51 protein-coding genes (1 of these 51 running past the window's edge) are annotated in these 57671 nt (G+C 71.9%); 30 read left to right on the top strand and 21 right to left on the bottom strand.

Features of this window, described 5'->3' with window-relative positions; genetic code table 11:
* Positions 1-1104: the 3' portion of a trypsin-like serine protease gene (locus Asi03nite_RS29495; RefSeq protein WP_239103020.1), read on the top strand. Its footprint begins 720 nt before the window's first position; 1104 of the gene's 1824 nt are visible here — the last part of the coding sequence; its start codon lies beyond the left edge, outside the window; the stop codon is at positions 1102-1104.
* Positions 1105-1167: 63 nt separating this feature from the next.
* On the opposite strand, the gene Asi03nite_RS29490 is transcribed toward Asi03nite_RS29495, so the two are convergent.
* On the bottom strand, positions 1168-2388 hold the full coding sequence (locus Asi03nite_RS29490) for an IS30 family transposase (RefSeq protein WP_444978650.1): 1221 nt from the start codon (positions 2386-2388) through the stop codon (positions 1168-1170).
* 332 nt (positions 2389-2720) lie between these two features.
* Entirely contained in the window at positions 2721-3014 is a 294-nt protein-coding gene (locus Asi03nite_RS29485) for a hypothetical protein (RefSeq protein ID WP_203683758.1), read from the bottom strand.
* 282 nt (positions 3015-3296) lie between these two features.
* Between Asi03nite_RS29485 and Asi03nite_RS29480 the strand changes: the two genes are divergently transcribed.
* Complete coding sequence (locus Asi03nite_RS29480; protein WP_203683757.1) at positions 3297-5057, top strand: caspase family protein; 1761 nt, start codon at positions 3297-3299, stop codon at positions 5055-5057.
* Here Asi03nite_RS29480 and Asi03nite_RS29475 read toward each other — a convergent pair.
* The 10 genes from Asi03nite_RS29475 to Asi03nite_RS29430 form a co-directional block, all read right to left on the bottom strand.
* Complete coding sequence (locus tag Asi03nite_RS29475; RefSeq protein ID WP_203683756.1) at positions 5051-6883, bottom strand: hypothetical protein; 1833 nt, start codon at positions 6881-6883, stop codon at positions 5051-5053. The two genes, Asi03nite_RS29480 and Asi03nite_RS29475, sit on opposite strands and share 7 nt — an antisense overlap.
* Positions 6871-9534: a CHAT domain-containing protein gene (locus Asi03nite_RS29470; protein ID WP_203683755.1), complete on the bottom strand. Its 2664-nt coding sequence runs from the start codon at positions 9532-9534 to the stop codon at positions 6871-6873. The genes Asi03nite_RS29475 and Asi03nite_RS29470 overlap by 13 nt, the downstream gene beginning before the upstream one ends.
* Positions 9534-9683, bottom strand: coding sequence for a hypothetical protein (locus tag Asi03nite_RS29465; protein WP_203683754.1), 150 nt, complete (start codon positions 9681-9683; stop codon positions 9534-9536). Before Asi03nite_RS29465 ends, Asi03nite_RS29470 begins: the two co-directional genes overlap by 1 nt.
* A gap of 1 nt (position 9684) precedes the next feature.
* Positions 9685-11199 carry a TRAFAC clade GTPase domain-containing protein gene (locus Asi03nite_RS29460; protein ID WP_203683753.1) on the bottom strand — a complete coding sequence of 505 codons (1515 nt, stop codon included), beginning with the start codon at positions 11197-11199 and terminating at the stop codon, positions 9685-9687.
* 17 nt (positions 11200-11216) lie between these two features.
* Entirely contained in the window at positions 11217-13565 is a 2349-nt protein-coding gene (locus tag Asi03nite_RS29455; RefSeq protein WP_203683752.1) for a GTPase-associated protein 1-related protein, read from the bottom strand.
* Position 13566: 1 nt separating this feature from the next.
* A complete protein-coding gene (locus Asi03nite_RS29450) occupies positions 13567-14775 on the bottom strand; it encodes a hypothetical protein (RefSeq protein WP_203683751.1) in 1209 nt (402 codons plus the stop codon).
* A gap of 3 nt (positions 14776-14778) precedes the next feature.
* Entirely contained in the window at positions 14779-17397 is a 2619-nt protein-coding gene (locus Asi03nite_RS29445) for a hypothetical protein (protein ID WP_203683750.1), read from the bottom strand.
* 14 nt (positions 17398-17411) lie between these two features.
* The gene (locus Asi03nite_RS29440; RefSeq protein ID WP_203683749.1) at positions 17412-19016 is read right to left on the bottom strand and encodes an Hsp70 family protein; all 1605 of its coding nucleotides are present in this window, start codon (positions 19014-19016) and stop codon (positions 17412-17414) included.
* A gap of 4 nt (positions 19017-19020) precedes the next feature.
* The gene (locus Asi03nite_RS29435) at positions 19021-19575 is read right to left on the bottom strand and encodes a molecular chaperone GrpE (RefSeq protein ID WP_203683748.1); all 555 of its coding nucleotides are present in this window, start codon (positions 19573-19575) and stop codon (positions 19021-19023) included.
* Between the two features lie 211 nt (positions 19576-19786).
* Positions 19787-20338 (bottom strand): thymidine kinase, encoded by a 552-nt coding sequence (locus tag Asi03nite_RS29430; protein ID WP_203683747.1) that lies wholly within the window; start codon positions 20336-20338, stop codon positions 19787-19789.
* A gap of 577 nt (positions 20339-20915) precedes the next feature.
* Here Asi03nite_RS29430 and Asi03nite_RS29425 point away from each other — a divergent pair.
* The 17 genes from Asi03nite_RS29425 to Asi03nite_RS29345 all read left to right on the top strand — a co-directional run bounded on the left by Asi03nite_RS29425 (position 20916) and on the right by Asi03nite_RS29345 (position 39014).
* Positions 20916-21809: a helix-turn-helix domain-containing protein gene (locus Asi03nite_RS29425; RefSeq protein ID WP_203683746.1), complete on the top strand. Its 894-nt coding sequence runs from the start codon at positions 20916-20918 to the stop codon at positions 21807-21809.
* 12 nt (positions 21810-21821) lie between these two features.
* Positions 21822-22061 carry a DUF397 domain-containing protein gene (locus Asi03nite_RS29420; RefSeq protein ID WP_203683745.1) on the top strand — a complete coding sequence of 80 codons (240 nt, stop codon included), beginning with the start codon at positions 21822-21824 and terminating at the stop codon, positions 22059-22061.
* Positions 22062-22440: 379 nt separating this feature from the next.
* Positions 22441-22773, top strand: a complete 333-nt coding sequence (locus Asi03nite_RS29415; RefSeq protein WP_203683744.1) for a hypothetical protein — start codon at positions 22441-22443, stop codon at positions 22771-22773.
* Between the two features lie 165 nt (positions 22774-22938).
* The gene (locus Asi03nite_RS29410) at positions 22939-23133 is read left to right on the top strand and encodes a hypothetical protein (RefSeq protein WP_203683743.1); all 195 of its coding nucleotides are present in this window, start codon (positions 22939-22941) and stop codon (positions 23131-23133) included.
* A gap of 284 nt (positions 23134-23417) precedes the next feature.
* Positions 23418-27362, top strand: coding sequence for a bifunctional nitrate reductase/sulfite reductase flavoprotein subunit alpha (locus Asi03nite_RS29405; RefSeq protein WP_203683742.1), 3945 nt, complete (start codon positions 23418-23420; stop codon positions 27360-27362).
* Positions 27363-27835: 473 nt separating this feature from the next.
* Positions 27836-28984: a Gfo/Idh/MocA family protein gene (locus Asi03nite_RS29400; protein ID WP_203683741.1), complete on the top strand. Its 1149-nt coding sequence runs from the start codon at positions 27836-27838 to the stop codon at positions 28982-28984.
* Between the two features lies 1 nt (position 28985).
* Positions 28986-30128: a dihydrodipicolinate synthase family protein gene (locus tag Asi03nite_RS29395; protein ID WP_203683740.1), complete on the top strand. Its 1143-nt coding sequence runs from the start codon at positions 28986-28988 to the stop codon at positions 30126-30128.
* Complete coding sequence (locus Asi03nite_RS29390) at positions 30125-30928, top strand: sugar phosphate isomerase/epimerase family protein (protein ID WP_203683739.1); 804 nt, start codon at positions 30125-30127, stop codon at positions 30926-30928. Before Asi03nite_RS29395 ends, Asi03nite_RS29390 begins: the two co-directional genes overlap by 4 nt.
* Positions 30929-31056: 128 nt before the next feature.
* Positions 31057-31611 (top strand): RNA polymerase sigma factor, encoded by a 555-nt coding sequence (locus tag Asi03nite_RS29385; RefSeq protein WP_203683738.1) that lies wholly within the window; start codon positions 31057-31059, stop codon positions 31609-31611.
* Positions 31608-32411 carry a cupin domain-containing protein gene (locus Asi03nite_RS29380; RefSeq protein ID WP_203683737.1) on the top strand — a complete coding sequence of 268 codons (804 nt, stop codon included), beginning with the start codon at positions 31608-31610 and terminating at the stop codon, positions 32409-32411. The genes Asi03nite_RS29385 and Asi03nite_RS29380 overlap by 4 nt, the downstream gene beginning before the upstream one ends.
* A gap of 4 nt (positions 32412-32415) precedes the next feature.
* Positions 32416-33216, top strand: coding sequence for an ABC transporter ATP-binding protein (locus Asi03nite_RS29375; RefSeq protein WP_203683736.1), 801 nt, complete (start codon positions 32416-32418; stop codon positions 33214-33216).
* Positions 33213-34475, top strand: a complete 1263-nt coding sequence (locus tag Asi03nite_RS29370) for a hypothetical protein (RefSeq protein WP_203683735.1) — start codon at positions 33213-33215, stop codon at positions 34473-34475. The genes Asi03nite_RS29375 and Asi03nite_RS29370 overlap by 4 nt, the downstream gene beginning before the upstream one ends.
* A complete protein-coding gene (locus Asi03nite_RS29365; RefSeq protein WP_203683734.1) occupies positions 34475-35077 on the top strand; it encodes a hypothetical protein in 603 nt (200 codons plus the stop codon). Before Asi03nite_RS29370 ends, Asi03nite_RS29365 begins: the two co-directional genes overlap by 1 nt.
* A gap of 104 nt (positions 35078-35181) precedes the next feature.
* Positions 35182-36171 carry an L-glyceraldehyde 3-phosphate reductase gene (mgrA, locus tag Asi03nite_RS29360; RefSeq protein ID WP_239103023.1) on the top strand — a complete coding sequence of 330 codons (990 nt, stop codon included), beginning with the start codon at positions 35182-35184 and terminating at the stop codon, positions 36169-36171.
* Complete coding sequence (locus Asi03nite_RS29355; protein WP_203683732.1) at positions 36161-37033, top strand: NAD(P)-dependent oxidoreductase; 873 nt, start codon at positions 36161-36163, stop codon at positions 37031-37033. Before mgrA ends, Asi03nite_RS29355 begins: the two co-directional genes overlap by 11 nt.
* Positions 37034-37294: 261 nt before the next feature.
* Positions 37295-38341: a baeRF2 domain-containing protein gene (locus Asi03nite_RS29350; protein WP_239103018.1), complete on the top strand. Its 1047-nt coding sequence runs from the start codon at positions 37295-37297 to the stop codon at positions 38339-38341.
* A 79-nt stretch (positions 38342-38420) separates the two neighbouring features.
* Positions 38421-39014 (top strand): GNAT family N-acetyltransferase, encoded by a 594-nt coding sequence (locus Asi03nite_RS29345; RefSeq protein ID WP_203683730.1) that lies wholly within the window; start codon positions 38421-38423, stop codon positions 39012-39014.
* On the opposite strand, the gene Asi03nite_RS29340 is transcribed toward Asi03nite_RS29345, so the two are convergent.
* Complete coding sequence (locus tag Asi03nite_RS29340) at positions 38983-39354, bottom strand: hypothetical protein (protein WP_203683729.1); 372 nt, start codon at positions 39352-39354, stop codon at positions 38983-38985. The two genes, Asi03nite_RS29345 and Asi03nite_RS29340, sit on opposite strands and share 32 nt — an antisense overlap.
* 222 nt (positions 39355-39576) lie before the next feature.
* On the opposite strand from Asi03nite_RS29340, the gene Asi03nite_RS29335 reads away from it, so the two are divergent.
* Entirely contained in the window at positions 39577-39906 is a 330-nt protein-coding gene (locus Asi03nite_RS29335) for an ArsR/SmtB family transcription factor (RefSeq protein WP_203683728.1), read from the top strand.
* A gap of 79 nt (positions 39907-39985) precedes the next feature.
* Here the strand turns inward: Asi03nite_RS29335 and Asi03nite_RS29330 are convergent, their stop codons facing one another.
* Together Asi03nite_RS29330 and Asi03nite_RS29325 are read right to left on the bottom strand one after the other, a co-directional pair.
* Positions 39986-41932: a M4 family metallopeptidase gene (locus Asi03nite_RS29330; protein WP_203683727.1), complete on the bottom strand. Its 1947-nt coding sequence runs from the start codon at positions 41930-41932 to the stop codon at positions 39986-39988.
* Positions 41933-42097: 165 nt separating this feature from the next.
* Positions 42098-42703: a DNA mismatch repair protein MutL gene (locus tag Asi03nite_RS29325; protein WP_203683726.1), complete on the bottom strand. Its 606-nt coding sequence runs from the start codon at positions 42701-42703 to the stop codon at positions 42098-42100.
* Between the two features lie 28 nt (positions 42704-42731).
* On the opposite strand from Asi03nite_RS29325, the gene Asi03nite_RS29320 reads away from it, so the two are divergent.
* The 6 genes from Asi03nite_RS29320 to Asi03nite_RS29295 all read left to right on the top strand — a co-directional run bounded on the left by Asi03nite_RS29320 (position 42732) and on the right by Asi03nite_RS29295 (position 48333).
* On the top strand, positions 42732-43418 hold the full coding sequence (locus tag Asi03nite_RS29320; protein ID WP_203683725.1) for a response regulator transcription factor: 687 nt from the start codon (positions 42732-42734) through the stop codon (positions 43416-43418).
* On the top strand, positions 43415-44713 hold the full coding sequence (locus tag Asi03nite_RS29315; protein WP_203683724.1) for a HAMP domain-containing protein: 1299 nt from the start codon (positions 43415-43417) through the stop codon (positions 44711-44713). Before Asi03nite_RS29320 ends, Asi03nite_RS29315 begins: the two co-directional genes overlap by 4 nt.
* A 70-nt stretch (positions 44714-44783) precedes the next feature.
* Positions 44784-45623: a lytic polysaccharide monooxygenase gene (locus Asi03nite_RS29310; protein WP_203683723.1), complete on the top strand. Its 840-nt coding sequence runs from the start codon at positions 44784-44786 to the stop codon at positions 45621-45623.
* Entirely contained in the window at positions 45620-46201 is a 582-nt protein-coding gene (locus tag Asi03nite_RS29305; protein ID WP_239103017.1) for a DUF305 domain-containing protein, read from the top strand. Before Asi03nite_RS29310 ends, Asi03nite_RS29305 begins: the two co-directional genes overlap by 4 nt.
* Positions 46202-46264: 63 nt before the next feature.
* On the top strand, positions 46265-47350 hold the full coding sequence (locus tag Asi03nite_RS38625; protein WP_203683722.1) for a PQQ-binding-like beta-propeller repeat protein: 1086 nt from the start codon (positions 46265-46267) through the stop codon (positions 47348-47350).
* Between the two features lie 146 nt (positions 47351-47496).
* Positions 47497-48333, top strand: coding sequence for a phosphoribosylaminoimidazolesuccinocarboxamide synthase (locus Asi03nite_RS29295; RefSeq protein ID WP_203683721.1), 837 nt, complete (start codon positions 47497-47499; stop codon positions 48331-48333).
* Between the two features lie 10 nt (positions 48334-48343).
* Here the strand turns inward: Asi03nite_RS29295 and Asi03nite_RS29290 are convergent, their stop codons facing one another.
* Entirely contained in the window at positions 48344-48643 is a 300-nt protein-coding gene (locus tag Asi03nite_RS29290; RefSeq protein WP_239103016.1) for a DUF3040 domain-containing protein, read from the bottom strand.
* Positions 48644-48758: 115 nt separating this feature from the next.
* Here Asi03nite_RS29290 and Asi03nite_RS29285 point away from each other — a divergent pair, with 115 nt between their 5' ends.
* Complete coding sequence (locus Asi03nite_RS29285) at positions 48759-50966, top strand: LLM class flavin-dependent oxidoreductase (RefSeq protein WP_239103015.1); 2208 nt, start codon at positions 48759-48761, stop codon at positions 50964-50966.
* A 108-nt stretch (positions 50967-51074) separates the two neighbouring features.
* Here the strand turns inward: Asi03nite_RS29285 and Asi03nite_RS29280 are convergent, their stop codons facing one another.
* Both Asi03nite_RS29280 and Asi03nite_RS29275 read right to left on the bottom strand, forming a co-directional pair.
* Positions 51075-51257, bottom strand: coding sequence for a hypothetical protein (locus Asi03nite_RS29280; protein ID WP_203683718.1), 183 nt, complete (start codon positions 51255-51257; stop codon positions 51075-51077).
* Complete coding sequence (locus Asi03nite_RS29275; RefSeq protein WP_203683717.1) at positions 51254-51556, bottom strand: hypothetical protein; 303 nt, start codon at positions 51554-51556, stop codon at positions 51254-51256. The genes Asi03nite_RS29280 and Asi03nite_RS29275 overlap by 4 nt, the downstream gene beginning before the upstream one ends.
* A gap of 289 nt (positions 51557-51845) precedes the next feature.
* Between Asi03nite_RS29275 and Asi03nite_RS29270 the strand changes: the two genes are divergently transcribed.
* Positions 51846-52736 (top strand): Sco1979 family transcriptional regulator, encoded by an 891-nt coding sequence (locus Asi03nite_RS29270; protein ID WP_203683716.1) that lies wholly within the window; start codon positions 51846-51848, stop codon positions 52734-52736.
* Positions 52737-53091: 355 nt separating this feature from the next.
* On the opposite strand, the gene Asi03nite_RS29265 is transcribed toward Asi03nite_RS29270, so the two are convergent.
* Positions 53092-53328, bottom strand: a complete 237-nt coding sequence (locus Asi03nite_RS29265) for a DUF397 domain-containing protein (RefSeq protein ID WP_089295067.1) — start codon at positions 53326-53328, stop codon at positions 53092-53094.
* A 163-nt stretch (positions 53329-53491) separates the two neighbouring features.
* Here Asi03nite_RS29265 and Asi03nite_RS29260 point away from each other — a divergent pair, with 163 nt between their 5' ends.
* Complete coding sequence (locus tag Asi03nite_RS29260; protein ID WP_203683715.1) at positions 53492-53842, top strand: hypothetical protein; 351 nt, start codon at positions 53492-53494, stop codon at positions 53840-53842.
* 58 nt (positions 53843-53900) lie between these two features.
* Entirely contained in the window at positions 53901-54209 is a 309-nt protein-coding gene (locus Asi03nite_RS29255; protein WP_203683714.1) for a hypothetical protein, read from the top strand.
* A 617-nt stretch (positions 54210-54826) separates the two neighbouring features.
* Here the strand turns inward: Asi03nite_RS29255 and Asi03nite_RS29250 are convergent.
* Positions 54827-55618, bottom strand: a complete 792-nt coding sequence (locus Asi03nite_RS29250; protein ID WP_239103021.1) for an SAM-dependent methyltransferase — start codon at positions 55616-55618, stop codon at positions 54827-54829.
* A 153-nt stretch (positions 55619-55771) separates the two neighbouring features.
* Positions 55772-57346 (bottom strand): sensor domain-containing diguanylate cyclase, encoded by a 1575-nt coding sequence (locus tag Asi03nite_RS29245; RefSeq protein ID WP_203683712.1) that lies wholly within the window; start codon positions 57344-57346, stop codon positions 55772-55774.
* Positions 57347-57671: the final 325 nt, after the last annotated feature.

The following is a 57671-nucleotide window of genomic DNA, read 5'->3' as shown; positions in this document are numbered from 1 at the left end:
AAGGTCCACGCCGACAGCGAGTGCGCCTCGCAGTACTCGGTCTACGGCAACATTTACGACGCCACGTCGATGCTGTGCGCCGGCGACCTGAAGACCGCTACCGAGCCGGCGCAGGACACCTGCCACGGCGACTCCGGCGGCCCGATCTTCACCGGCACGCCGGCCGCCCGGGTCCAGATCGGTGTGACCAGCTGGGGCGACGACCCCTGCGGCACCAAGTTCGGGGTGTACGCGGACCTCGACAACTACACCGACGCCATCAAGGCGCAGGTCGACAACATCGCGCCGAACAACCTCGACTGGACCGGTGACGGTCACTCCGACCTGATCATCCGCGACCCGTACGACGGTTCGCTGCAGATCGGCAGCGGCGCCGGCACCATCGTCGGCACGCCGAGCCAGTCCTACGACGCCGGGTTCAACGGCTTCTGGCACCTCGGCGAGGGCATCAACTGGAACGCTTACACCAAGCTGTTCCGCGTCAACAACTGGAACGGTGACGGCAACCCGGCGATCTTCGGCCGGGACTCCGGCGGTCGCCTGTGGCAGTACAAGGGCGACGGTGCGGGCGGCTTCGTGTCCACCACCCCGACGCAGGTCGGTTCGGGTTGGAACACCTACACCGACATCATGGTGACCAACAACTGGAACGGCGACGGCCGTCCCAACCTGATGGGTCGCACCTCCAACGGCACGCTGGTGATCTACAACAGCAACGGCGCCGGTGGCTGGAGCAACCCGAAGGGCACCGTGATCGGCTCCGGCTGGAACTCGTTCAACACCGTGCTGACCCCGGGCTCGTGGCTGGGTGACGGCCACCAGTCGCTGATCGGCCGGAACGCCAAGGGTGAGCTGTGGCTGTACAACAGCAACGGCGCCGGCGGCTGGGTGAACCCGAAGGGCCAGAAGCTCGGCACCGGCTGGAACGGCCTGCCGACCTTCATGTCCCCGGGCGACTTCAACGGCGACAACCTGGTCGACCTGGTCGGCGTCAAGGCCGACGGCACCCTGTTCCTCTACGCGACGAACGGCAAGGGCGCCTGGCTCAGCGGCAAGGGCAAGCTGCTCGGCTACAACTGGGATTACTACAACGCCCTGTTCTAAAGCATTGACGTGAACGGCCCCCGCGGTGTTGGCGGATTCCAGGGGTCGTTGCAACACAGTTGATCAACTGGTTTCGGCCAGCAGTTTAGCGAAGCGCTCGGCTGGGGTGTCCCAGCCGAGCGTTTTGCGTGGGCGGCCGTTGAGTTCGACCGCGACAGCATCGAGGCGTTCGCTGTCGTGGGCAGACAAGTCGGTGCTTTTCGGGAAGTACTGGCGTAGCAGGCCGTTGGTGTTCTCGTTGCTGCCGCGCTGCCAGGGCGAGTGCGGGTCGCAGAAGAAGACCGGGGTGTCGGTAGCGATGGAGAACTGCTGGTGCAGGCTCATCTCGATGCCTTGATCCCAGGTCAGTGACCGGCGTAGGTGCGTTGGCAGATGCGCGACGGTGGCGATCAGCGCGTCGCGGACCAGGTCCGCGGTGCGGCCCAGCGGCAGGTGCACGAGCATGACGTAGCGGGTGTGGCGTTCCACCAGGGTGCCGATGGCGGACCGGCCGTCCTTCCCGATGATCAGGTCGCCTTCCCAGTGGCCGGGCACTGCGCGGTCGTCGGCCTCGGCAGGACGTTCGCTGATCATGACCATCTCGGTGGCCATCCGGGGTGTGCGTTGCTGGGCCTGACGGCGGGGACGGCGCATTGCGCGGCCGGTGCGTAGGGCCTTGGTCAGCTCGCGGCGCAGTTCGCCGCGTCCCTGCACGTAGAGTGTCTGGTAGATCGTCTCGTGCGTCACGTGCAGCTCCGGGCGGTCGGGAAAATCCCGCCGCAAGCGTCGCACGATCTGCTCGGGGCTCCACTTGAGGTTCAGGCCGTCCTGGACGGCTTGGCGCAGTTCAGGGCTGGCGGCGATCTTGCTGATCTTCGGGTGGGGCCGTCGTGCCTGGGCACGGGCCTGAGCCGCGTGCGGCCGGTAGTCCCCGCTGACCGGATGGGCGTTGCGCCGCAGCTCACGGCTGATCGTCGAGGGATCACGGCCGAGTTCGGCGGCGATTTGCCGGACTGTGGCCCGTTCACGATGCCGGTCGGCGATGTGCAGGCGTTCGTCCTCGTTGAGGAACCGGCCCCGCACCGACGGCGACGCCGTGGCCGTGATCGGTGCTGCTGCCCTCTCGCGGCCGGTCGGATTACGGCCGTTTCGCCAGCGCCGGCCGGTCCGGATGTTGATTCCGACGATCTTGCACGCTTCTGCTGTTCCGACGCCTTGACCCACGAGCGCAAGATATGCCTCGCGCTCGCGGGTCAGACGTCGACGGCCCTGGATAACCGATCGGTCCCGGATTTCGAAGTCCATCGCATCCCCTGAACTGGGGTGTTGCGACGACTCCTAGAACCCAAGGTTCCGCGGGGGCCGTTTCGTGTCTTGCCGCGCGTGCGGGTGACACCGTTCGGCCGAGGTCGCGGGGCCGGAAGGCGGACGCGTAGGCTGACTTCGAGCCGGTATTCGAGGTGTGCCGGTTCTGGATGTGCGCCGGTTACGGATGTGCGCAGGGTTGCGACCGCCGCCGAAAGGATGGCGGGTGGGTGCGACGTTCGTCGTGCCTTGAGGGGCCCGCTGTTCCGCGCTCCGGCCAAGAGAAGGTCGGAACAGCGGGCCCGGTCTGCGCGCCACGCGTGTGGCGCCGTTCAGCGGCGGTCGGACAGCAGATCGAAGATCGGGCGGACCTGCTTCCACAGGGTCGTCAGCTTGCGCCGGTATGGCGCGACGACGTAGAGCACCGCGGCGGCGGCCTGGGTCGTCCGGCTCCACTGGAGCCAGGGCGCCGGGAGTTCGGCCGGCGGCAGCAGGCGTTCCGCGGCGAGCCCGAGGACCACAAGGACGGTGAATCCGACCAGGCCCCGCTGGTAGTAGCGGAGATAGCCGCGGGCGGCCTCGAAGTCCTCCGTGCGGATCGTGGCGGGAGTCTCGATGTAGCGCATCGCTGTCCCCTTCGTTCGAACTGCCTCGAGGTGACTGCTCAGCGCTGCTCCGGCCAAGAAGGTGCGTTGAGCAATCCCGGAACTTTGTGTCTGGACTATAGCCATCTGACGCACATTGACCGGGTTGTCCGCTTCGGCTTTCGGGTCGCTTCCAGTGATCAGTAACAGCCAAAAGAACTGACAAAAAGGACAAATCATAAACGAGAACAAGATTTGTGCCGGATATTCGGCTTCTGCGCGACGCCGGCAAGTTCACTCGGTAGAGGACCGGATACTGGCTCGGTGACTGTTTTCGCCCTTCTGGTCGGGATCGACACGTACGCCGCGAGCGAGGTCACCGGACTGCGCGGCTGCCGCAACGACGTCATCGCCACCGCGGCCTTCCTGCGCAGCAGGCGCGTCGCTTCCGAGATCGTTCAACTGCACGACGCGGCCGCCACCCGCGCCGCCGTGATCGACGGGCTCCACCGGCATCTGGGCCAGGCCGGTCCGGGCGACACCGCGCTCTTCTGGTTCAGCGGCCACGGCTCGCAGGTCCGCGTCCCGGCCGGCCTGCAGCACCTGGAGTCCGGCCCGCTGATGCAGACCCTGGTCTGCGCGGACAGCCGCACCCCGGGCGTCCCCGATCTGCTCGACAAGGAGTTGTCGCTGCTGCTCGACGCGATCGCCGAACGCGGCGCGCACGTCGCCGTGGTGCTGGACAGCTGCCACAGCGGCGGCGCCACCCGGGAAGCCGCGCAGGTCCGCTCCACTCCCGGCCTGCGCGCCGCCGAACCGCCCCCGGTGCTGCTGCCCGAGTTGGGCGGGCGCCCCTACCGGTCGGTGGGCGCGACGGAGCCGCGGCACGTGGCGCTGGCCGCGGCCCGGCGGTTCGAACTCGCGCTGGAGATGGAGCTGGACGGGCACCGGCGCGGCGTGTTCAGCTGGGCGCTGCTGCGCGCGCTGCACCGGCTGGGCGCCGCGGCCACCTACCGCCAGCTGCTGGTCGCGGCCCGGGTCGGCGTGGAGTCCCGGGCCGGTGGGCAGGTCCCGGAGCTGTACCCGGAGGTGCCCGGCGTCGCCGACCAGCCGTTCCTGGGCGGTGCGACGGTCGCGCCCGGCGCCGGCATGCTGATCCGGCACGGCCGCGACGGCTGGGAGCTGGACGCCGGTTCCTGCCACGGCCTGCCGGCCACCGGCGAGCTGCGGGTGGCGCTGCCCGGGAGCCGGCCGCCGCGCGAGGCCCGGGTCACCCGGGTGCTGACCGAGCGCAGCCTGGTCAGCCCGATCGGCTGGCATCCCGACCCGGAGCGGCAGTACCCGGTCCTGCTCACCCGCGTCCCGCTGCCCGCCACCACGGTCGCCGGCCTTCCGGCGGAGGAACTGCGCGGCTCGCCGTTCGTGCGCCCGGCCGGTCTCTCCGAGACGCCGGAGCTGCGGGTGCTCCGCGGCGGCCGGATCGAGGGACCGGACGGCGAGGTGATCGGCGGCTCCGGCCCGGTGCTGCGGCGCCTGGAGCACGTCGCCCGCTGGCGGCAGATCCGCGACCTGGAGAACCCGCTGTCACGATTGGCCGGGGCGATCAGCATGGAGATCATCGCTGGCGGGCGTGAGGTCGTCGCTGAGGGCGGCGAGATCAATTTGTGGTACGACAGGGGCGCCCCACCCGAGATCACCATCCGGCTCCGCAACCGGACGCAGCGCCGCCTCTACTGTGTACTCCTGGACCTGACCAGCGGTTACCGGGTCCACGCCCAGCTCTTCCCGGGCGCCTTCATCGACGGCCGCTCGGACGGCTGGGCCCTGGACGGCCGCCCGGTCCGGGTCGCGCTCCCGTCCGGCCGGCGCGCGCGACCCGGCGCCGCGGTGCGGGACTGGCTGAAGCTGCTGGTCGCCGAGGAGCAGTTCGGCTCACTGCCGTTCGACCTGCCGGCCCTGGATCAGGGTGTCGCCGGCAGCCGCGGTCCCCTGCTGCTGCACGGCCTGCGGGACATGGGCGAGGCCGACGACGCCTACGACTGGACGACCCTGACCGTCCCGGTCCACACCCGGGTGCCTCAGTAGACGCCGCGGTGCACCAGCCCGCGGAACATGCGGCGGACCCCGTGCACGGCGACCGCCGGTGGCTGACGCTCGGCGCCGAGCCGCCGGTGCAGCTCCCGGTAGATCTCCCTGGCAGCCGCCGGCTCCGGGACGCCGAGCCAGCCGATCGCCCCGGTGAACCCGGCGGTCAGGAACGCGTCGGCAAGCGCCGGGAACGCGGCCCCGGGCGGCAGCACCACCACCCCCGAGGCGCGACGGATCCGTACGGCCGCCACCGCCTCCGGGGTCAGCTCGGTGCCCCCGGCCAGCCGCAGCGTCCCGTCCGGTCCGGCCGGACAGTCCAGGTGCAGCACGGTGGCGCTGAGCCGGGCCAGCACGTCCGCCGCGGTGGCCCGCTCCAGCAGCTCGCCCCGCCCGTAGCAGCGCCGCAGCTCGGCGCCCTCCGGCCCGGCCAGCAGCACCGGTTCCTCGACGATCGCGCGGCGCCCGCGCCCGGCCAGGTCGAGCAGCTGGCGGTGGCCGGCCAGAGTGGAGACGATCGCCACCCCGGCGCCCGGCGGCCGGTCGGCGACGAGCAGCGTCCGGCGCGGCAGCGTGCGCTCGGTGCCGAGCGCGACCCGCCCGGTGGCGGCGTGCAACAGCAGCATCCCGTCCGGCTGCGGAATCCCGAGCGCGTCGGCGCCGGCCGCCCGCAGCGCCGCGGTGACCCGGTCCGCCGCGTGGTCCTCGCCGAGCGCCCGGGCGACACGCAGCAGCAGCGGGAAGTCGTCGGCCGGCAGCTCCTCGACGGCGAGGCCGCGCAGCTCTCCCCGGGCGTCGGCGTCGTCGTCGGCCGCGCCGGGACCGTCGCCGGCCCGGCCGCGCAGGGCCAGCGCCAGCGCCAGCCGCAGCTGATCGGCGGCGCCCGCGGGACCGTGGTGCGCCACGGTCACGGCGAGCGCGACGAGCTCGTCGGCGGTCGCCACATCCGGGCGGTCCAGCAGCGTGTGCGGGGCGTCGCCGAGGAGTCTCCGCAGCTCCGCACGAGGGTCTCCGGGCGGCGGGACGGGCCGCGGCCGGGGCGTCGGCCGGGCCGGGGCCGGCTCCTCCCGCGCCTCGATCAGGATCACCGGCCGGTCCAGCGGATCCGTCCGCGCCATCCGGGTGCCGGCCGTCAGGATCGAGCCCATGCCCAGGTCGTGCCCCTGTTTCTGGAGCCGGTGCAGGGTCTGCACGGACCGGGTCAACGCGCCGAGGTTCACGCCCACCCCGCAGAACGCCTCGACGATCCCCTCGGCGACCGCGAGCAGCAGCTGCGCGCCCGTGGTGACCTGCGGTGACAGCTCGGGCTCGGCGAGCACCAGCTGGAAGTGTCCGGCCGCGGTGCGCGCCGCCTCGACCTGCGCTCCGCCGCCGGGCCGCAGCGCGGCCGGGAGGATTCCGCCGGTACGTATTCTGCCCAGCGCCCGGCTCAGGTGCAGCTGCCCGAGCAGCAGCCGGCTGAGCACCGTCTGCCCGGGCGACAGGGTACTGCCGAGCGCCTCGGTGAGCCGTTCGATCCCGGTCTCCCGGTCGGAGTCCGGGCCGCCGTGGGCCACGTGCCGGGCCGCCAGCAGGGAGCCGAGGAGGGCGGCGAGCGGGGCGCGCAGGCTGTCCCCGTCGGCGAAGTAGCCGTACGCCTCGGTCAGCGCCCCGATCGCCTCGTCCAGGTCGGGCTGCGGTCCGGGCCGCCCGTGCCCGGACCGCCAGTAGCGGTCGGTGAGCACCTGGCCCAGCTCGAACAACCGGCCGGTGCGGGCCGGCCCGCTCAGCCCGGCCAGCTCGCGGCGCAGCTCATCGATCCCGCCGGCCACCGTCAGCGCCCCCAATGGACGAAGCCGGCCCAGGCGGCGACCTCCGCCGGGTCCGTGGCGGCCAGCTCGTCCCGCAGCTCACGCGGCATCCGGTCGGGTATCCGCCGCGCCGGGTCGAGCATCCACAGCTGGGCCTGGTGCAGGGCGTCCCAGACCGGCCGGCGGCCGGCCATCAGGAAGTGGTGGAACATGAACATCAGCACCGAGGTGGCGGCGTCCGGGATGTTCCACAGCGTGGAGAGCACCGAGCGCACGCCGGCCGCCAGGAACGCGGTGCCCAGGCTGTACGCCTCGTCGTACCCGCTGATCGCCCGCCCGGTGCGGCAGCCGGCCAGCACGACCAGCGCGATCGCCCGTCCCGGCGCGCGGGCCAGCAGCGGGCCGAGCGTCTCGGCGTGCAACCGCGCACCGTCGGCGAGCAGCAGGAACGCGGCGGCCCGGCCGGTCGAGGCGAAGCCGTGACAGGCCAGGTGCAGCACGGCGCCGGCCCCCGGGGACGTCGAGGTCAGCCAGTTCTCCACCTCGGCCACGGTGCCCGGGCCGGTCGGGCTGTCGGTGCCGTCCGGCCGCCGGCCGACGTAGCGGGCGCCCCGGTAGAACGCCCGGCGGATCGCCCAAGCCTCGGCGCGTGCGGCCGGCAGGCTCGGCTCGCCGGTCCGCGGATCGCCGACGATCAGGCCGGTCGGCGCGAGCGGCACCGGGGGCTGCGCGGCCGCGTGGCAGAGCAACCGGGCCGACACCACCTGCGAGACGGCTACCGACTCGATGGCGTACCGGCCGTCCGGGCGGCGGGCCGCCTGCCACGGGATCAGCGCCAGGCGGCCGATCGGGACCAGCACGATCCGCGGCGGCCGGCCGGTCGGCCGGGTCCGCAGCCGGGGCAGGTACTGGTCGACGACCGGGCCCAGCGCGGCCCGCCAGGCCCACCGGCACAGCCCGTCCAGGCTTCCGGTGAACGCCTCGTCCTGGCCGGGCGCCTCATCGGCCGGGCCCATGTCCCGCCGGGCCGCGGCGCTCAGGTAGTGGCCCACCTCGAGGTCCTGGTCCGGGTGCAGGTTCGGCAGCGTCAGATAGCCGGGCGGGCCGTCCGCCGGGGCGAGCAGCGCGTGCCCGGGCAGGCCCCGCTCACCGGGCATCAGGTAGACCAGCACGTCCGCGTCCAGGGCGCGCAGCGCGTCGCGGATCTCCGGCAGGCCGGGCGGGTCCAGCAGGCCGAGCGTGCCGTGGTCGCCGAGCACCCGCATCGCCTCGCGGCGCAGCGCGGTGGGCAACCGGTCGGGCTGCCCGGAGGCGACCGCGTCGTCCCAGCGACCGGCCAGGTCGTCGCGCCCCGCGGCACGCAGCCGGGCGCCGACCCGGCCCAGCTCGGTAGCGGCGAACAGCGCCAGGCCGCGGCCGGCGTCCAGCGCGGCCATCGCCCCGGCCGGGTCGCCGTCCTGCAGGAACCGCCGGGCGGTGTTCAGGCCCTCGCGCGCCGCGTCGGCGGCCGCCACGGTCGCCGCCGGCAGGTCGGACTGCACCATCACCTGGAACGCGTGGCCCCGCATGCCCTCCATCGAGGTCCGGTGCGCCGGGGTCACGGCGCCGAGCCGCTGCTGCACCCCGGCGAGCATGTCGTTGATCCACGCCCACTGTGGATGATCAGGCCCGCCGGCCAGCTCCCGGGCCTCGGCGAGCAGGATGAGCGCCTCGTCCAGCCCTGCGGTCGAGTTGGTCACCTCGGTCCGGCGGAACAGCCCGAGCGCCAGGCCAGCCAGGTGGAACGGGCGGCGCAGGTCGTCCGGCCCGGCCAACTCCAGGGCCGCACGCAGGTGGCCGATCGCCGCCTCGATCTTGCCGAGATCGGTCTCGGCTCCGCGGTCGAGCAGCAGCATCGCGCTGTACGCCCGCTGCAGCGCCTGGTCCGCGGGCGACTGGGCGGCCCCGGACGGGGACGTGCCGAAGTCGACCGGCTGGCCGCCGTTGGCCAGCGAGTCCAGCATGTCCAGCTGTTCGAGCGCGGAGATCCGCACCGGGTCGTCCTCGGGCATCCGCTGTGCGGCCTCCCGCATCCGGCGCATCGGCCCGGACAGCTCCTCGCCGCGCTGGTTGGCAGCCATCAGCTCGGACGTCGCCGTGAGCAGCTCGGTGAGCAGATCCGCCTGCGGGTTGCCGGCCCCGGCCCCGGCGCCGGCTCGCAGCCGTCCCAACTGCTCCGGCATCCGGCGGATCGCCGACTCGTCGCCGTCGTGCAGAGCTGCCATGAAGCCGAGGCCCTGCCGGGCCGCCTCGAAGATCGGCGCGGCCGGCGATCCGGGGCCGGCCTCGGTGGCCAGCTTCTCCACCTCGGCGAGCGCGGCGTGCGGGTCGTCGACCCGGCTCTCCAGCGAAGCCAGCATCAACGAGATCGCCCGGCCCGCGGCGCGCAGCCCCGGCCACTTCGGGACGTCCGGCGGGTCGGCCTCGGCGATCGCCAGCACCCGTTCCAGGCGGCGCAGTGCCGGGAGGTCCATCCGCAGGTCGCGCAGCATCGGCCAGAGCAGGGCGGCGGCCAGGGTGCCGCGCCCCGGCGAGTCGTCGGGCAGGGTCTCCAGCACGCCGGCCGCGTCGTCCAGGTCGCCGCTGCCCGAGGCGGCCAGCGCGATCACGGCGTACCCCCGCAATCGCTCCTGCTCTCGATCTGTCATCAACGTGTGCCGGAACCGGTGCCGGGCAGCAGCCGGATCAGGCAGGCCAGCAGCAGGAGCAGGACCGCGGCGGTGAGCAGGCAGACCACCACCACCCCGGCGACGTAGACCGCGCGGCGCCAGCGCGAGTACGGATCGACAGCCACCATCTCAGTTCACCCCGTACCGGCCGAGCGTCCACTTGAGCAGGTCGTGCACGTTCTGATCGGTTCCGGCCGGGGTGAACCGCGCGGTGGTGTGGAAGTACCGCACATCCCCGAACGACTTCTCGATCGAGCGCACCATGTTCGCCATCCCGACCCGGTCGCTGAGCCAGCCGCGCACCGCGTCGTTGCCGTCGCCCAGCCCGGCGCAGATCGGCAGGTCCGAGGTCAGGTCGCTCTTGGTGACCGCGACCGCGAGCGACTTGTCGGCGGTGCGCACACCCATCCCGTTCAGGTTCTCCAGCACCTGCTCGAAGATGTAGCTGGGCGGCTGCGACGATCGGATCGCCCGGTACTCGCGCTGCGCCTGCGGGTTCAGCGAGTTCCAGACGTCCGGGATCGCGAACGGGTCGACGACGAAGACGAACGCGTGCGCGCCGCGCAGGAAGCGGCGCGCCTGCAGCCGGGCCGAGTCGCCGAAGTCCTCGCCGGGCGGGTCGTAGATGTGCACCAGGCGCCGCACCCGGCCGCCGCCGAGGTTGAACGAGTACGCCCGGACCGCGTCCTCGGCGATCGTCTTGCCGGTGTCCCCGCGGGCGGCCAGCGCCTCCTGCATCTGCGCGAGCGCGTTCCCGGTCGGCTCGTCGGCGGTGGTCGCCGAGATGCCCGACCGCTCGCCGCCGGTCATCGTGGCGGCCAGCGCCAGCATCATCCGCGTCTTGCCGGCGGTGGTCGCGCCGAGCATCGGGATCACGATCTCCCGGGCGGTGCCGGCGCCCTCGGCCATCGGCGCCTCGCAGTGCGGGCACCACGCGGTCATCCGGTGGCTGCCGAGCAGCAGCAACGTCGGCATCCGGTACCCGCACCAGCAGGTCCGGCGCAGCAGCCCGTACCGGCCCGGCCGCACGTCCTTGTGCCGGTGCGAGCAGAGCGGGTTGGGGCAGTCGTACGCCGGATACACCACCCGGTGATGGCACGCCGGGCAGGTCAGCTTGATCCCGCGCAGCTGCGACAGTCCCAAGTCCAGCCCGCGCAGCAGGTAGAGCAGGGCCTTGGCGAGCACGAACAGCAGTCCCCAGACGAGCAGCGCGCCGAGCGCCACGAACGTCATCACCAGCGCGGTGATCACCGCGCCGGCGACCACCCCGGCGGCGAGGAGCACGCCTACCGCCCGGCGGTAGTTGTTCATGCCGTAGTGGAAGAACCTGCTCTTCAGCCAGGTCCGGGTGGTCTCCGCCTGCCGCCGCATGTCACGCCAGGTCAGCCGGGCGACCTGCCGCAGGTCCCGGCCGGCCGGGCCGGACAGGTAGTGCACGTAGGCCGGCACGCCCGGCGGTTGGGGGACCGGGACCGTCTCGCCGGGCAGCCGCATGCCCAGGGCCTGGCCGCTGGCCCGCAGGTAGGCGCCGGTGCACAGGACCAGGAAGACACCGCTCGCGACGATCACCAGGGGGAGGCCGAGCACGATGAACACGGTGCCGACCAGCGCGTACCAGACGAGGAGGAAAAGCAGGTAGAACACGGAGTCTCCCGCGGTTCTCACCGTCGCCGCGGCAGGAAGCGCCCGATGCCCCGCGGCACCCGGGCCTCGCGCCACTGGGCGACGTGTTCGGCCAGTCCCTTGACTTTGCTGTGGGCGAGCAGCTTCTCCAGCGCGTCCAGGTCGCGTGACTTCCACCGGGCCACGGTCGCGGCGAGCACGTCGTTGAGCTTGCGGGCGTGGTCCGGCTGCTTGCCGGTGAACCGGTGGAACAGCTCGAAGGCGGTGGCCGCGGCGCCCAGGTCGGCGCCGCGCAGCAACTCGGTGAGCTGGGCGCGGTAACGCCGGCGGACCTCCGACGGCAGCTCCGGCAGCACCTGGGCCAGGGTCGCGGCGTCCAGCCGGAGCAGCAGCCCAGGCAGTTGACCGGCGAGCCAGGAGCGGGCCGGCGGCTCGGTCTGCCGGAAGAACTCGATCACCTGGGCGGCGAGCGGCGGCAGCTTGGTCTCGCCGGTCCGGTCCACCCGCCGGACCAGTTCCCTGGCGCGTTGCAGCTGCTCGACGTGGGTCCGCGCGGTGGCCGAGAGCCGCCCGGTCAGGTTCTGCTCGGCGGCGAACGCGCTCACCACGGCGTAGTGCGGCCAGCCGCCCTGCGGCATCTGGGAGATCTTCAGCACGTCGTCGAGCAGCGCCACCATGGCGTCCGACTCCCAGAACCGCTTCGGCACCTCGCGGGTCACCTCGGCGGCCTCGGCCAGCCGCCAGCCGTCCGGCCAGAGCGCGGTGAGCACCGCCCGGTCCGGGGCACCCTGGTCGCTGAGCCGTTTCAGCGCCGGGATCCGCCGTTTCGGGTCGCTCGACGCGCGGGACAGTTCGAGCAGCCGGTGCAGCGGGCGGTACGCGGCGAACTCCTCCTCCGGCACCGTCCCGCCGGCCAGCCGGGTGGCCACCGCCAGCACCCCGCGCTCCCGGTTGGACAGCGCCTCGCCGAGGCCGCGCAGCACGCCGCGGCGCAGGGCCGGGACGTCGCGCAGGACAGCCGGTGGCTGCCGTTCCGGGTCGGCCAGCAGCAGCGGGGTGATCAGGTCGTGGCCGTACCCCTCCAGCTCGCCGTCGGACAGCTCCACCCGGGTGCGGACGGCCAGGCTGAGCACGTCGACGGTGTCCGGGCCGGGCGCCGCGCCGTCCAGGAGGGTGACCACCTGCTGGCGGGCGTACCCGGCGCCGTCCCGGGTGACCAGCCGCGGCACGTCGGCGGGCGCCGCGGCCGGCTCCCGCAGCAGCCGCTCGAATGCGCTGACCTCGGTGTTCGCCTGCAGCCCCGGATCCTGGGCCGCGGCCGCCACCCGGACCAGCACCAGGCACTGCGGCAGCGTGAGCCGCACATGGTCGAGGCATTCCTCGACGATCCGGGCGACGGTGTCCGGGCCCAGCCGGCCGGCGTTGCCGGGCAGCCAGGCCAGCACCGCGTCCAGGTCCGCCTCGTTGACCGGCAGCCGGGCGCACTGCGCGGCGGCCACCGCCACCGGGTACCAGTCGTCGAAGTCGCGTTCCGTGCCGGCGGAGAACTCCCCGGCCAGCTCCCACAGCTGGCCGGCGTCCTCGGCGCCGGCCGCGGTCAGCAGCTCGGCCAGCGGGTGCGCGTCGACGTCCGACGTCACGCCGCCGGCCAGGTCGAAGACCGCGAAGCTGCGCAGCGTCGCCTCGGTCACCGTGAAGTCGCTGGTCGGCACCGTGCCGACCAGGTGCTCGCGGCCGCGGCCGGGACGGTACTGATAGGTCGCGAACGCGAACCGCCCGGCCAGCGCCGGCGGCAGCAGCCGGCAGAGCGCGGCGATCCACCGGGCGACCTGCTCGGTCTCCTCGTGCACGACGATCACCGGCCGCTCGCCCGCGACGATCGCCCGCTCCACCGCGGTGAGCATCCGCGGCAGCGTGCCGAGGCGGCCGTCCTGCAGGAACGCGTCGACGTCGAAGCCCGCGGCCGGCCGCGGGTCCAGCTCCGGCAGCTCGGGACCGGGCGCCTCGGCGCGGGCCCAGAACCCGGCCCGCCAGAAGTCGATGGGCAGCGCGCCGCCGAGGTCGTGCTCGGCCGCCGGCAGGCTCAGCGCGTGCACGAAGTAGTTGCCGAAGCGCTGCGAGTAGTCGTTGCCGACGAAGACCGTGTTGGCCAGGATCGCCGGCTCGCCGTCGGCGCCGGGCAGGTAACAGAGGTTGACCGGGGTGGCCGCGATCTGCTCGGCGGTCGGCTCGTAGCCCAGCGAGCGCGGCGGTTCGTACGACGTGGCCTGCTCCACCCGCCGCAGCACCGCGCCGGAGACGCCCGGGGTGGCCGCGTTGAACTGGAAGCCGGAGTACCCGGCCAGCCCGCGCTCGCAGGAGGTGTAGTACATCTGCGGGACGCCCATCTCAGTCCCTCCCCGTCTCGATCACCTTGAGCCGGCTCAGCAGCCAGAGGAACGGGTCCTCGACCCGGTGCGGCTGGATGCCGGACTTGGCGATCCGCTGCCGCTGCTGAGCGGGTTCCAGAGCGGGCGGCACCGCGCCCAGCGCGGACAACCCGAAGTACCGGTAGGTGCGGTAATGCTTGTGCAGCAGCTGGTCGATCTGCCCGCCCTCCCACTCCTGCAGCAACGCCTGGACGTAGTGGTGCAGGGCGAGGCTGTCCGACTCCGGGAACCAGGGCGTGTCCGGCGCCGGCTGGCGCAGCGGGCTGTCCTCGGGCAACGCCTCCCAGAGCGCGTCCACCTTGGAGAACGCGATCGCCACCGGCACGTCGATCATGCGGTTCGGCCCGACGCCGGGCACCTGCTGCAGCACCTCGGTGACCCGGGTGAGGATGTTGATCGGGCTGTCGCCCTGCGCCGCCTGCCGCTGCGCCCGGGCCGGCAGCACACCCGGGTCCAGGCCCAGGGTCGGCACCAGCTGCGGGATGGTCAGCGGGTCGAGCAGCACGATGATGCCGTGCGCGCCGGCCAGGTAACCGACGTTCTGCGCGACGCCGCGGGCGGTCTCCAGGTCCTCCCCGGCGGTGTCGAAGAACGACAGCACCGTGTGCTTCAGCGTGCTGCGGAAACGCCTGCGCTCGCCGAGCGAGAACTTGAAGACGAACGGCTGCCGGCCCTCCTCGCCGACGTTCGCCGGCTGGGTGGTGATCGGCAGCACCCCCTCGGTGTAGAGGGCGCGTTCCTCGTTGCCGAACTCCTTGCGGGTGCGCTCGTCGGCGCCGACCACCGCGGCGTCGAAGCGCCGGCCGACCCGGTGGATCAGCTCGTGCATCAGCACCGTGGTGTAGACGGACTTGCCGCTGAACTTGGCGCCGATCATCGCCACGATCCGGGTGTCCAGCTTGCCGTAGTGCACCGGGAGCTGGGCGTGGCAGTGCGGGCAGATCTGCACTGTCGCGGTGTTGCCGCAGGCCTTGCAGACCGCGGACAGCTTCCGGCCGTTGCCCTCCACCACCGGCAGCACCACCATCGGGTCCTTGAGCGCCACCCGGACCGGGTCGGGCGCCGGCTCGCAGAACCGGCCGTCCGCCGACCGCATGCCGCTGCAACGGAACAGCATGTCCTTCTCGGCGAACGTCCGGTAGCAGTACGGGCAGGTCAGTCGCGCCATGGTTCAGCCGCCCCCCGGGATCCCCTTGAGCACCACGTCCGACCCGCTGCCGGAGTGGTCGTCGACGAAACAGCCGAGCCGGTACGGTCCGCGCGCGTTCCGCACCGGCACCTCCACCGAGACCGGCCGCCCCGGCTCCAGGCGCTGGGCCGGGATCCGCGCCACCTCGGTGCCCTGGTCCGCGCGCAGCGGCACCACCCGGCCCGGCGACTGCACCACCACCAGGTCGGGCAGGGGACAGGGCTGCTCGGCGGTCAGCTCCAGGAGGGTCCGCCGCCGGAACGTGCCGGCCTGCACGAACCGGTAGTGCACCGGGACGCCGCCGCCGGCCACCCGCACGCCGACCGGACTGCCCACGGTCTCGCCCTCGCCGTCCCGGCTGACCGTGGCCACCAAGATCCGGACCGGCCGCAGCCCTGTGGTGATCTGCAGGCCGCCGTCGTCGCGGTAGGCGCGCAGCCAGCAGTCGACCTGCTCGGACTGCTCCGGTGAGCCGTCCTCCGGCCACCAGCGCACCCGCACCAGGGACACGCCGTCCGGCCAGCCCCAGCCGAGCCGCACGACCGGGCCGACGCGCCGGGCCCGCAGGTCGGTGACCGGAGCGACGTTGGTGACCGAGACCGTCGGTCCGGTGATCGCCCGGCCGCCGCCGACGCTGAAGGCGGTGACGAAGACCCGCCCGGCGGGCATGGGCAGGACCAGCGCGGCCCGGCGGTCCGCCGCCGGCTCCGCTCTTCCGATCAATTCCCGGCCGTACGACGTGAGCTCCGCGCCGGTGATCTCGGCCCCCCGGTGCCATCGCGGCCGGTGCGCCGCCGAGCGCAACACCACGTCCCCGCTCGCCGGCAGCGTCCAGGCCAGCCGCAACCGTCCCGGGTCCTGTCCGGGCAGCGGCTCCACGGCCAGGTCCGGCACCTCCTCCGGGGCGGCCTGCGGGGTGGCCGTGACGGTGACCCCGCTCGACAGCGCCGGATAGCCGGCCCGGATCAGATAGCGGTACTGCACGCCGGGCTCGAGGTTCTCGTCGGAGAACCCGTTGCGCCCGGCCCGCACCGGCGCTCCGCCCGGCTCGCGGACCACCGTGAACCCGGTCGCGTCCGGGCGTGCCGACCAGGTGACCCGCACGCTCGACTCGTCGGCCACCGCGCTCACCCCGGTGACGTCGGGCAGCAGCGACACCGGCCCGGCCGTGGCGCCCGGCGACCACACACCCGCCGAGCGTGTCGCGAAGACGGTGTAGAAGAGGTCGTCGCCGGCCGGTGCGCCGGCGTCGGCCAGCTCGTTGCCGTCGGTCCGGCCCACCACGTCGCCGTCGCCGGCCGAGCCGGCGGGCCGTTGCCGGGTGCGCACCACCTGATAGGTCACGCCGCCGGTGCGTGCCGGGCTCGGCGTCCAGCTGACCGTGACCCGTTCGCCGGCGGCGGTGCCGGCCCGCACGGCCGGCGCCGGCGGCGGGGCGACGGCGCGCAGCCGGCCGGCCAGGTCGGTGTCGTCGGCGGCTTCCCGGACCGCTGTGGTGAGCAGCTCGGCGGCGTGCTCCGGGCGGCCCGCGGCGATCTCCTGCTGGGCCCGCGCGGCCAGCTCGGCCACGCGCCGCACCGCGTCCCGGACCCGTTCCCGCAGGTCGGCGCCCTCGTTCGCGGGGAGCGTGAGCAACGCCCGCTCGGCCGCCCGCAGCTCCCCGCGGACCAGCAGTTCCTCGATCTCGCCGGTCGCGTCCCGCCGGTCCGGCGTCCCGGTCCCCCGGTTGAGCACCGCGAGCGCGAACTCCTCGGCCTCCTCGCGCGGCAGCCCGAGCCGGGTCGCCTCGCGGGCCACCACGCGCACCTTGCCCAGCCCGGCGGCCGGCCGCACCGCCTCGGTCAGCTCCCAGAGCACCAGCTCGCCGACGGTGCCGTCGGCGATCGCCCCGCTCAGCGCGGCCAGCAGGCTCTCGGTGGCGGTCTTGCGGTCGTCCTGCCTCTGCCGCTCGGCCCGGGCGCGTACGCCGTCGAACCGGCCCGTGGTCAGCGGGCGGCCCTCGACCCGCAGGCCGGAGCGCAGTGTGAAGGCGACCGCCGCCCGGTCGTCGGCGAGCACGTGCAGGGAGAGCGGCAGGCCCAGCGTCCGGGTGCTGCGCAGCACCACGCGGCCGCCCGGCGGTGGGCTCTCCGGCAGCGGCCAGAGCTCGTCGATCACCCGGACCCGCTTGCGGGCCAGCAGCTCGCGCAGCCGGGCCTCGACGGCCGCGCCGCCGAGCGGGGCGGCCGCGGCGGCCAGCGCGGCGGCGGACACCACCGGGTCGCTGGCCAGCTCGTTGACGATCTCGTCCAGCGCGCGGCCGGTCTCCTTGGCGACCCGCTCGCGCTCGGCGAGGAAATGCTCGGCGGAGAGCTGCCCGCCGTCGCGCAGTTTCGTGTGCGCGGCGTTCAGCGCCTCCACGATCTTCTGGTAGACCTTGCGCTGGGTGCCCAGCTGCTGCCAGTACTTGACGACCGCGGTGACGTGCGCGTCGAAGGCGTCACCGCGGGGTGGTCGGCCGGTGTCGATGCCGTACCGCAGGAGAAGGTCCGCCGGCGGGGTGTTGCCGTTGCGCCGCGCCGGGTCCAGCACCTCCACCCGGTACCGGTCCTGATCGAACATCGCCCGGGCCGTCCTCAGGCCGAGACGTGGTAACGCGCCACAGCGGTCCGGGCGGCGCTCACCTGCTCGTCGGTGAGCCCGCCCCGGATCTGGACCTCGATGCGCAGATCCTTGCCCGTCGTCAGCTCGACCGCGTGCACCCTGAGCAAGCCGTCCGTCTCCATCTGGAAACTGATGTCGATGGGCGAGTTCTCCGGCAGCCGCGGCAGGCCGGTGATCAGGCCCTCGGCGATGTGCTCGTTGTCCTCGAGCGCCTCCGACTCCACCGAGCCGGACTGCTCCCAGATCTCCACCGAGATCTCCACCTGATCGGGGTACGCCGTGCCGAACCGCTGCGGGGCGGTCTCGGCCGGCAGCGGGGTGTTGGCCCGCAGCACGTGCTCGATGGTGAAGTGCTCCCGGCTGCCCTGCCGGTTCACCACCTTGACGCCGAAGGCGCGCGGCACCACGGTGGCCACCCGCTTGCCGGCCAGCGCCCGCACCTTCTCGGCGGGGATGTTCAGCTGCTCGGCGACCTCCTCGACGACCGCGGCCGGCGCCTCGCCGCCCTCCTCGGGCAGGTGCACCTTCACCGACTCGATCAGCGCGTACCGCGCGGCGCCCTTGGCCACGGCCAGGTCGGGGTCGTGCATCCGGGGCTTGAGACCCAGCTCCTCCAGCGCCGCGGTGACCGCCGGCATCCGGCTGGAGCCGCCCACCAGCAACACGTCGTCGAACTCGGTGACACCACGTCCGGCGGCGGTCTCCAGGGTGCGCCGGGTGATCGCGACGGTGCGCTGCAGCAGCTCCGCGGTCAGCTCCTCGAAGCGCTCCCGGGTCACCTCGATCTGCGAGCTCTCGCCGTTGAACCGGGCGTTGAACCGGCGGCTCTGCATCCGGCTCAGCTGCTTCTTGATGTCCTCCGCGCCGGCCGCCAGCTCCTGCAGGAACTCCTCGTCGTCGGCCGCCCCGGTGCCCGGGTGCTCGGCCTGGAACTGCTCCAGCAGGTACTCCGCGAGACGGTCGTCCCAGTCGGCGCCGCCGAGGTGGTGGTCGCCGTCGGTGCAGATGACCTGGATCTCCTCGGGGGAGACCCGGATGACAGTGGTGTCGAAGGTGCCACCGCCCAGGTCGTACACGAAAATGGTCTTCGTCCCGCCGCTGGAGATCGCGTCGTAGTGCAGCGCGGCCGCGACCGGCTCGTCCACGATGCTCAGCACGTTGAGCCCGGCGATCTCGCCGGCCTTGCGGGTGGCGTTGCGCTCGGCCACGCCGAAGTAGGCCGGGACGGTGATCACCACGTCCTTGACCTCCTCCCCGACGTTCTCCGCGGCGGCGTCGGCAAGCTCGCGGAGGATCAGCGCGGAGATCGACTCCGGGGTGTGCGTCTGGCCGTGCACCGAGATCTCGAAGGACTTGCCCATCTGCCGCTTGATCAGCGAGACCACCAGGTCCGGCTGGATCTTGGCGACGGCCTTTGCCTCCTTGCCGACCACTACGTTGTCCGGGCTCTCGAAGAAGACGACAGACGGCGTGGTGTCGTCGCCGGGCCGGTTCTTGATGATCGCCGGCCGGCCGGTGTCGTCGATGTGGGCGACGCAGGAGTACGTCGTGCCCAGGTCGATGCCGAAGGTGGCCATGGCGCTACTCGCTTCCGACGGGGTCAGGGTGAACGGTCTCGGTGGAGTCCAGGGCGAGATCGACGGGGTCGTCGCCGGCCGGCGGCGCCTCGTACCGGTAGAGGCGGGCGCGGGCCGGCCGGCGCACCTTCTGGGTCTCGATCTCCAGCAGCCCGGCGGCGAGCGGCTCGGCGACGGTCCTGTCCCGGCTCGGGTCGTCGGTCGGCACTGTCCCGGCCGGCGCGTGCCGCCCGGCGGTGAACGCCTCGCCGGGCACGGCCGGGAACAACTCGTAACCGCAGCGCTCGACGGCGAGCGTGACGTCGTCGGCGAAGCCGGCCAGCAGCTTGCTGGCCCGCGGGTCGTCGGCGACCAGGCGCCCGGCCTCCCGGGCCATCGAGTCGTGCAGCCGCAGCAGGTCGCTGACCACCGGCTCCAGGATCACCCGGCGCAGGCCGTCACGGAACTCCTGGTTCTCGGCGTGCAGGCGGTCGATGATCGACTCGCGGTGCGCCGAGCGCCTGTGGAACTCGGCGAGCTGCGCCTCGATCCGCTCCAGCAGCGGTTGGGAATCGTCCACGCGTCATCGCCTCCCCGAAGCGGCACGCCGGTCACTGTCAGTTTTGGAACGTATCGGGTCTTGCTGGGTGGCGCCATGCCCGAGTGTGCCGGATGCCGGATTTACGGTGGGGAGGAGCAAGCCGAACGGGCGGCCCGTTCCGCTTGTTGCTACGGGGTCGTGGCGGTCACCGGCCCGGGAGATCCGGGACCGGTGTGCCTGCGGGCCGGTTTCAGGGCAGGACCACGCAGCGGCGGCAGCGGGCCTCGTAGGAGTAGGTGCCGTCGTCCGGGAGCGCCGTCGACGGGGCCAGCTCGCGGATGAACGGCTTGCCGCTCTCCAGCACCTGGGTGTGCGTCGCGTCCAGCGACCGGCACACGTCGCACACCGCCCGGCGGTAGACCACCTTCTCCGGGGCCAGCTCGAACAGCGCCCGCACCGGGGCGAACAGCTGCCCGCGGTGGTCCAGGTCGATCCCGGCGACTACCACCTTCACCCCGCGCCGCACCGCGACACCCAGCTCGGCGATGTCGCCGACGGTGAACATGTGGATCTCGTCGACGCCGATCACCTCGACGTCCCCGTCCGCGGCGCCGGCCAGCGTGTGCACCTTCACCGTCTCCAGGCTGCCGCCGGACCGCGAGGTCACCGCGGTGTCCCGGCCGTGCCGCGCCGACTGGTAGATCCGGTGCGGGATGCCGGTGTGCTGCAGCGGCGACAGCAGGCTGATCATCTCGAGCGACTTGCCGCCCTTCATCGGGCCGAGGATCACGGTCAGGTCCATGACCGGAGAGCCTGCCATTGATCGGTGGGTGGGCGGTGACCAGGGCTGATCGCCGGCGCTCAGCGGGTGGCCGGGATCATGCCGAGCCGCTCCGGGCGGCCTCGGGTCCGTTTGCCGCTTTCTGTCCGGCAGCGCTTGCCCGTTCGGCCGTGGTCTCCGGATCCGCCCCGCGGCGGGCCTGCCGCTCGGCCGGGCGGCGGGTGCCCTCAGAGGTGCCTCACTTGACCCCTCTCACCTTCCCGGCCGGCGGCGGCGTTCCCGGATGGACAGCCGGTCGGTTCGCAGTGGTGCTGGCTGTACCGCGCGGGTTCGGCGGCCGATCCATCCGGCCCCTGACCACGGCGGATGCCGGGACACGCGAGACTGGCGCGGTGCACGGCCGGCTCGGCGGAGTACCGCCGGTGTCCGCGAACGACACACCCGATTCCCTCGCCAGCACTGTGTCGGTCGTCACATAGGCGTCATGAACACTCCCGCGTGATCGAGGGGCGGCAACGCGCGTCGATGGTCGGGATCCGGAAGGTTGCTTGAGTAATCTCGACAGCGCCCACCCGCAAGAGCGACCGGAGAGGCCCGCATGGCGAGCAGCCCCCTCGTGCGCCGTCTCCGGCTCGCCGCGAGTCTGCGCCAGATCCGCGCCACCGCGGGCGCGGACGGCGGCCCGCTGAAGGCCGAGGAGCTCGCCCGGCGCAGCGGCCAGAACCGGGTCGTCATCTCCCGGCTGGAGACCGGCGACCGGCGGCCCGACGTCGGCCGGGTGATGAACGTGCTGGAGGGGCTGGGCCTGGAGGAGGGCAGCGAGCCGTATCGTTCGCTGCTCCGGATCGCCCGGGACGCCGCGGCGACCGGCTGGTGGGACGCCCGGATGTTCGTCAACATGGGCCGACGCATGGCCCAGACCGCGAACCTGGAGTCCGGCGCCGCCAAGATCAGGGAGTACCACAACAGCCTGCTGCCCGGACTGGTGCAGACCTCGGCGTTCGCCAGGCACCTGGCGGAGGGGGCTCTTCGGGACGGCGCGGAGCTCGACGTCGAGGCCAACCTCGCGGGCCGGGCGCGTCGCCAGGAGATTCTCGACCCGGGCGGCGCCGAGTACGAGATGATCCTTGAGGTGCAGGCCATCCAACGGATCACCGCGCCGGAGCCGGTGCTGGTCGAGCAGCTCAGGCACCTGCTCAGCCTGGCCCAGAAGCCCAATATCAAGATGCGCGTGCTGCCGGTCGACGCGCGCCTGCCGAAAGGGCTGCTGCCGAGGGCGCCGTTCTCGATGTACGACTACACCGATCCGGGTGACCCCACAGTCGTGGCCGTGGACACGGTCACGACGGACATTCTCCTCACCGAGCCCGCCGACGTCGTCAGTTACGCGTTGATGTGGGCTCGGCTCGATGCGGCCGCGCTGTCCCAGGAAGCCAGCGTGGAGTTAGTCAAGAGAGCGGCCGACGCGCTGGCCGGCAAACGTTCCAGATGAGAGGTCCCCACCATGATCGACATCGCGGCCTTGGTCGAGAACCAGCAGGCCTTGACCGAGAAGTATCAGAACACCAGGTTCCACAAATCGAGCCGCAGCCAGGGCGACTCGAACTGCGTGACCGTCGGCGTGGCGGACGACGGGCGTGTCGCGGTCCGCGACACCAAGCTCGGGCCGAACTCGCCGACGCTGGAGTTCACGGCGAGTGAGTGGGCCGCCTTCAAGGAAGGCGTCCTTCGCGGCGAGTTCTGATCCGCGCGGTATTCCGGCCGGGTTCGCCTTCTGGCGGGCCCGGCCCTCTTGTCGACCGAGCGGCACTCGCGGCCGGAGCGCTTCCGGTCTCTTCGTGCGCGGCTTCCCGAGCCGCCTTTCCGAACCGGGCGGTCTTGCCGCCGCTCACTTCCCGCCGCTTTCGCGTCGCGTGGCATTCGGGACGATTCGCTTTTGGGCCTTTCTTGATCCGCGCGGCGTTTCGGCTGTTCTGCCGGCTTGTCACCTGTTAGGGGAGACCTTTCCCTTGTGATCAAGCAATGGCGCCTGCCAGATTGGAAATGTACCAACGAGCGTCATTGCCCGTCAGAAACTCTCGAACGGGGAAAGCCATGGAGATCGCGTCCGGAGGGGCATGGTCATGACCGAGCCGCCACGCTCCGGTGACGTGCTCTTCGTCGGGCGGGAGGCGAGCGTGCAGTTCGCCGGCGAGCGGGCGCTCTACCTCCGGGTGATCCGGGTGCTGCCGCACGACACCTACCAGGGCTGGATCTGGCTGGACGGCTACACGGTGAGCACGGACGGCGAGGCGGTCGAGCGCCGCACCATCTTCGTGCAACTCGCCGGCCTGCGCACGGTCGCCCCGGCCCCGACCCCGGCCCCGGCTCCGCGGCGCGGCGACAATCGCGGCCCGGCCGGCCGTCAGTGGGCGGGCAGGTTGCAACCGGCCATGATGGCCCGGCGGAACAGGTGACCCGCGCGCCGAAACCCACCGACCGCCCGTCGGCGGCTGGCGCGCCGCGATCGGCTGCGGCGGCCCGGCGGAACGGGTGACGACTGGACCCGGACGGCTGTTGTCCCGGTTCGCGGTGACAGGGGAGGCTTCCAGCCCGCTCTGTCGTCACTTCCGGGAGTTCCCATGCCCGACCCCACCGTCCGCCGCACGGTGGCCGCCGCCACGATCGTCTTCATCGGCGCCGCTCTGCTGATCCTTAGCGGCCTGCTCGGCGGGACTGTTCGCGACGTGGTGTACCTGCTGCTCCCGGCCGCCTGGCTGACCATCTGCTGCGGGCTGGCCGGCATGGCGCTGTCCCGCACGCGTCGCGCGGGTTAGGACCCGGGGCCAAGCCCAGCGCGAACCATCGGACAGATCCCGCCTGAACCGCCTGCCGGGCCGGCGCCGAACCGCTGTCCACATCGGGTGTGATCCCCTGGTCAGGCCGGGTGGGGCCGGCGGGCCGGGCCCGGCGTGCGAAGGCCGGCGGCGGGCTCACAACCTCGGCGCACCCGTCGTGAGGATCGAGTAACTGGCGAAGCACTCTCCGGTGACAGTACGGTAACGGCGACTTCCTAGCGTGACCGTTCGAGGACGACCCGTCGGACGGAAGGGATCTGCCTGTGGCCGGCGATGTCACCCAGGTGCGCACCGTTTGCGGCTACTGCGGCGTCGGCTGCGGGATGGTGCTCGACGTCGCCCGGGACGCCGACGGGCGGCGGCGGGTGCTGCGGGCGAGCGGCGACCGCGAGCATCCGGCGAACGCGGGCCGCCTCTGCACCAAGGGCGCCACCAGCGCGGACCTGCTCGCGGCGGGCAGCCGGCTGGACTACGCGCTGGTCCGCGGCGAGCGCGGGGCGGAGCCGGAGAAGCAGCCCCTGGACCAGGCGATCGCGGAGACCGCGCGCCGGCTCCGGGCGATCGTCGACGAGCACGGCCCGGACGCCTTCGCCATGTACGTTTCCGGCCAGATGACGCTGGAAGCTCAGTATCTGGCGAACAAGCTGGTCAAGGGCTTCATCGGAACCAACAACATCGAGTCGAACTCGCGGCTGTGCATGGCCAGCGCGGGCACCGGGTACAAGCTGTCGCTGGGCGCCGACGGGCCGCCCGGCTCCTACGACGACCTGGACCACGCCGACGTCTTCTTCGTGATCGGCGCGAACATGGCGGACTGCCACCCGATCCTGTTCCTGCGGATGATGGACCGGGTCAAGGCCGGCGCCAAGCTCATCGTGGTCGATCCTCGCCGCACCGCGACCGCCGACAGGGCCGACCTCTTCCTGCAGATCCGCCCGGGCACCGACCTGGCGCTGCTGAACGGGCTGCTCCGCCTCGTCGACAAGGACGAGGACTTCATCGCGGAGCACACCGAGGGCTGGGAGGCGATGCCGGAGCTGCTCGCCGACTACCCGCCGGCCCGGGTGGCCGAGCTGACCGGGCTGCCGGAGGCGGACATCCGCACCGTCGCCGAGTGGATCAGCGGCGCCGCGAACTGGGTCACCCTGTGGACCATGGGGCTGAACCAGAGCACCCACGGCACCTGGAACACCAACGCGATCTGCAACCTGCACCTGGCGACCGGCGCGATCTGCCGCACCGGAAGCGGCCCGCTGTCGCTGACCGGCCAGCCGAACGCGATGGGCGGCCGGGAGATGGGCTACATGGGACCGGGCTTGCCCGGTCAACGCTCGGTGCTGGTCCCCGCCGACCGGGAGTTCACCGAGCAGGTCTGGGGACTGCCCGGCGGAACGCTGCGCACCGACGTGGGCCGGGGCACCGTCGAGATGTTCGAGCGGATGGCGGCCGGCGAGATCAAGGCCTGCTGGATCGTCTGCACGAACCCGGTGGCCTCGGTCGGCAACCGGAAGACCGTGATCGCCGGGTTGGAGGCCGCCGAGCTGGTGATCACGCAGGACGCGTTCGCGGAGACCGAGACGAACGCGTACGCGGACATCGCGCTGCCCGCCGCGATGTGGTCGGAGACCGACGGCATCATGATCAATTCTGAGCGGAATCTGACCCTGGTGCACCCGGTCGCCGACACCCCGGGCGAGGCATTGCCGGACTGGATGTTGATCGCCCGGGTCGCGGTCGCGATGGGTTTCGGAGACGATTTCTCGTACGACAGCAGCGCCCGGATCCTCGACGAGATCAAACGGTTCGCCAACCCCCAGACCGGTTACGACCTGCGCGGGGTCTCGTACGAGAGGCTGGCCGAAGGCCCGGTCCAGTGGCCGGCGGCGCCCGGCGGACCGGACCGCAACCCGATCCGGTACCGCGATCTGCGGTTCCCCACCGCGAGCGGCAGGGCCGTCTTCCACGCCAGGCCGCATCTCGACCCGGCCGAGTTGCCCGACGACGACTTCCCGTTCGTGCTGAACACCGGCCGCCTGCAGCACCAGTGGCACACGATGACCAAGACCGGGAAGATCGCCAAGCTCAACAAGCTCAACCCGGGCCCGTTCGTGGAGATCAACCCGGCTGACGCAGCGGCGTACGCAATCACCGACGGTGACCAGGTGGAGATCGAGTCGCGGCGGGGGCGGGCGGTGCTGCCGGCGGTGGTCACCGACCGGGTGGTGCCTGGCGCGTGCTTCGCCCCCTTCCACTGGAACGACCTGTTCGGGGAATACGTCAGCGTCAACGCGGTGACCAGTGACGCGGTCGATCCGCTCAGTTTCCAGCCGGAGCTGAAGGTGTGCGCGGTGGCCCTTTCCAAAGTGGCCGCCACGGCGGTTCCAGAGAAGGCGGAGCCGGACCGCAACCGGATCCACGACCTGCTCGGCCTCGACCCCGAACCGCCGGCGCTCACCGACGGGCAGCGTCGCTACCTGGCCGGATTCCTGGCCGGACTGCCGCCGGCGCGACCGGGCGTCCCGACGTTGCCGGCCGGCGCGCCGTTCGACGCGGACACGGCGATGTGGGTCAACGGGCTGCTCGCGGGCGTGTTCTCCGCCGTACCGGCAGATGGTGCCGAGCTGCCGAGGCCCAGCGGGCCGAGGCTGCAGATCCTGTGGGCGTCGCAGACCGGCAACGCCGAGGAGTTCGCGCGCGGGCTCTCCGCGAGACTCTCCAGGGTCGGACACCAGATCTCGGTACGGGAGATGAACGCGACAGCCGCGGAACTGCTCGACCCCGGCGCCGATCTGCTCGTCGTCACCAGCACGTTCGGTGACGGCGACGCGCCGGACAACGGCGCCGCGTTCTGGCAGTCGCTGTCCGGCGACGGCGCGCCCCGGCTCGACGGCCGCCGGTTCGCGGTGCTGGCGTTCGGCGATTCCAGCTACGACGACTTCTGCGGACACGGCCGGCGCCTCGACGAGCGTCTCGCCGAGCTGGGCGGCGTCCGGCTGGCGGCGCGCGCCGACTGCGAGCCGGACTTCGAGGAGACCGCGGCCGGCTGGTTGGAGTCGGTCGTCACGGCACTGACCGCCAAGCCGGTCCCGGCGCCGACCAAGGCCACCCCGGTGACCGCCACGCTGATCGGGAACCGCCTGCTCAGCGGCGCCGGCTCGGCCAAGGAGGTGCGCCGGTTCACGTTCGACACCGGCGGGCTGCTGGACTATCGGGCCGGCGACGCGCTCGGCGTCTGGCCGGTCAACGACGCCGAGCTGGTCGAGGAGTGGCTGACCGTCACCGGGCTCACCGCGGACGCCGCTGTCGAGCTCGACCAGGTCGGCATGATCCCGCTCGCCGAGGCGCTCAGCAGGCATCTCGACATCACCAGGATCACCACGGACCTGCTCCGGTTCGCCGTCGAACGCGGTGGTGACGCCCAGCTCAAGACGCTGCTGCGGCCGGACAACAAGGGTGAGCTGGCCAAGTGGACGTGGGGCCGGCAGGCCGTCGACCTGATCGCCGAGCAGGGTGTGCGGGCGTCCGCGCAGGAGTGGGCCGGCGTGCTGAAGCGGCTGCGGCCACGGCTGTACTCGATCAGCTCGACGCCGCTGCTCGACCCGGATCGGGTGAGCCTGACCGTGTCGGTGGTCCGCTTCGACAGCCTGCTCGGCCGCGGTCGCAAGGGCGTCTGCTCGACGCATCTGGCCGACGCCGGGCCGGACCTGCGGGTGCCGCTCTTCGTACAGAAGGCGCCGCATTTCCGCCCGCCCGCGGACCCGTCGACGCCGATGATCATGGTGGGGCCGGGCACCGGGGTGGCGCCGTTCCTGGGGTTCCTGCAGGAGCGGCAGGCGACCGGGGCGGCCGGGGCGAACTGGCTGTTCTTCGGTGAGCAGCGGCGCGCGACCGACTTCTACTACCAGGAGGAGCTGGCGGCGCTGTCCGCGGCGGGCACGCTCAGCCGGCTGGATCTGGCGTTCTCCCGCGATCAGCGGACCAAGATCTACGTCCAGGACCGGATGCGGGAGCAGGGGGCGCAGCTGTGGGCCTGGCTGCAGGACGGCGCGCACTTCTACGTGTGCGGCGACGCCAGCCGGATGGCCAAGGACGTGGATCGGACATTGCACGAGATCGCGGTGCATCACGGGCGCCTGTCGCCGGAGGCGGCGACCGCTCATCTCGAACAGCTGGCCGCCGACAAGCGCTACGTCCGGGACGTCTACTGACACGGCGAGGCGTGGGCTCCGGTGTCCGGTGGGCGCTCGCGCGGCCGTTCCCGGCGCTCTAGCCTAGCGTCGAGGGCGGTCGGTTTCTTCCCGTGCGCCGGGGACGCGGGGTGTGGCCGGCGGTGGGAGGTGCCTCACGGCCCGGGACAAGCCGCTGGTGACCAGTCGGGAGCCGTCCGCCGGCGGTGAGAGGCCCGGGACAAGCCTCTGGTGACCAGTCGGGAGCCGTCCGCCGGTGGTGAGAGGCCCGGGACAGGCCGCTGGTGACCAGTCGGGAACCGTCCGCCGGCGGTGAGAGGCCCGGGACACGGCTCCGGTGACCGGACCGGCCGGCGCTCAAGGGCGCTGCCAGCGCTGAGCCGAAAACTCAACGTATCGAAGTGTCGGGGTGCCCATTGCGCCCAAGGACTTCGGCATCCTACGCTGCCAACAGCGGGAAAGCGCTTTCCGCAAACATCCGGAGGTAACCGCACATGGCAGCGCGCAGATCGATCGGCATCGTGATCAACGGAGTGACCGGCCGGATGGGTTACCGGCAGCACCTGGTCCGCAGCCTGCTCGCCATCCGTGAGCAGGGCGGCGTGGCCCTGCCGGGCGGCGGCCACATCTGGCCCGAGCCGATCCTGGTCGGCCGCGACCCCGACAAGCTCGCCGCGATCGCGGCGCGGCACGGCCTCACCGAGTGGACCACCGACCTGGACGCGGCGCTGGCCCGGCCGGACGTGGAGATCTACTTCGACGCGCAGGTGACCCAGCGGCGGGAGAAGGCGATCCGCCAGGCGATCGCGGCCGGCAAGCACGTCTACACCGAGAAGCCGCTCGCCGAGAGCTCGGTCGCCGCCGAGGAGCTGGCCGAGCTGGCGGCCTCCGCGGGCATCCGCAACGGCGTGGTGCAGGACAAGTTGTTCCTGCCCGGCCTGCGCAAACTGAGGCGCCTGGTGGACGGCGGCTTCTTCGGCCGGATCCTGTCGGTGCGCGGCGAGTTCGGCTACTGGGTCTTCGAGGGCGACTGGCAGACCGCTCAGCGTCCCAGCTGGAACTACCGGCTGGCCGACGGCGGCGGCATCGTGATGGACATGTTCCCGCACTGGAACTACGTGCTGGAGGAGCTGTTCGGCGCGGTCCGCGGCGTGCAGGCGACGGTGGCCACGCACATCGGCACGCGGGTGGACGAGCGCGGCGAGGAGTACGCCGCGGACGCCGACGACGCCGCGTACGCGATCTTCGAGCTGGAGGGCGGGATCGTTGCCCAGATCAACTCCTCCTGGGCGGTCCGGGTCAACCGGGACGAGCTGGTCGAGTTCCAGGTCGACGGCACCCACGGCAGCGCCGTCGCCGGCCTGCGCCGTTGCCGCATCCAGCATCGGGCGGGCACCCCCAAGCCGGTCTGGAACCCGGATCTGCCGGCCACCGAGTCCTTCCGCGATCAGTGGAGCGAGGTGCCCGACAACGAGGAGTTCGACAACGGTTTCAAGGTGCAGTGGGAGGCGTTCCTCCGGCATGTCGTGGCCGGCGAGGCGTTCCACTGGGACTTCGCCTCGGGCGCGCGCGGGGTCCGGCTCGCCGAGGCGGGGCTGCGGTCGGCGCGCGAGGGCCGCCGGATCGAGCTGGGGGGAGCCTGAGATGGCGGTGGTGAACCTGCCTTCCGGCCGCCGGTTGACGCTCGGCGCCGGCACTGCCTGGGCCCGGCCGGATGGTCCGCCGGCGAGCCGGGTCGCCTTCGCCGCCGCGCACGTCGTCGCCGATCCGCGGGCGGACAACGCGCCCGGCGCGCCCGCGGCCCTGGACTGGGAGGCCACCCTGGCCTTCCGCCGCCACCTCTGGTCGCACGGCCTCGGGGTCGCCGAGGCGATGGACACCGCGCAGCGCGGGATGGGCCTCGACTACGCCGCGACCCGGGAGCTGATCCGGCGCAGCGCGGCCGAGGCGGCCGCGGTGGGCGGGCGGATCGTGGCCGGGGTGGCGACCGATCAGTTGCCGCCGGGTCCGGCGGCGCTGGAGGAGATCCGATCGGCGTACGAGGAGCAGCTGGCCGACGTCTCCGCGGCGGGCGCCGTGCCGGTGCTGATGTGCAGCCGGCACCTGGCCGGCACCGCCCGCGACGCGGACGACTACCTGGCCACCTATCGCGCCCTGCTGGAGATCTCCGACCGGCCGGTCGTCCTGCACTGGCTCGGCACCGCGTTCGACCCCGCTCTGGAGGGCTACTGGGGCTCGTCCGACGTGGACAAGGCCACCGAGACGGTGCTGGAGCTGATCAACGGCAATCCGGCCAAGGTCGACGGCATCAAGATCTCTCTGCTCGACGCCGAGCACGAGATCCGGCTGCGCCGCCGGCTGCCCGCCGGCGTCCGGCTCTACACCGGCGACGACTTCGACTATCCGCGGCTGATCCGGGGCGACGAGCAGGGTTACTCGGACGCTCTGCTCGGCATCTTCGCGGCGATCGCCCCGGCCGCGTCCGCCGCGTTCGCCGCCCTCGACCGGGGTGATCTCGACGGGTACGACCGGATCCTGGCCCCGACGGTCCCGCTGTCGCGGCACATCTTCGAGAAACCGACGTTCTACTACAAGACCGGCATCGTCTTCCTCGCCTGGCTGGCCGGTCACCAGTCGCACTTCACCATGGTCGGCGGCCTGCAGTCGGGCCGCTCGGTGCCGCACTTCGCCAGGCTGATCGAGCTGGCCGACGCGGCCGGCCTGCTTCCCGACCCCGAGCTGGCGGCACACCGGGCCGGTCGATTCTTCGAGGTGACAGTGGGATGAGCCGGTTCTCCTTCAACCAGATCACCGCCAAACCGTGGACCCTGCCCGAGATGGTCGCCGGCTGCGTCGCGGCCGGAGTCGACCAGGTCGCGCTCTGGCGGGAGCCGGTCGCCGAGTACGGCCTGGACCGCGCCGCGGCCCTGGTCCGCGACGCCGGTCTGCGCGTGACCACGCTTTGCCGGAGCGGCTTCTTCCAGCTGCCCGGCTGGTTCGACGACAACCGCCGGGCGATCGACGAGGCGGCCGCGCTACGGGCGCCGGTCCTGGTGCTGGTCTCCGGCGGCCTGCCGGAGGGCTCCCGGGACCTGGCCGGCGCCCGGGAGCACGTCGCGGACGCGATCGGGCGGCTGGTCCCGGACGCTGCCGCGGCCGGGGTGACACTGGCCGTCGAGCCACTGCATCCGATGTACGCCGCGGACCGGTGCGTGATCAGCACCTGGGACCAGGCGCTGGCGATCGCCGAGCGGCATCCCGCGGAGCACGTCGGGGTCACCGTCGACACGTATCACCTGTGGTGGGACGACACCGTGCTGGAGAAGATCGCCCGCGCCGGGGACCGGATCGCGATCTACCAGCTCGCGGACTGGATCACGCCGCTGCCGGCCGGGGTGCTCACCGGGCGGGGCCTGCCCGGGGACGGCTGCATCGACATGCGGGCCTTCCACGACGCGGTGGACAAGGCGGGTTACCGCGGGCCGATCGAGGTCGAGGTGATGAACGCGGACCTGTGGGAGCGCCCGGGCCGGGACGTCCTGGCCGCGACGATGACGTCCTTCGAGCGCTCGTTCCGTGGGCGGTGAGCTCGCTTCCGGAGCGACGGACTGCGGATGGACGGCGAAGCCGGCCCGCTGAGCGTGGGCCGGCTTTCTTGTGACTCACATCACTCCGGCTCGGGAACCGCCGGCCGGGTGCCGTCGTCTTGCAGGGTGTGAGACGAAGCCTGGACGCGGCCGACGAGGCGGAGCTCGTCCGCCGTACCGCGGCCGGCGACCGGCGCGCCTTCGACGAGCTGTACCGGCGTACCTCGCCCTGGCTCGCGGTCCGGCTGCGCCGCCGGTGCGCCGACACGGACGTGGTCGCCGACGTGATGCAGGAGACGTACCTGGCCGTCTGGCGGGCGGCCGGCGACTTCGCCGGAACCGCCACCTCGGGCAGCGCGCTCGGGTGGCTCTGGACCATCGCCGCGAACCGGCTGGTCGACGCGTTCCGCCGGCGGGCCCGGCGGCGGGAGATACCTGTCGAGCTGACCGTGGCGCCCGCACCGGCGCCCGCCGCCGAGGACGAGGTGATGGCCGGCCGGGTCGGCCAGGAACTGGAACAGGCGCTGCTCACCCTGCCCGCCGACGTACGGCAGGTGCTGCGGGCGATGGTTCTCGACGGCCTGTCGGTCCGGGAGACGTCGCTGCTGCTCGGCGTGCCGGAGGGCACCGTGAAGTCCAAGGCCCGGCGGGCCCGGATCGCACTGCGGGAGGCGCTGTCATGACCGGGCACCCCAGCCCCTCGGCGATCACCAGGTACGCCGCCGGCGACGCCGGTCTCGACGAGGCCACGGTGTGGTCGGTCGAGGTCCACCTGGAGGAGTGCGCGGACTGCCGGGCACGCCTGGCCGGCAGCACGCCGGACGACGTCCTGGCCCTGCTCGAACGGGTGGGCAACGGGGTGGATCAGGGCATCGCGGCCGGTCCCGACCCGGTCCGCCGGCGCCGGCGCTGGTCGCCGGCCCGCCACCGGTGGCTGGTGTGGCAGCTGGCGCCGTGGCTCACCATGACGGCCACGGTGCTGGTCTGCGCGGTGCTGCTCCAGTCGCTGCGGCCGAGCCTGCCGTCGCTGGTGTTGCTGCTCGCCCCGGTGGCGCCGCTGCCCGGGGTGGCGGTGGCCTGGAGCCGGGGCGCCGACCCGGCGTGGGAGCTGATCGCCGGCACTCCGGCGGCCGGCCTCCCGCTGCTGCTGCGCCGGACCGCGACGGTGCTGGCCGTGATCGTCCCGGTGCTGGGCCTGGCGACCGACCGTACCGGCGAATCCCTTGCTCTTGCTCTTCTGCCCTGCCTGGCCTTCACCACGGCGGCCATCGCGCTCGGTGCTCTCGTCGGAGTCCGCCGCGCCGTGATCGGCCTCGCCACCGGGTGGGGGCTGCTGATGGCGCTGCCGGCGCTGCTCACCGCCCACCTGCCGGCCCTGCTGCGACCCGGCAGCCTGGGCGTCTGGGCGCTGATCACCGTCGTCTCCGCCGTCTTCGCCCTGACCAGGGCCGACCGCTTTTCCCGCCTGACCCCGAGGAGCTGAGACCATGCGTATGGTGAGCGCGGCGGAGACCGCACCCACCACCCATCCGTGGGCGGTGCACGCCGAAGGACTGCGTGTCCGCGCCGGCCGGCACCTGGCCGTCGACGGGCTCGACCTGGCGCTGGGCACCGGCGTCCACGGCCTGCTCGGCCCGAACGGGGCCGGCAAGACCACGCTGATGCGCGCGCTGGCCACCGTGCTGGCGCCGGCCGGCGGGAAACTGAGCCTGCTCGGCGAGTCCGTGGACGGCCGCGCCGACCTGCGGCGGATCCGCCGCGGGCTCGGCTACCTGCCGCAGCAGTTCGGTTTCTACCCGCGCTTCACCGTGCGGGAGTTCGTCGAGTACATGGCCTGGCTCAAGGAGATGCCGAAGGCCGCGGTGCCCGGCGCCGTGCAGCGGGCGATCGAGCGGGTCGGTCTCGCCGACCGGGCCGGCAAGCGGATGAAGACCCTCTCCGGCGGCATGCTCCGTCGGGCCGGCATCGCCCAGGCCATCGTGAACGACCCCGAGGTGCTGCTGCTCGACGAGCCCACCGTCGGCCTCGACCCGGAGCAGCGCCTCGACTTCCGTGAGCTGCTGCGCGACCTGGGCGTCGACAGCTGTGTGCTGGTCTCCACCCACCTGGTCGAGGACGTCGTGGCCGCGTGCACCGACGTGGTGATGGTGAACGAGGGCCGGCTCGTCTACCAGGGCACCCCGGACGACCTGATCGCGCGGGGCGGCACGGGCGACGCCGGCGACAGCCCCGCCGAACGGGGCTACTCGGCGCTGCTGCGCCGGCACCGGGCGGAGGCCGGCCGGTGAGCCGCGCGCTGAGCATCGAGCTGCGCCGGTCCGCGGCCCCCGGGTCCGCGCTGATCCTGCTGGCCGTCGGTGTCGCGCTGCTGTACCTGGTGGCCGAGGCGGAGTGGTCGGCCGGCTGGATGCAGCTCGTCATGGCGCAGCGGCTGTACCTCGCGCTGCTGTGGCCGCTGGCGCTGGCGGCCGGCGCCTGGCAGGGCCGCCGCGAGCGGCAGTCGAACGTGACCGAGCTGTTCGCCAGCACACCGCGGCCCCGGGCATCGCGGGTGGTGCCGACGGTCGGTGCGATGGCCCTCACCATCGTGGCCGGCTACCTGCTGATGGGCCTGGTGGGCGGGCTGGCGATCGTGAGCACCGCGCACTATCTGCCGCCACAGGTGGCGGCAGTTACCGCCGTCGGCGCGCTGGCGCTGGTCGCGGGTGTCTGGCTGGGCATGGCGGCCGGCCACCTGCTGCCCTGGCTGGTGACCGCGCCGGCCGTGGCCGTGGCCGGTCTGGGCGTGCTGCTGACCATCCCCGCCGCCACCCGGCCCAAGGGCTGGCTGGCGCTGGTCTTCTCGCCGATCTACGAGATGAACCTGCCGGAGGACTACGCGACGGTGCCCGGCCGGGTCAGCGTCTCGCAGGCGATCTGGCTGGCCGCGCTCGCGCTGGCCGGGCTGCTGCTGTTCGCGTCCAGCGGCTGGCGTGTCCGGGTGGCGGCGCTGCTGCCGGTGGCGCTCGGCGCCGTGCTGGCGATCACGGTGATGCCGCATCACGACCGGCTCGTCGTCGACGCGGTCGATCCGGTGGCGAAGGAGCTGGTCTGCGCGCGGGACGAGCCGCGGGTGTGCGTCAGCCGGGTGCACGAGGGGCTGCTGCCCGAGGTGGTCCCGCAGGCGCGGGAGGCGTTGACCGTCCTGGCGAAGCTCCCGGGCATGCCTTCCCGGGTGCACGAGGACACCACCACCTACCTGCCGTACGTCCCGGCCCCGCGGACCGCCGACGTCGCGCTGGTCACGATCCGGGGCGGCAAGACCGGCGACCTCACGTCGAAGATCGTGACCGGGGTGTTCGCCCGGTCGTACGACTGCGAGAAGGGGCCGGACTGGGCGGACACGCTCGCGGCCGCCTACTGGCTGATCGGGCGTACGCCGGTGGCCGAGGAACCGGACGTCGCCGCCGACGCCCTGATCCGCTGGCGGGAGTTGGGCAAGTTGCCCGCCGGCGAGGCGGCGGCCCGGGTGACCGCGATCCGCGACGCCGCGGTGGGGTGCAAGTGATGCGCTGGCTGATCCTGTACCTGCGCTCCCGGCACGCCCCGATGGCGCTGGCCGTGGCCGGGGCCTGCGCGGCGCTGATGTGGTCGCTGTGGCTGGTCACCTCGACGACCCGCCAGGTGGGCGCGCCGATGGTGGTGCTCACGGTGTTGCTGACGGTCTCGGCGCTCACCACCACGCTGGTCAGCCCGGACGGCGCCCTGGACCGCACGGCGGCGCTGGCCTGGGCGCCGCGCCGGGCCGCCCACGTGCTGGCGGCGTTCCTGTTCGTGGCCGGTCTGCTCGCGGTCACGCTGGTCACCCCGGCACGGTTCAGCCCCGCGCTGCTGGTGGCGAGGGACACGGCCGGGCTGCTCGGCCTGACCGCCCTGGGCGCCACCGTGATCAGTCCGGCGCGGTCCTGGTTCCTGCCGCTGGGCTGGACCCTGGCGGCGATCGTGTTCCCCGGCTCGGGCAACCGCCTGGCCGAGGCCCTCACCTGGCAGGGGCAGGACCCGGGGAATTCGCCGGCCATGGTGACGGCGCTGCTCCTGGCCGCTTCCGGGCTGCTCGCCTACACGCTCGCCGGCCCGGCCCGGCGGGCGATGACCGAGATCACCGTCTAGGGGCCCGTTCCGGCCGGCTTTCCGCTCCGGGAGCCGGCCGGGAAGTTTTGCGATAAGAATCAACGGTGACTTCCTACGCAGCCGCGCCGTCCCGATACGACGCCATGGAGTACCGCCGCACCGGGCGCAGCGGCCTGAAACTACCCGCGATCTCGCTGGGGTTGTGGCACAACTTCGGCGACGACAAGCCGATCGAGACCCAGCGCGCGGTGCTGCGCCGCGCGTTCGACCTCGGTGTCACGCACTTCGACCTGGCGAACAACTACGGCCCGCCGTACGGGTCGGCTGAGATCAATTTCGGTCGGCTGCTCGCCGAGGACTTCCGGCCGTACCGGGACGAGCTGGTCATCTCGACCAAGGCCGGATACGACATGTGGCCCGGGCCGTACGGCGACCACGGTTCCCGGAAATATCTCACCGCGTCGCTGGACCAGTCCCTGAAGCGGATGGGCCTGGACTACGTGGACATCTTCTACTCGCATCGCTTCGACCCGGAGACCCCGCTCGAGGAGACCATGGGCGCTCTGGACGCCGCGGTCCGGGCCGGCAAGGCGCTCTACGTCGGCATCTCGTCGTACTCGCCGGCCAGGACCGCCGAGGCCGCCGCGATCCTGCGTGACCTGGGCACGCCGCTGCTGATCCACCAGCCGTCGTACTCGATGCTGAACCGCTGGATAGAGGAGGACCTGCTCGGCGTGCTGGAGCGCGAGGGCGCCGGCTGCATCGGGTTCTCGCCGCTGGCCCAGGGCATGCTCACCGACCGCTACCTGAACGGCGTGCCGGAGGGTTCGCGGGCCACCGAGGACAAGTCGCTCACCCCGGCCTGGCTGACCGAGGAGAACCTGGGCAAGATCCGGGCGCTCGACGCGATCGCCGAGCGGCGCGGGCAGACCCTGGCCCAGATGGCGATCGCCTGGTCGCTGCGGGACCCGCGGATGACCTCTGTGGTGCTCGGCGCGAGCAGCGTCGCCCAGCTGGAAAACAATCTCGCCGCGCTGGGCAACACCGCGTTCACCGCCGACGAGCTGGCCGAGATCGACAAGTACGCGACCGAGTCCGGCATCAACCTGTGGGCGGGGTCCAGTGCCTTCTGAGCTCACCGTCGCAGTCCTCGGCACCGGGATCATGGGTGCCGCGATGGCCCGCAACCTGGCGCGGGCCGGGCACGCCGTCCGGGTCTGGAACCGGCACCGGGACAAGGCCGAGCCGCTCGCCGCGGACGGGGCGCACGTCGCGGACAGCCCGGCCGAGGCGGTCACCGGCGCCGACGTCATCCTGACCATGCTCTACGACGGTGAGACCGTCCGCACCGTGCTGGCCGAGGCGGTGGACGGGCTGCGCCCCGGGGCCCTCTGGGTGCAGTCCACCACGGCCGCCCTGCCGGACATCGCCGAGCTGGCCGCCACCGCCGCCGAGCACGGGCTGGTCTTCTTCGACGCGCCGGTGCTGGGCACCCGGCAGCCGGCCGAGGCCGGGCAGCTCACCGTGCTCGCGGCCGGGCCGCCGGAGCACCGGGACGCGGTGGCGCCGGTCTTCGCGGCGATCGGCTCGCGCACCGTCTGGACCGGTGCCGACCCGGGCGCCGCGACCCGGCTGAAGCTGGTGGCGAACACCTGGGTGCTGGCCGTCACGCACGGCGCCGCGGAGACGCTCGCGCTGGCCAAGGGCCTGGGGGTGGACCCGGCGGACTTCTTCGGGGTGATCGAGGGCGGCCCGCTGGACCTGGGCTACCTGCGGGCCAAGGGCGCCGCGATCCTCGAGGACCGGCTGACCCCGGCGAGCTTCGCGGTGGTCACCGCGGAGAAGGACGCGCGGCTGATCGTCGGTGCCGGCGCCGATCACGGGGTCCGGCTGGACGCGACGGCCGCCGGTGCGCAACGGTTCCGCCGCGCGGCCGAGCAGGGGCACGGCGACGAGGACATGGCCGCCTCGTACTACGCGAGTTTCGAGGAATAGCGACGCGACCTCCGGCCGGTGGACACCTCTGGTCCGGCCGGCCGGAGAGCCGCGGCCGCTCCTCCCCGTGGCGTTCGGCGAGCACCGGACGGGCGATCCGTCGGACATCGTTCTCGCGGCCGCCCTGCCGCGGCCGAGCGCCCGGTTGAGAGCCCCTTCGAGGGGGTAACCGGGCAGGCCCAGAGCGACGACCCAGGAGGCCTGGACATGCGACTAGCTATGCTCCGCCCACTGTACGAACGCCCCGGACCGTGGGCTTCGGTGTATATCGACACATCCCGGGAGACCGAGGACGCCGCGAAGGCGGTCGAGCTGCGCTGGCGAGGAGCAAGGGAGGCGCTGGCCGAGGCCGGCTGCGATCCGCTCACCGTGCGCGCGTTGCAGGACGCGGTGCTGGACCGCCCGGCTCGTCCGGGGCGGCACGGGCTGGCGCTCTTCGCGACGGCCGGCGAGGTGGTCATGCGGCAGGCGCTGAACGCGCCACCGGCCGAGAACGCGGTGTACGACGTCCTGCCGCATGCCATGCCGATGATCGCCCAGATGGAGGAGGAGATCCACTACCTGCGCGTGACGGTCGACCACACCGGCGGCGCCATCGACTCGGCGGTGACCGGGCAACTGGTCCGGCATCACGAGATCCCGGGCAGCGCGGACTTCGCGCTGCACAAGTTCCCGGGTGGCGGCTGGGCGTCCCTGAAGTTCCAGCACAACAGCGAGCTGACCTGGCGGCGCAACGCGGGCGACGTGGCCGACGCGGTGACCGAGCTGGCCGACCGGACCGGCCCGGAGATCGTGCTGGTGGCCGGGGAGGCGAAGTCGCGCCCGATGTTGATCGCGCAGCTGCCGGACCGCTGGCGGGACCGGGTGGTGGAGACCGACGTGACCGGCCGGGCGCAGGGCGCGCTGGACGACGCCACGGTGCTGGCCGTCGCGGAGCGCGCCGAGGCGCACCGGCAGGACGTGCTGGACCGGTTCCGGTCGCAGCTGGCGCACGGTGGCGCGGCCGGCAACGGCCTCTCCGAGGTGGTGACCTACCTGTCGCGGGGGCAGGTGGACACGCTGCTGATGATCGACGACCCGTCCTCCACCGAGCACCTGTGGATCGGGCCGAACCCGCACGAGCTCAGCGACGATCCGGAGCTGCTGCGCGAGTCCGGGATCGCGCAACCGGCGCTGGTCCGGGCGGATGCCGCGATGCTGCGGGCGCTGGCCGGCACGGACGCGTCGATCATGCTGGTCGGGCCGGACGAGCACGACCTGGAGGGTGGTGTGGCGGCGCTGCTGCGGTACGCCGACGCGCGGAGGTGATACCCACAGGCTGTGCGCACAGGCTGTGGATAACTCGAACGGGTGTGCGAACGGCGGCACGCGATGGCAGGATGATCGCGTGTCGCCTGACGAGCTGCGCCCCGCGTACCCGATCCGGACCGAGCGCCTGTTGCTGCGTCCCCTCACCGCGGCCGATGCCGAGGCGCTGCTGGCGTACCGCAGCCGCCCCGACGTCTGCCGGTATGTTCCGTTCCAGCCGATGACCCCCGAGGTGATCGCCGACCGGCTGGCGACGCACTGGGCCACGACCGCGCTCACCGACGAGGGCCAGTCGCTGACCCTCGGCATCGAGCTGGGCGGGACCGGCCGGCTGATCGGTGACGTGATCCTGTTCTGGCACAGCCGCCAGCATCGCGGCGGCGAGATCGGCTACGTGCTGAACCCCGAGTTCGCCGGTGAGGGCTATGCCACCGAGGCGGCTCTGGCGATGCTGCGGCTCGGCTTCGGAGGGCTGAGGCTGCACCGCATCATCGGGCGGATCGACGAGCGCAACGAGCCGTCCGCCCGGGTCCTGCGCCGCCTCGGCATGCGCCAGGAGGCCCGGCTCGTGCGCAACGAGCTGTTCAAGGGCGAGTGGAGCACCGAGGTGGACTTCGCGATGCTCGCCGATGAGTTCTTCTTCAGATATCCAGACTCGACTCGATCCGCTTGAGCTGGTGCCGGGCCAGCGCCAGGTTGGCCCGGTCCTTGTTCAGCGCGAGGTAGATGAACAGCCCCTGCCCGGTCCGGCCGGTCAACGGCCGGATCAGGTGGTACTGCGAGTCGAGCGTGATCAGCACGTCCTCGATGTTCTCGCGCAGCCCGAGCATCTCCATGGTGCGCAACTTCGCACGGATCACCTCGGTGTTCGCCGCCGCCGCGACGCTCAGGTCGAAGTTGCGGTCTCCTCCGGCGACGCCGAGGGCCATCCCGCTGCTGCGGTCGACAAGAGCGGCGCCGATGGCGCCGTCGATCTGCATCGCGTCCTTGAGGGCTACGTCCATGTCCGGCATTTCGGGTTCCTCCAATGGCTCGCTCCGATCGACGTCGACTGTCACCGACCCAGCCGGTCTGCCGTCGCACACGATGTCCGGCTTGGACGGTCGACCAGCTCGCATGCTGGATCCAGAGATCGAGCGAGTTGCGGATTTTCGCAACTGAAGAAGCCCGGCAGGACGCGTGACCGGGGTCGCATTCCCCGCGTCGGTCGATGTGAATGACTGGAGGGGTCCGCCGTGTCAGTGCCGCTGTACCAGGCGAAAGCCGAGATGTTCCGGACTCTCGGTCACCCGGTCCGGATCCGGGTCCTGGAACTGCTGCAGGACGGCCCGAGACCGGTCCGGGACCTGCTCGCCGAGATCGACGTCGAGGCGTCGAATCTGTCCCAGCAGCTCGCGGTGCTGCGCCGGGCCGGTGTCGTTGCCTCGTTCCGGGAGGGCGCGCTGGTGATGTACGCCCTGGGCACTCCGGACGTCGCCGACCTGCTGGCCGCCGGCCGCCGCATCCTCGGCGCGGTGCTGACCGATCGCGACGGCCTCCTGGTCGAACTCCGCGCCCAGGAGTGACCCGGCCCGCGGCGGCCGGACCGGAAGGAAGAAGGAGGGGCGCCGCCGAAGCAGCGCCCCTCCGTGCTCACCTACCGGGTCAGAGGGTGAGCGTCCAACTGTTGATGTAGCCGGTGTCCGAGGAGTAGACGTCCTGGACCTTGAGGCGCCAGGTGCCGTTCGCCGCCTCGCCGGAGAGGTTCTTGGTGTACGTGGTGGCGACGTTGTCGGCGCTGTCCGTCGACGAGGTGGCCTTCAGGTTGTAGACCGTGCCGTTCGGGGCGACCAGGTCGACCCGCAGGTCACCGCGGTAGGTGTGGACGATGTTGACCGCGACCGTCGAGGTCGACGACGCGTTGCGGGCGCAGCCGCTGATCGCGATGTCGCTGTAGACGGCCGAGCCGGCGTCCGGAACGGTGACGTCCGTGCCGTTGGTGCCGGAGCAGCTGCCGGTCGGCGGGTTCGAGGTGCTCGACGACGGGGTCGGCGAGCCGGTGCCGCCGCCGGTGCAGGTCGGGTCGGCGGACTGGGCCGGCACGCTCACCGCGTCCCAGGCGGCCTTTGTGGTGTTGAAGAGCCCGCAGGTGCTGTCCAGGGCCTTGGCCGAGGTCAGCGTCCAGGTGCGGTACTTCAGGTACGACGAGCTGGAGGTCTTCATCAGCATCGCGTTGTAGAAGATCTTGGTGGCGGTCTGGATGCCGACCCCGGTGATCGCGCCGGAGCCGGAGCACCGGGTGCTGGCCGGCTGGCCGTTGGCCGGGTTGGTGCCCTCGGCGAGCAGGTAGAACCAGTGGTTGCCGGGCCCGGCCGCGGCGTGCACCTCCTGGGTGGGGGTGCGGCTGGAGTAGCAGTTGTCGTCACCGGCGAGCGACGGGTTGTACATGTACCGGATCGGGCCGCTGCCGACCAGGTTGACCTCCTCGCCGACCTGGTAGTCCGGCGGGTCGTTCGGGTTGTTCCCGAACGCCTCGGTGGCCGCGCCGAAGACATCGCCGACGAACTCCTGGGTGCCGCTCTTGGAGATGCCGCCCGGGGTGTTGTCGTCGATGCCGTGACCGATCTCGTGGCCCAGCACGTCGGCGGAGGCGATCCACTGGCCGGCGGTGTTCTTTCCGATCTGGACCTGGGTGCCGTCGTAGTACGCGTTCTGGTCGTTCAGGCCGACCCGGATCGGCCAGGCGCCGCCGCTGCTGGTGAAGCCGGTGCGGCCCAGCCAGGTGGACAGCATGGCCTTCTCCTTCTGCGCCGAGTAGAAGGCGTCGACGCAGCCGGTCTCCTTGCTGGTCCCGGTGCCGTTGCCCCACACGTTGTCGGGGCCGCTGAAGGTCGTGTTGTTCGACGCGTCCTGGCAGGTCAGCGACGGGATGCTCGGGTCCTTCAGGCTGTACGTGCTGCCCGAGAGGGTGGTGTCCAGGCCGACCGAGCCGTTGATCCAGCCGGTGCCGGTGCCGGCCACGTCCGTGACGTGCTCGTACGTCCGCAGCACCTGACCGCTCGTCGCGTCCACGTCGACGGTGAGCCGGCTCGGGCCGTCCGCGCCGGTGCCCTTGATGGTCGACTCCCAGGCCAGCGCCGGCGTGCCGGTGGTGGCCAGGACGACCAGCTTGGTGCCCTCGACGGTGGCGACCGTCTTCAGCTCGCCCCTGGCGATCTTCAGCGAGTCGGCGGCGCTCAGCGTGGGGGTGGTGCTGATCGCGCCGAGCGGCGCGTCCTGCGCCACGGAGGTGAACTTCACCTGCCCGGCCAGGTCGGTGACCACGACGCCGTCGCCACCGATCACCGGGATGCCCTTGTACCTCTTGTCGTACGGCACGTACTGGAGGTTGTCCGTGGAGATCACGTCATGCTGGACGAAGGTTTCGTCCGCGGCGGTGTGCAGGGCCGCCGGGCGGGCGGCGAACAGCGAGGAGGCGGCCGCGGCCGCCGCCGCGGCGGGTGACGCCGCGACGCTGGGCTGGGCGGTTGCCGGGTTGGTGAGCGCCACGGCCACCGAGGCGACCGCGGTTGCGGCCACCGCAGCGACGACGACAGGTGTACGGGATTTCACGCACTGCTCCTTTCCCGCCCGGGGGGTTGGCGGGCGGGGCTAGACCGTCCGTGGACGATGGGTCACACCTGGATGACTTGTGGTGAGACGTTAAGCATCGACGAACGTCGCCGAATCAGGGAAAACCCTTGCTCGGCGCGGAGAGCGTGACCAATTACCGGATTTCTACGACCCGATCTCGTTCACCTCGGCGAACGGCGCGTCGTTCCACCAGATGGCGCGGATGATGAAGCTGTGGTTGGTCTCGTTGAAGTAGACCGCCAGATCACTCGGGGCGCTCTGTGTCTTCTGCACCGAGTAACCGTCCGCCGGAGTGGCCGTGACCAGGGAGACGACGCCCTCGCCGGTCATCTTGATCACCGCTTGCCCACCCTCGACGGTGAACGAGCGGAGGTAGGTCCGGACCCCGTCGCCGCCGGTGGTGACCGTCCAACCGTCCTCTGTGGTGGTCGCCGGCCTGGTCGTGGGCGCGGTCGTCGCCGGCGTGGTCCGGACCGGCGCGGTGGTGGTGGCGGACGACGTCTGCGGCTTCTTCGTCGTCGCCCGGGGCGAGCCGGCCGGCGGCGACTGCCGGGCCACGGATGGCGGCTCCGAGATCGGGGCGACCACGTCGGCAGCCGGCACCTGATCGATGTCGGGCAGCGCCCCGACGTCGGCGCGAGCGGCGTTGAGCACCGGGAGCAGCGCCACCCAGGAGAGCGCGATGCTGCTCGCGGTGGCCACGAACCAACCGGTCACCGGGACCCAACGGGAAGCTCGCACGACGCCCATCCTCTCACCTGGTCCTATGGTGTACGCCATGGCGTTGATCCTGTTGGTCGAGGACGACCGCAACATCGCGGCCGCGCTGGCCCGTGCGCTGACCGATGCCGGGCACGTGGTCCGGCCCGTCGGCCAGGCCGCCCAGGCGTTGAAGATCGTCACTCAGGAGCGGCCCGACCTGGTCATCCTCGACCTCGGACTGCCCGACATCGACGGGACCGACGCGCTGCGGATGATGCGCACGGTCTCCGACGTGCCGGTGATCGTGGCGACCGCGCGGCGCTCGGAGGCCGACATCATCGCACTGCTGAGCGCCGGCGCCGACGACTACGTGACCAAGCCGTTCTCCGGTGGGCACATCCTGGCCCGGATCTCGGCGGTGCTGCGCCGGGCGCGGACCACCACCGAGCAGGCGCCGACCACGATCACGGTCGGCGAGCTGGTGATCAAACCGCGCCAGCGCCGGGCGGAGCTGCGCGGCGAGCCGCTGCAGCTGACCCGTCGCGAGTTCGACGTGCTGGCGTACCTGGCGGAGCGGGTCGGCCAGGTGATCAGCCGGCGGGAGTTGATGAACCAGGTGTGGAACCAGGCGCGGATCGGCGAGGAGCAGACCATCGACGTACACATCTCCTGGTTGCGCCGCAAGCTCGGGGAGACCGCCGCCAAGCCGCGGTTCCTGCACACCGTCCGCGGTGTCGGTGTGATGATGGTCGATCCGCAGTGAGGTGGGCGCTCAACCGGCTGGCCCTGGCGATCACCTCGATGGTCGCGCTGGCGTTCCTGGTCCCGCTGGCCGTGGCGATCTGGCAGATCGCCCATGACAAGGCCATCTCCGAGGCGCGGCAGCAGGCCACCTCGATGGTCACCGTGCTCGGCGTGAACGCGGAACCGACAGCGCTGACGAACGCGGTGGCGAGCACGTCGGCGGGCAGCGCCGGGCTGCTCGCCGTGCATCTGCCCGGCCTTGATCCGATCGGGTCGTCGCACCTCGGCGGTTCCACCGTGGAGAGGGCCGCGAAGCAGCGCCGCTCGGCGACCGCGGCCGCCGCCGGTGGTCTCGCCTACCTACAGCCCACCGTGCTCACCGACGGCCGGACCGTGGTCGTCGAGGTGTTCGTCACCGACGCCGAGATGCGCCGCGGCGTATACAAGGCCTGGGCGTCGCTATTCGGCCTGGCCGTGGTGCTGGTGGCCGGGTCGACGCTGCTCGCCGACCGGCTCGGGGCGCAGATGGTCCGGGCCACCCGGCAGCTCGCGGCGTCCACCCGCCGCCTCGGCGGCGGCGAGCTCAACGAGCGCATCGAGCCGTCCGGCCCGCGCGAGCTGCGCGACGCGGCGCAGGCCTTCAACACCATGGCCGGGGACCTGCGGCGCCTGCTGGACCGCGAGCGCGAGCTCGCCGCGGACCTTTCCCACCGATTGCGTACGCCGTTGACGGCGCTCCGACTGGACGCCGAGACCATCCCGCCGGGCCCGATCGCGGACCGGATGCGACAGGCCTGCGACCTGCTCGACGAGGAGCTGGAGGCGATCATCACGGGCGCTCGGCTCGGCGTCGAGGCCCGCGGCAACGAGCAGTGCGACCTGGTCGAGGTGCTGGCCGACCGCCTGGCGTTCTGGTCGGTGCTGGCCGAGGACCAGGAGCGGCCGTGGGAGGTGGTCGGCGGCAACGAGCCGGTGCCGGTGCCGATGTCCCGCAGCGACGTGATCCTGGTGGTGGACGCGATGCTCGGCAACGTCTTCTCGCACACGCCGGAGGGGGTGGCCTTCCGGGTCAGCGTGTCCGCGACGGGACTGCTCGTGGACGACGCGGGGCCGGGAATCCCCGATCCGGAGTCGGCGGTGCGGCGCGGGTTCAGCGGGGCCGGCTCGACCGGGCTCGGGCTGGACATCGTGCGGCGGGCCGCGGACACCGTGCGCGGGCAGTTGGTGGTCGGGCAGAGTCCGCTGGGCGGGGCCCGCGTGGGTTTCCTGATGACGTCCGAGGTAGGTCTTCAGACCGGTTTTCGGTCGTCTTAAGGCGCCGTTATGGCGGCGCTCCCTAACGTTCCGGCTCGTAAGCAAGCGGGACGAGCTCTGGAGAACCGACATGCGCAGGAAGATCGCCTATCCGCTGGCCACTCTCGGGATGGTCGGGTCGACATTGGTGATCGCCTCACCGGCCCTGGCCCACGGTTACGTCTCGTCGCCGCCGAGCCGGCAGGCGCAGTGCGCCGCCGGCAAGGTGGCCGACTGCGGCGCCATCCAGTTCGAGCCGCAGAGCGTCGAGGCGCCGAAGGGCTCCAAGCAGTGCAACGGCGGGAACGCCGGCTTCTCGGTCCTGAACGACAACTCCCGGAACTGGCCGGCCACCAGCGTGGGCACCTCGGTGAAGTTCAACTGGGTGCTCACCGCCCGGCACCGGACGGCGACCTGGGTGTACTACGTGGACGGCGCCGAGGTGGCCACGTTCGACGACAAGAACGCGATTCCCGAGGCGACCGTCAGCCACACCGTGAACCTGAGCAGGTTCCCCGGCAAGCACACAGTGCTCGCGGTCTGGAACATCGGCGACACGACCAACGCGTTCTACAGCTGTGTGGACCTGAACATCGGCGGCGGGGCGGCCTCAGCTCCGACGTCCACGCCCACGTCCGCTCCCGCCGCCAAGCCGACCACCGCGGCTCCCACGGCGCCGCCCACCACCGACGCGCCCACCACCGACGCGCCCACCACCGACGCGCCGACCACCGCGGCTCCTACCGTCACCGCGACCTCGTCCTCCTCTTCGGCCACCTCCGCGGGCGGTTCCTGGGCGGCGGGCGTCAGCTACCGGAGCGGTGACGTGGTGACCTACCACGGCGCCTCCTACCGGTGCCGCCAGTCGCACACCTCGATCCGCAGCTGGGAGCCGTCGATGTTCACGCTCGCCCTCTGGCTGCCGCTGTGAGGCGCTACCTGGTGGCCGCCGCGCTGGTGCTCTCGCTCGGCGCCTGTGGGACCTCCCCCGAGACACCGCCCGCACCGGTGGCGAGCAACGTCGCCGACATCGCCGCCGGCTCGACGTACAACGACCGGGACGTGATGTTCCTGCAGATGCTGGTCGACCACCAGCAGCAGGGCCTGCAGATGGCGGAGATCGGCGCGTCCCGGGCCACCCGGTCCGACGTCGCCGATCTGGCCAGGGCCGTCGAGCTGACCCAGACCGACGAGCTGGCCATGATGAAGAACTGGCTGACCGAGTGGGGCAAGCCCACAGCTGTCGACAAGCGGGTCAGCGTCCACGCCGACCACGGTGGCCTGCCCAGCACCACCGACGCCGAGATCGACTCGTTGCGGACGGTGGGGAAGGCGGAGTTCGAGACCGCGTTCCTGAACCTGTTCCTGGCGCACCAGCACAACGCCGTGGAGATGGCCCAGCTGGAGCTCGACAAGGGCACGAACGAGCAGGCCAAGCAATTCGCGGAGCGGGTCAAGGAATCGCGCACCGACCAGGTCCAGCAGATGCTGCGCCTGCTGAACGGCTGAGTTCCCGTCTCGGATGGCCCGCCCTGGTAGGCGGGCCATCCGATTCTCCCGTATTTTCCTAGTATGCACGCCGCGTTGTTGGTGACCGCTCTGCTGGCCTGGCCGCACCCCGGCTTCGACGCCGAGGACAGCCACTTCAACCCGCGCGAGTCGGTGATCACCGCGTCCACCGTCGGGCGCCTCACCCCGAGTTGGTCGGTACCCCTGCGCGGGATCGAGCAGAGCTGCTCGGGATTCTCCGCGCCGGTGCTGGGCGCCGGCCGGATCTTCGCCACGGACCGTGCGGGAGTCTCCGCGTACGACCCCGGCAGCGGCGCCGTGAGGTGGCGGTTCACCTGGGATGACGCCGATGACAACAGCACCCCGCGGATGGCCGTCGAGGGCGGCTCGCTGGTCCTGGCCAACGGCGACTGCAACTCGATGAGCGACCCGGACGGGCGGTTGACAGTCCTGGACCCGTCCGGCCGTCTGCGCTGGAAACTGGAACTGGACAATCCGGTCGACTCGGTGCTGGTGGACAAGGGCGTGGTCCTGGTCTCCGGGACGTCACCCTCCGACGAGGACCGGGTGGCGGCATATCGCGTACGGGACGGGCGGTTGCTCTGGAGCAAGCCGCACCACGCCGCGGCCGGCGTGTCGGCGGACGGCCTGGTCCCGTTGACGAGAACGAACGGCTACGGCCAGCCGGCCGGGGAGACCACGGCGGTCTCCATCACCACCGGGCTGGCACGCTGGTCCCGGCCGGTCGCGCTGCAGGCGCTGGCGGCGAGCCCGGCGGGCGACCGGATCTATGCGACGGACCCCGTGGGGGCGCTGGTGGCCGTGCGGGCGGACAGCGGCGCCACGCTGTGGACGGCGCCGGGCAAGGTGACGCCGCTGGTGGCCACCGACGGTCCCCGGGTGTATCTGGCCGCCGGGCGGATGGTGTCGGCCCGGGACGCCGCCAGCGGCCGCCGGTTGTGGTCCCGCACCCTGGCGGAGAAGGCCGCCCAGCCGGTGGTGGCCGGGGGCCTGCTCTACACCGGCGGCCCGGTCCTGATCGCCGCCACCGGCGCTCCCGCCGGTCCCGCTTTCCCCGGCTTCACCATCCCCACGGGCGGCCACCTCTACCAGGTCGACGGCCCGCGCCTGACCGCCTACCAGCCGTAGCTGTCTGCCCAGGGACGGGTGAGCGGACGCCTGATCGGTCCAGCCGCCCACCGCGGCCAGTTTGCCGGATCACCGCTCGACACCGGCCCCGGCGGGATTCGATAGCGTGAACCAGCACGCCTACCGGCCATACCTGAGGGGAACACGTGGAGCTGCTGCACTCCGGCAAGGTCCGGGACGTCTACGCGGACGGTGAGGACCTGGTGCTGGTCGCCTCGGACCGGATCTCGATCTTCGACGTGATCCTTCCGACCCCGATTCCGGACAAGGGGAAGATCCTCACCCAGCTCTCGCTCTGGTGGTTCGACCAGCTCAGCGACGTCGTTCCGAACCATGTGATCTCCTCCACCGACGTGCCGCAGGAGTGGGCCGGGCGGGCCATCCGGTGCGAGCGGCTCGAGATGGTCAAGGTGGAGTGCATCGCCCGCGGCTACCTGGCCGGCTCCGGGCTCAAGGACTACCGGCGCGACGCGGCGGTCAGTGGCGTTCCGCTGCCGCCCGGCCTGGTCGAGGGCTCGCGGCTGCCGGAGCCGATCTTCACGCCGAGCACCAAGGAGGCGGTCGGCGCCGGGCACGACCAGCCGATGACCTTCGAGCAGGTGGTCGAGCAGGAGGGCAAGGACCAGGCCGAGGAGCTGCGCCGGATCACGCTGGAGATCTACCGGCGCGGGTCGGAGATCGCGGCGGCCAAGGGGATCCTGATCGCCGACACCAAGGTCGAGCTGGGGCTCAAGGACCGCGAGCTGAAGCTCGGGGACGAGCTGCTCACGCCGGACTCGTCGCGGTTCTGGGCGGCCGAGGAGTGGCAGCCCGGCGACGTCCAGCGCTACCTGGACAAGCAGGTGCTCCGCGACTGGGCGACCCGGGAGACCGACTGGGACCGGACCGAGCCGGGGCCGGAGCTGCCGGACCGCGTCGTCGAGGCGACCCGCGACCGCTACGTCGAGGTCTACGAACGGCTCACCGGAGACCGCTGGAGCTAGGCCTCCACGGTCAGGCCTCCGCGGTCGGGCGCTGGTCCGTGGACGACGGGGACGAGGGCTGGCCGGCCTTGCTGCGCTTGCGCATCAGCCGAGCGCCGTAGGCGACGGCCAGCACCGCCTCCAGCACGCCCGTCCAGCCGCCGAAGATCAGACAGAACGGGGTCACGGTCCACAACAGAATCGCCAGGATCAGCCAGCGCCGGCGTCGACGGAGCCGCATCCGCTCGACCCGGCGGGCGAATTCCGGATCGGAGTCCCGCAGCTGGGACATCATGCCGTCGAACTCTTGCCCTTCCCGCGGCTCGAGCACGCGCCGTCACCTCCGTAGCGAGGGTGGACTGCTCGAACGTACCGCGTCCGGGGAGCGGTCGACCGTGAATGTCACGGGAGCGCCACAACGCACGAGCCCGGCATACGATCATGGAGTGGACTACGGGCACCCGCTGCGGTTCGGAACGTTCCTGACGCCGGCCAACGACGACCCGGAGGGTGTGGTCGTCCGGGCGGTGCTCAGCGAGCAGCTCGGCTACGACCTGGTCACCTTCCAGGACCACCCCTACCAGCCGGCGTTCCTGGACACCTGGACACTGCTGAGCTGGGTCGCCGCCCGTACCGAGCGGATCACCCTGGCCGGGAACGTGCTGAACATCCCGATGCGTCCGGCTCCGGTGCTGGCCCGAGCCGCGGCCAGCCTGGATCTGCTCTCCGGCGGGCGGCTCGCGCTCGGCCTGGGCGCCGGTGGCTTCTGGGATCCGATGGTCGCGATGGGCGTCACTCGTCGCAGTCCCGGCGAATCGGTCGAGCAACTCGGCGAGGCGATCGACGTGATCCGCGAGCTGTGGGACACCGACAGCCGCCGGGCGATCCGCTACGACGGGAAGTACTACCAGCTCAACGGCACCAAGCGGGGCCCCGCGCCGGCCCATCGGGTGCCGATCTGGCTGGGCGCCTACGGCCCGCGGATGCTGCGGCTGGTGGGTGCGAAAGCGGACGGCTGGCTGCCGTCGCTGTCGTACCTCAAGCCCGGCGCGCTGGCGCACGGCAACAAGATCATCGATGACGCGGCGGCCGCGGCCGGCCGTGATCCCCGGGAGATCCGGCGACTGCTGAACGTGTCGACCGGGCAGGACGTCGACGAGCTGCTGGGACATGTCCTGGAGCACGGCGTGAGCACCTTCGTCGTCGCCACCGACCAGCCGGCCGAGCTGGAACGATTCGCCTCCGAGGTGATCCCGGCGCTGCGCGAGGCGGTCGACCGGGAACGCGCCGCGAGCGGCGTGCCGACCGGTCCGGTGCGCGGTCGGGCGGCGCTGGCCCTCCGCCGCGGCGGGATCGACTACGACGGCCTTCCCGATTCGCTCGCGTCGGTCGCGATCGAGCCGGGCGATCACTCGTACGCCCGGGTCCGCTCCACCTACATGCGCGGCGGCGCTCCCGGTCTGGTGCTGCAGCCGCGCGACATCGAGCAGACCGTGGCCGCGCTGGCATTCGCCCGCGACCAGGAGGTGCCGCTCGCCGTGCGCAGCGGCGGCCACGGCATCAGCGGCCGCTCCACCAACGACGGCGGCATCGTGATCGATGTCGGACGTCTGAACTCGATAGAGATCCTGTCCACGGAAGCTCGCCTGATCCGGGTCGGTCCGGGCGCCCGCTGGACGGAGGTGGCCGCCGCTCTCGCCCCGCACGGCTGGGCGCTGAGCAGCGGCGACTACGGCGGCGTCGGGGTCGGCGGGCTGGCCACCGCGGGCGGCATCGGCTGGCTGGCCCGTCAGCACGGGCTGACCCTCGACAAGATGCGCGCGGCCGAGCTGATCCTCGCCGACGGCGCCGTGGTGCGCGCCAGCTCGTCGGAGAACCCGGACCTGTTCTGGGCGGTCCGCGGTGCCGGCGCGAACTTCGGCATCGTCACCGCGTTCGAGTTCGAGGTGGACGAGGTCGGACCGGTTGGTTTCGGGCAGTTCGTCCTGGACGCCACCGACGGCGCGGGCTTGCTGGAACGGTGGGGCGCCGCGATGGAGGCGGCCCCGCGGGACGTCACCACCAACCTGATCATGGGACCGCCGCGGCGCGGGCAGGCGCTCGCACAGATCTACGGAGTCGTCAACTCCGAGATCCCGGACACCATCATCGAGCGGTTCACGCCGATCGCCTCGATCGCGCCGCTGCTCGACCAGCAGGTGCAGCTGGTGCCGTATGCAGGCGTGATGAACGTGCCGGACGCCCCGCACGACGGCCAAGGCGACCCGGCCGCCCGTTCCGGTCTGATCGAGCACCTGACGCCGCAGTTCTGCGCGGCGGTCGCCAAGCTGCTCGCCTCCGGGGCGGCCTATTTCTTCCAGGTCCGCTCGGTGGGCGGCGCGGTGGCCGACGTCCCGCCGGAGGCGACCGCCTACGCGCACCGCGAGGCGAACTTCTCTGTCGTCGCGTTCGGCGCTTCCCGGCCGGGGCTGGATGCGGCCTGGGAGGAGCTGTCGGGCTACTTCAGCGGGCTGTATCTCTCGTTCGAGACCGATCAACGGCCGGAACGGATCACTGAGGCCTGGCCGCCGGCGACCCTGCGGCGGTTGCGGGAGTTGAAGGCGCGCTTCGACCCGGACAACGTCTTCCGGGACAACTTCAATATCGTTCCGTAGCGCGAATGTGCGGAAGCGGCCTCGAGGCGCTCCGCGGCTTGAACCGACGGCCGCGTCGCGCGAGACCTGCACGGGGCGGGCCTGGCTCGCGCCGTACCAGAAGATGCTCTAACGGTGACCGGCGGCGGCCTGCTCCGGCCAGTGCATGCTCATCTTGCAGTCGCCGCAGGTGAGCTGCTCGCCGCAGGTGGGGCACCAGTCGTTGGTGCGGCGCAGGTACCACCCCAGGGCCACGCCGGAGAAGAGGCTCAGCAGGCCGACGATCGCGGCCACCGTCACGGCTCCGGTCATGACGCCAGCGGCTTCCGGCGGACCAGGCGCAGACCGCGGTTGTCGAGAGTGGGGTCGTCGTCGTCACGCGACGTCACATAAGGGGCGGTGAACGTGTCGACGCCGGTGCCGCGGTGGGTGCCGGGTTTGTAGGTCACCGTGACGGCCCGGGGGGAGGCGGCCTCGATCACGCCGGCTCGCCAGCCGTCGCGGTAGACCCAGACCGGGTCGGCCGGGCGGTAGCTCTCGGACGGAGCCACATCCGCCGGGTCCCGCTGGGGCGGGGTGACCGTCGGCGTGGATGTCAACCAGTTCGACATCACGGTGCCTCCAAAGCTCTCGAGGCGGCGTCAGGGGGCCAGCAGGCACCGCCGACTGCGCGCATCGGCCGAGCAGCCGAAGATTTCGGCACGCTGCGTTAGCAGTCGGTACGTGTCTGTCAGCTATCATGCTCGTCATCAAGTGCGTCCGCAAGGCCGTCTGCACGTGCATTTGAGCGCGCACGGCGACAGCGGGTCTACGCTTGACGCGGTTTCGTAGTAGACGATCTCCGCTCTAGGATGCATGCGACTGCGTTCCGGCAGTCACGAGGCGGCGACGAGGAGTCAGGTGAGCGCGGGTACGCAGGAGGAGGCGCCGGGCGGCGGCCCGACCGTGCTCCGCATTCTGCTCGGCTCCCAGCTCCGGAAGCTGCGGGAGTCGAAAGGGATCACGCGCGAGGCGGCGGGCTACGAGATCCGCGCCTCCGGATCCAAGATCAGCCGGATGGAGCTGGGCCGGGTCAGCTTCAAGGAACGCGACGTCGCGGACCTGTTGACCATGTATGGCGTGATCGACAAGGACGAGCGGGAGCAGCTGCTGAGCCTGGCCCGCCAGGCGAACAGCCCCGGCTGGTGGCAGCAGCTGAACGACGTTCTGCCGTCCTGGTTCCAGGCCTATCTGGGGCTCGAGGCGGCCGCCACCCTCATTCGTACCTATGAGATCCAGTTCGTCCCGGGCCTGCTGCAGACGCCGGAGTACGCGCGGGCAGTGATCATGCTCGGACACGCCGGCGCGAGCGCCGAGGAGATCAACAGGCGGGTCGAGGTGCGCCGCCAGCGGCAGGCGATTCTCACCCGTCCGGGTGGCCCACAGCTCTGGGCGGTGATCGACGAGGCGGTGCTGCGGCGGCCGATCGGCGGGGTGGACGTGATGCGCGCCCAGATCGAGGCCCTCATCGAGGCCTCCAAGCTGCCCAGCGTGCGGCTGCAGATCATCCCGTTCACCGCGGGCGGCCACGCGGCGGCCGGCGGCCCGTTCGCGATCCTGCGGTTCCCCGAGCCCGAGCTGCCCGACGTGGTCTACGTGGAGCAGCTCACCAGCGCGATCTACCTCGACAAGCGCGAGGACGTGGATCAGTACGCGATGGCCATGGAGCGCGTCTGCATCGACGCGGAGCCGCCGAACCACACGCCGGAGATCCTGGGCAAGCTCCTGAACGAGGTGGGCCGCCCGATCTGAGTGCGGCGTGCGGGAAGCCGCGCGGGCCGCTCGGCGTGGTCGTGAACGTTGGTTCCTGGCGCGTGGAACTGTCCTGGGGCCGGCTCCACGCGCGTCATCTCGCCGGGACGTGGAGGAGCGGCACAGGCGGGCCTTCGCGCCTCATCCCGGCAGAGTGGCGGGGAGGGTCTTCACGCCTCGTCCGGGCCGGGCATGGCGAACTGGCGGGGCGGGTCTTCGCGCCACATCCGGCACGGCATGGAAAAGGGCGGCCACAGGGCCGCCCGCGGATGTGGTCATGGTCCGGCCGGGCACTGCAGTCCGGCCGGACCGATGTCTGCACCGCCGGCTTCCCGGCCCGCGGTGCGCCTGGCGCTCAGGCCAGCAGGTTGTCGAAGTCCCCGTCCCGGACGCCGCCGAGGAACGCCTCGATCTCGGCCCGGGTGTAGATCAGCGCGGCACCTTCCGGGTCGCGGGAGTTGCGCACGGCGACGTCGCCGCCGGGCAGGACGGCGCACTCCACACAGTTGCCACTCGGGTTGCTGCGACGGCTCTTCTGCCAGGTCACGCCCTGCAGCTGACCGGCAGGCATGCCGTTGACCACGTAGGTCATTCCAAGCTCCCTTGGTTCGCCCGGATCGCCGATCGACCCGGGATGTGGTGTCCACATGGCTATTTATGGCGGTGATGCAAATGCACGTGCATCTGGCCTTGCGTAGTCACGGGATTCTGAGCATGATAACGCACGTGAGTGGATCCAAGGGGGATCACACAGAGTGAACTCTTTGGGTGACGGGTCGGTCGCGGAGCGACAGTCTGCGGCCTCGGCGCAAGGCTCCCTGGCGGGGGCGTCCGAGCGAGAGGTGACGAGTGTGTCGATTCCCAACATCGGTCCGGAACATCCTGATCCGGGTAACCCCGGCGCGCCCGAAACCGGCACGCGCCGGGGCAATCCGTCGCCGGTCCACCGGGTAGCGGTGATCACGGACGACGTGGTCGCCGCCTCCAGCCGGGCCAGCGCGGTCAGTCACCGGTTCGGCGGTGTTCGTTACGCACTGAGTCGGCCTGGCGGCGTCATCGTCGCCGAGCCGCCGGCAGAGGAGGGTGAGTCCGACGCGCGCGACTGAACTCGTTCGTTGTCACGGGCACGGCCCTGTGGGCCAGCCGCACGCCCGTTCCCGGTGGATGGCTTCGGCACCGCGAGTCCGTGACGACCGGTTGCGGCCGTCCCGGCCCCGCTGGCCGGTGTACGAGTTCGCCGAGTCGGACTACTGCTACGGGGTCGGCACGATCCGGCTGCGCGTGGTCCGGGTCGACTGGCACAAGCCGATCCCGCACGAGGGCGAGACGTGGCTCGGCGTGCGCGGCATCGTGGTCGACCCGGACGGCCGTGAGGGCATCGTCCGCGAGGTGCTGATCCGCGCCGGCCGCGTGCCGGTCCCGCCGGCCTGCAAACGGCCACGACTTCGGGTGTTGCGCGACACACCCGTCTGATCTCCGGGTGGGTGGCCTGGTTCCCCGTGCTGGGCCACCCATCCGGTCCATCCTTGAATGGGCGAAATCGGCCGTCGGAGTGGGGTTCTCCGAGCGGTGTGTGTGAGTGAACAGGCCCGCCGCCGGCCGGTCACGACCGGCGGCGCGGCTCACCGCTGATCGTCGAGGCTCTTCGCCGCCGTCCTTTCCGGACAACGCCACGCACGGTCGCCGGCCCGACGCGCGCGCCGTCCACCCAGTCCGCCCATGCGTTGCCGGCTCATCTCGTCGAGCTGTGACTGTTCGTCGGGCTGACGCCGCACCTTTTACGCCGCACCCTTCAGGCCGCACCTTTTACGCCGCACCTTTCACGCCGCACCTTTCACGCCGCGCCGGAAAGGGATCGGCCCCGCCCGGGCAGTGGGCGGGGCCGATCCGGGTGCACCTCAGGTGTTATGCGTGGAAGAGACCTGAGTGCGCACGATTGGAGGTGATCCGAGAGCCCGTCGGGTCAGATCGCGAACGCGCGAACCGGGACGGGGTCAGGGCTTGCGGGCGGCTCCGGGACGGGATCGGGGCTTGCGGGCGGCTCCAAGAGGGGACCGGGGCTTGCGGGCGGCGGAAGGACGGGCGGAATATCAGGGCTTGCGGGCGACTCCGGACCAGTAGTAGGCCGCTTCCGGATTCTCCACCTCGGTGTCCGGGCGCCAGGCGGACACCGGAACCAGGCCCGGCTCCAGCAGCTCCCAGTCACCGAAGAAGCGGGCCACCGCCTCCCGTGTGCGGGCGACCAGCGTCATCCCGGCGCCGGTGGCCGCGGCGACCGCCTGCTGGACCGCCTCCGGGTTGAAGTCGGCGGTGGGATGGGTGATCGCCAGGCAGCTGCCGGACGGCATGGCGTCGCGCAGCTCCGCGACAGTGGTCCACGGGTCGTCGGCGTCCGCCAGGAGCATCAGGATGGCGATGAGAGTGAGCCCGACCGGCTCCGTCAGGTCGAGGGTGTCGGTGAGCACCGGATTTTCCAGGATCGAGCGCGGGTCGCGGATGTCGGCGCTGATGTACTCACTGCGGCCGTCGGGGTGGCTGAGCATCAGCGCGCGGGCGTGGACCAGGACGATCGGGTCGTTGTCGACGTAGACCACCCGGGTCTCGGGGGCGATCCTCTGCGCGATCTCGTGCAGGTTCGGCGAGGTGGGGATGCCCGTCCCGACGTCCAGGAACTGGCGGATGCCCTCCTTGGCGACCAGGTCGCGGGCGGCGCGGTGGACGAACTTGCGGTTCTCGCCGGCCATGTGCCGCATGCCGGGGATGGCCTGGATCATCGCCTCGCCGACCGCGCGGTCCACTGCGAAGTTGTCCTTGCCGCCGAGCCAATAGTCGTAGATGCGGGCGGAGTGCGGAACATTCGGGTTGACCCCGGGCGGCGCGATCTCGTGCTGTGCGGAGTTGCCACTGCTCTGCTCCACGATCGCCTCCTCGCGCACCCGACCGTCGATCGTCGACAGCCGGTCCAGCCTAGCGCCAACAATTGACCGATATCACCCCCGCAATCCGAAGGTGGTCACGCCGGTGGCGCGGACTTCCTAGGCGGCCGGAACCTGTTCGATGCGGTCACGGAGGCCCGTGCCGGAGACCACGCAGTCACGTCCGCCGTGCTTGGCAGCGTACAGACGACTGTCCGCCGTGGACAGTAGAGGTGCCTGGGCGGGATTCGCGACGTCACCGAGCCCGGCCACGCCGATGCTCACCGTCACCGGCAGGTGGTGGGTGATAGGCGACCAGTGCTGGCTGCGGATGGCCCGCCGGATGCCGTCGAGCTGGGCCGCGGCCCGGCGCACCGGCGTGCTGGGGAACACCACCAGGAACTCCTCGCCGCCCATCCGGGCCACGAAGCCGTCCGGGCAGGCCGCGGTCACCTCCCGGGACAGCACCTGGGCGACCCGTACCAGGACCTGGTCGCCGACGTCGTGCGAGAGCTGGTCGTTGATCTGCTTGAAGTGGTCCAGGTCGACCAGTGCCACGGTGAGCGCCGGGTCGGTCTCGATCAGGTGGGGCAGGCGCTCGTCCACGTACCGCCGGTTGTGCAGTCCGGTCAACGGGTCGCGCCGGGCCTGCTCGCGGAACCGCTCCGCCTCCTGCCGCGCCTCGGCGGTCTCGAACATCGCCTGGCGGGTGCGCGCCCGCGCCTCCCGCTGCAGCGACTGCTGTTGGTGATAGAACTCGAAGAAGGTCTTGTGCGCGGCGAACGCGGCGGCGAAGTCGCCCTGCGCCGCGTAGAGCTCGGCCTGCTCCTGGTGCATGCGGACCAGTGATTCGCCGAGGTCCCGCTCGACGCACTGCTGGCGGGCCTTGTCCAGATTGGCCTGGGCCTCGGCGTACTTGCCCAGCCCACGCTGCGCCTGGGCCAGGGTCACCAGGTACTGCGCCATGTCGTTGGCGTCGTCCCACCTGCCCTCGGCGTGCCGCTCCAGGCAGAGCCGCATGGTCTCCTCGGCGGCCGCGAAGTGCCCACCGGCGACCTGGATCGAGCCGATCGTGTCGATGAACGCGGGCTCCAGCGGCATGTTCCACTCGTCGGAGAGCCGCTGCATCCGGTTGGCGACCTCCTCGGCGCGGTCCTGGTTGCCGATGCTGGCCTCCACGTACGCGTAGTTGTTCAGCAGGGAGAGCAGCGCCGGCGAGCCCAGGCGCAGCGCCATCTCCTCGGCCTGCGCGTAACGGACCCGGGCGGCGTCCATGTCGTCGGCGAAGTAGAGCGCGTCGGCCAGCTTCGTCCGGTGCCAGACGTGCATGTGCTCGGTGGAGTCGTCGTCGAGCAGCTCGACGGCGAGCACCGCGTGCTCCAGGCCCTGCTCGGCGTCGCCGAGGTGGAGGTGGATCGCGGACCAGACCAGGTGGGTGCGGGCCAGCAGCTGCCGGGCGTCGTGCTCGACAGCCCACTGGTGCACCTGCCAGATCTGTTCCGCGGCAGCGGCCACGTCGCCGCAGCGCATCCGCATGTTGATCTGCAGGAGCCGGGCCCGCGCGGCGAGCAGCTCGTCGCCGAGGGAGTGCGCGATCCGTTCCAGCTCGACGGTCCGCGCCAGCTGGGCGTGGGCGTCCCAGGAACGGCAATCCTCGATCGTGAGAAGGACAGCGGACAGCGCTTCGGCGTCCATCGCGCGCTCTTTCAACCCGGTGCTCCTCTCCGTGATCAGCTGGACCATTCGGTCGCGGGGTGCCGGGGTTGAGGAAAACCGCGCCAATGATCAGCTCTCCGTCAACTGAGATTAGCGCTCTGTCAACAAAACATTTCGTTTTCAGCGCCGTGATCTGAGTCGCCCGGATTCCGCCGGCGATACACCTCTGACCGCCGGCCCCGGCACGCCGGCCGGTGCCCCAGAGGCGTGCCGACGGCCGTGAGACACCTTCGACGGCCGGCCGACGGCGGCCGGCTGGGCTGGGTGGAAAACCGGCGGCCGGGCTCCGTGAGGAGCCCGGCCG

Origin of the sequence: Actinoplanes siamensis (assembly GCF_016862395.1) — a bacterium.
GTDB classification, from domain to species: domain Bacteria; phylum Actinomycetota; class Actinomycetes; order Mycobacteriales; family Micromonosporaceae; genus Actinoplanes; species Actinoplanes siamensis.
The sequence above is the reverse complement of the archived record's forward strand: the minus strand, read 5'-3'. Positions and strand labels throughout refer to the sequence as shown.

What these genes read in the sequence shown, in the direction of transcription:
- Asi03nite_RS29490 (WP_444978650.1), bottom strand. Translation starts at nt 2,388, where the DNA reads ATGGACTTCGAAATCCGGGACCGATCGGTTATCCAGGGCCGTCGACGT.
- Asi03nite_RS29485 (WP_203683758.1), bottom strand. Translation starts at nt 3,014, where the DNA reads ATGCGCTACATCGAGACTCCCGCCACGATCCGCACGGAGGACTTCGAG.
- Asi03nite_RS29470 (WP_203683755.1), bottom strand. Translation starts at nt 9,534, where the DNA reads ATGACAGATCGAGAGCAGGAGCGATTGCGGGGGTACGCCGTGATCGCG.
- Asi03nite_RS29465 (WP_203683754.1), bottom strand. Translation starts at nt 9,683, where the DNA reads ATGGTGGCTGTCGATCCGTACTCGCGCTGGCGCCGCGCGGTCTACGTC.
- Asi03nite_RS29455 (WP_203683752.1), bottom strand. Translation starts at nt 13,565, where the DNA reads ATGGGCGTCCCGCAGATGTACTACACCTCCTGCGAGCGCGGGCTGGCC.
- Asi03nite_RS29450 (WP_203683751.1), bottom strand. Translation starts at nt 14,775, where the DNA reads ATGGCGCGACTGACCTGCCCGTACTGCTACCGGACGTTCGCCGAGAAG.
- Asi03nite_RS29445 (WP_203683750.1), bottom strand. Translation starts at nt 17,397, where the DNA reads ATGTTCGATCAGGACCGGTACCGGGTGGAGGTGCTGGACCCGGCGCGG.
- Asi03nite_RS29440 (WP_203683749.1), bottom strand. Translation starts at nt 19,016, where the DNA reads ATGGCCACCTTCGGCATCGACCTGGGCACGACGTACTCCTGCGTCGCC.
- Asi03nite_RS29430 (WP_203683747.1), bottom strand. Translation starts at nt 20,338, where the DNA reads ATGGACCTGACCGTGATCCTCGGCCCGATGAAGGGCGGCAAGTCGCTC.
- Asi03nite_RS29425 (WP_203683746.1), top strand. Translation starts at nt 20,916, where the DNA reads ATGGCGAGCAGCCCCCTCGTGCGCCGTCTCCGGCTCGCCGCGAGTCTG.
- Asi03nite_RS29420 (WP_203683745.1), top strand. Translation starts at nt 21,822, where the DNA reads ATGATCGACATCGCGGCCTTGGTCGAGAACCAGCAGGCCTTGACCGAG.
- Asi03nite_RS29415 (WP_203683744.1), top strand. Translation starts at nt 22,441, where the DNA reads ATGACCGAGCCGCCACGCTCCGGTGACGTGCTCTTCGTCGGGCGGGAG.
- Asi03nite_RS29410 (WP_203683743.1), top strand. Translation starts at nt 22,939, where the DNA reads ATGCCCGACCCCACCGTCCGCCGCACGGTGGCCGCCGCCACGATCGTC.
- Asi03nite_RS29400 (WP_203683741.1), top strand. Translation starts at nt 27,836, where the DNA reads ATGGCAGCGCGCAGATCGATCGGCATCGTGATCAACGGAGTGACCGGC.
- Asi03nite_RS29395 (WP_203683740.1), top strand. Translation starts at nt 28,986, where the DNA reads ATGGCGGTGGTGAACCTGCCTTCCGGCCGCCGGTTGACGCTCGGCGCC.
- Asi03nite_RS29390 (WP_203683739.1), top strand. Translation starts at nt 30,125, where the DNA reads ATGAGCCGGTTCTCCTTCAACCAGATCACCGCCAAACCGTGGACCCTG.
- Asi03nite_RS29380 (WP_203683737.1), top strand. Translation starts at nt 31,608, where the DNA reads ATGACCGGGCACCCCAGCCCCTCGGCGATCACCAGGTACGCCGCCGGC.
- Asi03nite_RS29375 (WP_203683736.1), top strand. Translation starts at nt 32,416, where the DNA reads ATGCGTATGGTGAGCGCGGCGGAGACCGCACCCACCACCCATCCGTGG.
- Asi03nite_RS29365 (WP_203683734.1), top strand. Translation starts at nt 34,475, where the DNA reads ATGCGCTGGCTGATCCTGTACCTGCGCTCCCGGCACGCCCCGATGGCG.
- mgrA (WP_239103023.1), top strand. Translation starts at nt 35,182, where the DNA reads ATGGAGTACCGCCGCACCGGGCGCAGCGGCCTGAAACTACCCGCGATC.
- Asi03nite_RS29340 (WP_203683729.1), bottom strand. Translation starts at nt 39,354, where the DNA reads ATGCCGGACATGGACGTAGCCCTCAAGGACGCGATGCAGATCGACGGC.
- Asi03nite_RS29325 (WP_203683726.1), bottom strand. Translation starts at nt 42,703, where the DNA reads ATGGGCGTCGTGCGAGCTTCCCGTTGGGTCCCGGTGACCGGTTGGTTC.
- Asi03nite_RS29320 (WP_203683725.1), top strand. Translation starts at nt 42,732, where the DNA reads ATGGCGTTGATCCTGTTGGTCGAGGACGACCGCAACATCGCGGCCGCG.
- Asi03nite_RS29310 (WP_203683723.1), top strand. Translation starts at nt 44,784, where the DNA reads ATGCGCAGGAAGATCGCCTATCCGCTGGCCACTCTCGGGATGGTCGGG.
- Asi03nite_RS38625 (WP_203683722.1), top strand. Translation starts at nt 46,265, where the DNA reads ATGCACGCCGCGTTGTTGGTGACCGCTCTGCTGGCCTGGCCGCACCCC.
- Asi03nite_RS29280 (WP_203683718.1), bottom strand. Translation starts at nt 51,257, where the DNA reads ATGACCGGAGCCGTGACGGTGGCCGCGATCGTCGGCCTGCTGAGCCTC.
- Asi03nite_RS29275 (WP_203683717.1), bottom strand. Translation starts at nt 51,556, where the DNA reads ATGTCGAACTGGTTGACATCCACGCCGACGGTCACCCCGCCCCAGCGG.
- Asi03nite_RS29265 (WP_089295067.1), bottom strand. Translation starts at nt 53,328, where the DNA reads ATGACCTACGTGGTCAACGGCATGCCTGCCGGTCAGCTGCAGGGCGTG.
- Asi03nite_RS29255 (WP_203683714.1), top strand. Translation starts at nt 53,901, where the DNA reads ATGGCTTCGGCACCGCGAGTCCGTGACGACCGGTTGCGGCCGTCCCGG.
- Asi03nite_RS29245 (WP_203683712.1), bottom strand. Translation starts at nt 57,346, where the DNA reads ATGGACGCCGAAGCGCTGTCCGCTGTCCTTCTCACGATCGAGGATTGC.